Annotated in this window: 56 protein-coding genes (2 of these 56 cut by a window edge); 41 read left to right on the plus strand and 15 right to left on the minus strand. The window is 72.2% G+C overall.

Annotation, left to right across the window (positions count from 1 at the left end; genetic code table 11):
• Positions 1-141: the end of a hypothetical protein gene (locus ACK99Q_RS06115; protein WP_410185305.1), read on the plus strand. The gene continues 597 nt to the left of window position 1, outside the view; 141 of the gene's 738 nt are visible here — the last part of the coding sequence; its start codon lies beyond the left edge, outside the window; it ends in the stop codon at positions 139-141.
• A gap of 122 nt (positions 142-263) precedes the next feature.
• On the opposite strand, the gene disA is transcribed toward ACK99Q_RS06115, so the two are convergent.
• Genes disA through ACK99Q_RS06135 form a run of 4 tightly spaced genes read right to left on the minus strand, consistent with a single transcriptional unit; the run spans position 264 to position 4,187 of the window.
• Entirely contained in the window at positions 264-1,325 is a 1,062-nt protein-coding gene (disA, locus tag ACK99Q_RS06120; protein WP_179422546.1) for a DNA integrity scanning diadenylate cyclase DisA, read from the minus strand.
• 40 nt (positions 1,326-1,365) lie between these two features.
• Complete coding sequence (gene radA, locus ACK99Q_RS06125; RefSeq protein ID WP_410185306.1) at positions 1,366-2,715, minus strand: DNA repair protein RadA; 1,350 nt, start codon at positions 2,713-2,715, stop codon at positions 1,366-1,368.
• 50 nt (positions 2,716-2,765) lie between these two features.
• Entirely contained in the window at positions 2,766-3,404 is a 639-nt protein-coding gene (locus ACK99Q_RS06130) for a VOC family protein (protein ID WP_410185307.1), read from the minus strand.
• Between the two features lie 42 nt (positions 3,405-3,446).
• Positions 3,447-4,187 carry a hypothetical protein gene (locus tag ACK99Q_RS06135; protein WP_410185308.1) on the minus strand — a complete coding sequence of 247 codons (741 nt, stop codon included), beginning with the start codon at positions 4,185-4,187 and terminating at the stop codon, positions 3,447-3,449.
• Positions 4,188-4,233: 46 nt separating this feature from the next.
• Here ACK99Q_RS06135 and ACK99Q_RS06140 point away from each other — a divergent pair, with 46 nt between their 5' ends.
• The 3 genes from ACK99Q_RS06140 to ACK99Q_RS06150 are packed head-to-tail and all read left to right on the plus strand — an operon-like array spanning position 4,234 to position 7,950.
• A complete protein-coding gene (locus ACK99Q_RS06140) occupies positions 4,234-6,219 on the plus strand; it encodes an SGNH hydrolase domain-containing protein (RefSeq protein ID WP_410185309.1) in 1,986 nt (661 codons plus the stop codon).
• A 5-nt stretch (positions 6,220-6,224) separates the two neighbouring features.
• Positions 6,225-7,136, plus strand: coding sequence for a Ppx/GppA phosphatase family protein (locus ACK99Q_RS06145; RefSeq protein WP_410185310.1), 912 nt, complete (start codon positions 6,225-6,227; stop codon positions 7,134-7,136).
• A 25-nt stretch (positions 7,137-7,161) separates the two neighbouring features.
• Entirely contained in the window at positions 7,162-7,950 is a 789-nt protein-coding gene (locus ACK99Q_RS06150; RefSeq protein ID WP_410185311.1) for a sugar phosphate isomerase/epimerase family protein, read from the plus strand.
• 6 nt (positions 7,951-7,956) lie between these two features.
• Here ACK99Q_RS06150 and ACK99Q_RS06155 read toward each other — a convergent pair whose 3' ends face one another.
• Positions 7,957-8,304, minus strand: coding sequence for a VOC family protein (locus ACK99Q_RS06155; protein WP_179422558.1), 348 nt, complete (start codon positions 8,302-8,304; stop codon positions 7,957-7,959).
• Positions 8,301-9,251: a bile acid:sodium symporter family protein gene (locus ACK99Q_RS06160; RefSeq protein WP_410185312.1), complete on the minus strand. Its 951-nt coding sequence runs from the start codon at positions 9,249-9,251 to the stop codon at positions 8,301-8,303. The genes ACK99Q_RS06155 and ACK99Q_RS06160 overlap by 4 nt, the downstream gene beginning before the upstream one ends.
• Positions 9,252-9,341: 90 nt before the next feature.
• Here ACK99Q_RS06160 and ACK99Q_RS06165 point away from each other — a divergent pair, with 90 nt between their 5' ends.
• The 9 genes from ACK99Q_RS06165 to ACK99Q_RS06205 all read left to right on the plus strand — a co-directional run bounded on the left by ACK99Q_RS06165 (position 9,342) and on the right by ACK99Q_RS06205 (position 16,118).
• Positions 9,342-9,899: a TIGR00730 family Rossman fold protein gene (locus ACK99Q_RS06165; RefSeq protein WP_410185313.1), complete on the plus strand. Its 558-nt coding sequence runs from the start codon at positions 9,342-9,344 to the stop codon at positions 9,897-9,899.
• A 58-nt stretch (positions 9,900-9,957) separates the two neighbouring features.
• Positions 9,958-10,740: a pyrroline-5-carboxylate reductase gene (gene proC, locus ACK99Q_RS06170; RefSeq protein ID WP_410185314.1), complete on the plus strand. Its 783-nt coding sequence runs from the start codon at positions 9,958-9,960 to the stop codon at positions 10,738-10,740.
• A gap of 4 nt (positions 10,741-10,744) precedes the next feature.
• Positions 10,745-11,920: an acetoin utilization protein AcuC gene (locus tag ACK99Q_RS06175; RefSeq protein ID WP_410185315.1), complete on the plus strand. Its 1,176-nt coding sequence runs from the start codon at positions 10,745-10,747 to the stop codon at positions 11,918-11,920.
• A 208-nt stretch (positions 11,921-12,128) separates the two neighbouring features.
• Positions 12,129-12,314: a helix-turn-helix domain-containing protein gene (locus ACK99Q_RS06180; protein ID WP_179422566.1), complete on the plus strand. Its 186-nt coding sequence runs from the start codon at positions 12,129-12,131 to the stop codon at positions 12,312-12,314.
• A gap of 130 nt (positions 12,315-12,444) precedes the next feature.
• A complete protein-coding gene (locus ACK99Q_RS06185) occupies positions 12,445-12,546 on the plus strand; it encodes a 30S ribosomal protein bS22 (protein WP_019143756.1) in 102 nt (33 codons plus the stop codon).
• 3 nt (positions 12,547-12,549) lie between these two features.
• On the plus strand, positions 12,550-13,524 hold the full coding sequence (locus tag ACK99Q_RS06190; RefSeq protein ID WP_410185316.1) for an NAD-dependent epimerase/dehydratase family protein: 975 nt from the start codon (positions 12,550-12,552) through the stop codon (positions 13,522-13,524).
• Positions 13,521-14,876: a lysophospholipid acyltransferase family protein gene (locus tag ACK99Q_RS06195; protein WP_410185317.1), complete on the plus strand. Its 1,356-nt coding sequence runs from the start codon at positions 13,521-13,523 to the stop codon at positions 14,874-14,876. The genes ACK99Q_RS06190 and ACK99Q_RS06195 overlap by 4 nt, the downstream gene beginning before the upstream one ends.
• Positions 14,877-14,890: 14 nt before the next feature.
• Complete coding sequence (locus ACK99Q_RS06200; RefSeq protein ID WP_410185318.1) at positions 14,891-15,559, plus strand: hypothetical protein; 669 nt, start codon at positions 14,891-14,893, stop codon at positions 15,557-15,559.
• Positions 15,552-16,118 (plus strand): RNA polymerase sigma factor, encoded by a 567-nt coding sequence (locus tag ACK99Q_RS06205; RefSeq protein ID WP_410185319.1) that lies wholly within the window; start codon positions 15,552-15,554, stop codon positions 16,116-16,118. Before ACK99Q_RS06200 ends, ACK99Q_RS06205 begins: the two co-directional genes overlap by 8 nt.
• Before the next feature lie 90 nt (positions 16,119-16,208).
• Here ACK99Q_RS06205 and ACK99Q_RS06210 read toward each other — a convergent pair whose 3' ends face one another.
• Positions 16,209-16,589: a hypothetical protein gene (locus tag ACK99Q_RS06210; protein WP_410185320.1), complete on the minus strand. Its 381-nt coding sequence runs from the start codon at positions 16,587-16,589 to the stop codon at positions 16,209-16,211.
• A gap of 153 nt (positions 16,590-16,742) precedes the next feature.
• Entirely contained in the window at positions 16,743-19,061 is a 2,319-nt protein-coding gene (locus tag ACK99Q_RS06215; protein ID WP_410185321.1) for an MMPL family transporter, read from the minus strand.
• A gap of 81 nt (positions 19,062-19,142) precedes the next feature.
• Between ACK99Q_RS06215 and ACK99Q_RS06220 the strand changes: the two genes are divergently transcribed.
• Positions 19,143-19,754 carry a TetR/AcrR family transcriptional regulator gene (locus ACK99Q_RS06220; protein ID WP_410185322.1) on the plus strand — a complete coding sequence of 204 codons (612 nt, stop codon included), beginning with the start codon at positions 19,143-19,145 and terminating at the stop codon, positions 19,752-19,754.
• Here the strand turns inward: ACK99Q_RS06220 and ACK99Q_RS06225 are convergent.
• The gene (locus tag ACK99Q_RS06225; RefSeq protein ID WP_410185323.1) at positions 19,751-20,632 is read right to left on the minus strand and encodes an HAD family hydrolase; all 882 of its coding nucleotides are present in this window, start codon (positions 20,630-20,632) and stop codon (positions 19,751-19,753) included. The genes ACK99Q_RS06220 and ACK99Q_RS06225 overlap by 4 nt on opposite strands.
• Positions 20,633-20,685: 53 nt before the next feature.
• Here ACK99Q_RS06225 and ACK99Q_RS06230 point away from each other — a divergent pair, with 53 nt between their 5' ends.
• The 17 genes from ACK99Q_RS06230 to ACK99Q_RS06310 all read left to right on the plus strand — a co-directional run bounded on the left by ACK99Q_RS06230 (position 20,686) and on the right by ACK99Q_RS06310 (position 39,682).
• Positions 20,686-22,245, plus strand: a complete 1,560-nt coding sequence (locus ACK99Q_RS06230; RefSeq protein ID WP_410185324.1) for a class I adenylate-forming enzyme family protein — start codon at positions 20,686-20,688, stop codon at positions 22,243-22,245.
• Positions 22,242-22,505, plus strand: a complete 264-nt coding sequence (locus ACK99Q_RS06235) for a glutaredoxin family protein (protein WP_410185325.1) — start codon at positions 22,242-22,244, stop codon at positions 22,503-22,505. Before ACK99Q_RS06230 ends, ACK99Q_RS06235 begins: the two co-directional genes overlap by 4 nt.
• A 59-nt stretch (positions 22,506-22,564) precedes the next feature.
• Positions 22,565-23,887, plus strand: coding sequence for a polysaccharide pyruvyl transferase family protein (locus tag ACK99Q_RS06240; protein WP_410185326.1), 1,323 nt, complete (start codon positions 22,565-22,567; stop codon positions 23,885-23,887).
• A 4-nt stretch (positions 23,888-23,891) separates the two neighbouring features.
• Positions 23,892-25,937, plus strand: a complete 2,046-nt coding sequence (locus ACK99Q_RS06245; protein WP_410185327.1) for an acyltransferase family protein — start codon at positions 23,892-23,894, stop codon at positions 25,935-25,937.
• A 105-nt stretch (positions 25,938-26,042) separates the two neighbouring features.
• Complete coding sequence (locus tag ACK99Q_RS06250) at positions 26,043-26,714, plus strand: redox-sensing transcriptional repressor Rex (protein WP_410185328.1); 672 nt, start codon at positions 26,043-26,045, stop codon at positions 26,712-26,714.
• Between the two features lie 76 nt (positions 26,715-26,790).
• Complete coding sequence (locus ACK99Q_RS06255) at positions 26,791-28,086, plus strand: glutamyl-tRNA reductase (RefSeq protein ID WP_410185329.1); 1,296 nt, start codon at positions 26,791-26,793, stop codon at positions 28,084-28,086.
• Positions 28,083-29,009 (plus strand): hydroxymethylbilane synthase, encoded by a 927-nt coding sequence (gene hemC / locus ACK99Q_RS06260; protein WP_410185330.1) that lies wholly within the window; start codon positions 28,083-28,085, stop codon positions 29,007-29,009. Before ACK99Q_RS06255 ends, hemC begins: the two co-directional genes overlap by 4 nt.
• Before the next feature lie 68 nt (positions 29,010-29,077).
• A complete protein-coding gene (locus ACK99Q_RS06265; protein WP_410186068.1) occupies positions 29,078-30,682 on the plus strand; it encodes a uroporphyrinogen-III synthase in 1,605 nt (534 codons plus the stop codon).
• A 127-nt stretch (positions 30,683-30,809) separates the two neighbouring features.
• A complete protein-coding gene (gene hemB, locus ACK99Q_RS06270; protein ID WP_410185331.1) occupies positions 30,810-31,772 on the plus strand; it encodes a porphobilinogen synthase in 963 nt (320 codons plus the stop codon).
• Between the two features lie 118 nt (positions 31,773-31,890).
• Complete coding sequence (hemL, locus tag ACK99Q_RS06275) at positions 31,891-33,210, plus strand: glutamate-1-semialdehyde 2,1-aminomutase (RefSeq protein ID WP_410185332.1); 1,320 nt, start codon at positions 31,891-31,893, stop codon at positions 33,208-33,210.
• A 14-nt stretch (positions 33,211-33,224) separates the two neighbouring features.
• Positions 33,225-33,875 (plus strand): histidine phosphatase family protein, encoded by a 651-nt coding sequence (locus ACK99Q_RS06280; RefSeq protein ID WP_179422602.1) that lies wholly within the window; start codon positions 33,225-33,227, stop codon positions 33,873-33,875.
• Entirely contained in the window at positions 33,872-34,447 is a 576-nt protein-coding gene (locus ACK99Q_RS06285; RefSeq protein WP_410185333.1) for a redoxin domain-containing protein, read from the plus strand. Before ACK99Q_RS06280 ends, ACK99Q_RS06285 begins: the two co-directional genes overlap by 4 nt.
• On the plus strand, positions 34,444-35,205 hold the full coding sequence (locus tag ACK99Q_RS06290) for a cytochrome c biogenesis CcdA family protein (RefSeq protein ID WP_410185334.1): 762 nt from the start codon (positions 34,444-34,446) through the stop codon (positions 35,203-35,205). The genes ACK99Q_RS06285 and ACK99Q_RS06290 overlap by 4 nt, the downstream gene beginning before the upstream one ends.
• Positions 35,202-36,782, plus strand: coding sequence for a cytochrome c biogenesis protein ResB (locus tag ACK99Q_RS06295; protein ID WP_410185335.1), 1,581 nt, complete (start codon positions 35,202-35,204; stop codon positions 36,780-36,782). The genes ACK99Q_RS06290 and ACK99Q_RS06295 overlap by 4 nt, the downstream gene beginning before the upstream one ends.
• Positions 36,779-37,702: a c-type cytochrome biogenesis protein CcsB gene (ccsB, locus tag ACK99Q_RS06300; RefSeq protein WP_410185336.1), complete on the plus strand. Its 924-nt coding sequence runs from the start codon at positions 36,779-36,781 to the stop codon at positions 37,700-37,702. Before ACK99Q_RS06295 ends, ccsB begins: the two co-directional genes overlap by 4 nt.
• Positions 37,703-37,724: 22 nt before the next feature.
• Complete coding sequence (locus tag ACK99Q_RS06305; RefSeq protein WP_410185337.1) at positions 37,725-38,627, plus strand: ABC transporter ATP-binding protein; 903 nt, start codon at positions 37,725-37,727, stop codon at positions 38,625-38,627.
• On the plus strand, positions 38,624-39,682 hold the full coding sequence (locus ACK99Q_RS06310) for an ABC transporter permease (RefSeq protein WP_410185338.1): 1,059 nt from the start codon (positions 38,624-38,626) through the stop codon (positions 39,680-39,682). The genes ACK99Q_RS06305 and ACK99Q_RS06310 overlap by 4 nt, the downstream gene beginning before the upstream one ends.
• Positions 39,683-39,823: 141 nt before the next feature.
• Here the strand turns inward: ACK99Q_RS06310 and ACK99Q_RS06315 are convergent, their stop codons facing one another.
• Complete coding sequence (locus ACK99Q_RS06315; protein ID WP_179422612.1) at positions 39,824-40,087, minus strand: PLD nuclease N-terminal domain-containing protein; 264 nt, start codon at positions 40,085-40,087, stop codon at positions 39,824-39,826.
• 95 nt (positions 40,088-40,182) lie between these two features.
• On the opposite strand from ACK99Q_RS06315, the gene ACK99Q_RS06320 reads away from it, so the two are divergent.
• On the plus strand, positions 40,183-40,449 hold the full coding sequence (locus ACK99Q_RS06320) for a DUF4229 domain-containing protein (protein ID WP_410185339.1): 267 nt from the start codon (positions 40,183-40,185) through the stop codon (positions 40,447-40,449).
• A complete protein-coding gene (locus ACK99Q_RS06325) occupies positions 40,430-41,515 on the plus strand; it encodes a PLP-dependent cysteine synthase family protein (RefSeq protein WP_410185340.1) in 1,086 nt (361 codons plus the stop codon). The genes ACK99Q_RS06320 and ACK99Q_RS06325 overlap by 20 nt, the downstream gene beginning before the upstream one ends.
• Here the strand turns inward: ACK99Q_RS06325 and ACK99Q_RS06330 are convergent.
• Positions 41,499-42,386, minus strand: a complete 888-nt coding sequence (locus ACK99Q_RS06330) for a 1,4-dihydroxy-2-naphthoate polyprenyltransferase (RefSeq protein ID WP_410185341.1) — start codon at positions 42,384-42,386, stop codon at positions 41,499-41,501. The two genes, ACK99Q_RS06325 and ACK99Q_RS06330, sit on opposite strands and share 17 nt — an antisense overlap.
• Positions 42,387-42,433: 47 nt before the next feature.
• Here ACK99Q_RS06330 and ACK99Q_RS06335 point away from each other — a divergent pair, with 47 nt between their 5' ends.
• A complete protein-coding gene (locus ACK99Q_RS06335; protein ID WP_410185342.1) occupies positions 42,434-43,429 on the plus strand; it encodes an AMP-binding protein in 996 nt (331 codons plus the stop codon).
• Positions 43,430-43,607: 178 nt separating this feature from the next.
• Here the strand turns inward: ACK99Q_RS06335 and ACK99Q_RS06340 are convergent, their stop codons facing one another.
• Positions 43,608-44,255 (minus strand): SDR family oxidoreductase, encoded by a 648-nt coding sequence (locus ACK99Q_RS06340; RefSeq protein WP_410185343.1) that lies wholly within the window; start codon positions 44,253-44,255, stop codon positions 43,608-43,610.
• A gap of 23 nt (positions 44,256-44,278) precedes the next feature.
• On the opposite strand from ACK99Q_RS06340, the gene ACK99Q_RS06345 reads away from it, so the two are divergent.
• From ACK99Q_RS06345 to ACK99Q_RS06360, 4 genes are read left to right on the plus strand one after another with little or no spacing between them, the layout of a single operon-like run.
• Positions 44,279-45,289: an o-succinylbenzoate synthase gene (locus ACK99Q_RS06345; protein ID WP_410185344.1), complete on the plus strand. Its 1,011-nt coding sequence runs from the start codon at positions 44,279-44,281 to the stop codon at positions 45,287-45,289.
• The gene (gene menD / locus ACK99Q_RS06350) at positions 45,286-46,827 is read left to right on the plus strand and encodes a 2-succinyl-5-enolpyruvyl-6-hydroxy-3-cyclohexene-1-carboxylate synthase (protein WP_410185345.1); all 1,542 of its coding nucleotides are present in this window, start codon (positions 45,286-45,288) and stop codon (positions 46,825-46,827) included. Before ACK99Q_RS06345 ends, menD begins: the two co-directional genes overlap by 4 nt.
• Before the next feature lie 45 nt (positions 46,828-46,872).
• A complete protein-coding gene (locus ACK99Q_RS06355; RefSeq protein ID WP_410185346.1) occupies positions 46,873-48,453 on the plus strand; it encodes a GMC family oxidoreductase in 1,581 nt (526 codons plus the stop codon).
• A gap of 1 nt (position 48,454) precedes the next feature.
• A complete protein-coding gene (locus tag ACK99Q_RS06360) occupies positions 48,455-49,984 on the plus strand; it encodes an aldehyde dehydrogenase family protein (protein WP_410185347.1) in 1,530 nt (509 codons plus the stop codon).
• Positions 49,985-50,043: 59 nt separating this feature from the next.
• Here ACK99Q_RS06360 and ACK99Q_RS06365 read toward each other — a convergent pair whose 3' ends face one another.
• Complete coding sequence (locus ACK99Q_RS06365) at positions 50,044-51,264, minus strand: hypothetical protein (RefSeq protein ID WP_410185348.1); 1,221 nt, start codon at positions 51,262-51,264, stop codon at positions 50,044-50,046.
• Positions 51,265-51,353: 89 nt separating this feature from the next.
• Between ACK99Q_RS06365 and ACK99Q_RS06370 the strand changes: the two genes are divergently transcribed.
• The gene (locus ACK99Q_RS06370) at positions 51,354-52,130 is read left to right on the plus strand and encodes an SGNH/GDSL hydrolase family protein (RefSeq protein WP_410185349.1); all 777 of its coding nucleotides are present in this window, start codon (positions 51,354-51,356) and stop codon (positions 52,128-52,130) included.
• On the opposite strand, the gene ACK99Q_RS06375 is transcribed toward ACK99Q_RS06370, so the two are convergent.
• Positions 52,119-53,288 (minus strand): winged helix DNA-binding domain-containing protein, encoded by a 1,170-nt coding sequence (locus tag ACK99Q_RS06375; RefSeq protein ID WP_410185350.1) that lies wholly within the window; start codon positions 53,286-53,288, stop codon positions 52,119-52,121. The genes ACK99Q_RS06370 and ACK99Q_RS06375 overlap by 12 nt on opposite strands.
• Positions 53,289-53,381: 93 nt before the next feature.
• On the opposite strand from ACK99Q_RS06375, the gene ACK99Q_RS06380 reads away from it, so the two are divergent.
• Positions 53,382-54,143 carry a HipA family kinase gene (locus ACK99Q_RS06380; RefSeq protein WP_410185351.1) on the plus strand — a complete coding sequence of 254 codons (762 nt, stop codon included), beginning with the start codon at positions 53,382-53,384 and terminating at the stop codon, positions 54,141-54,143.
• Positions 54,140-54,520 (plus strand): DUF3037 domain-containing protein, encoded by a 381-nt coding sequence (locus tag ACK99Q_RS06385; protein WP_410185352.1) that lies wholly within the window; start codon positions 54,140-54,142, stop codon positions 54,518-54,520. Before ACK99Q_RS06380 ends, ACK99Q_RS06385 begins: the two co-directional genes overlap by 4 nt.
• A 4-nt stretch (positions 54,521-54,524) precedes the next feature.
• Here the strand turns inward: ACK99Q_RS06385 and ACK99Q_RS06390 are convergent, their stop codons facing one another.
• On the minus strand, positions 54,525-55,765 hold the 3' portion of the coding sequence (locus ACK99Q_RS06390) for an isochorismate synthase MenF (RefSeq protein ID WP_410185353.1). The gene runs 7 nt beyond the window's last position; 1,241 of the gene's 1,248 nt are visible here — the last part of the coding sequence; its start codon lies off the right edge, out of view; its stop codon occupies positions 54,525-54,527.

Here is a 55,765-nt window from a genome sequence, read left to right on the forward strand (position 1 = left end):
ACGTTCAAGCTCGCGCGGCGCGCGCCCGAGACGCCCGAGACGAAGGCCACCACCAAGCCGACGACGGCGCCCACGAAGAAGCCGGCCTCGCAGCCGACACCGGCGCGGCCGACCGCCAGCTCGACCGCCGGAAACGACTGAGCCCATCGGGCGGCCGGTGCCGCCCAGATCCGTGATCCGACCGCCCAGCGTCAGACGTAGCGCTCGAGACAAGCCTCGAGCGACGTCCGGTGCAGCCAGTGCCGTGATCCGACAGCCGAGCGTCAGACGTAGCGCTCGAGGATGCTGGACTCGGCGAGGCGCGAGAGGCCGTCGCGGACGCCGCGGGCTCGCAGGTCGCCCACGCCCTCGACGGCCTGCAGGTCGTCGAGGCTGGCGCCCAGCAGGCGCTGGAGCGTGCCGAAGTGCGTGATGAGGCGCTCGACCACCGAGCCGGGCAGCCGCGGGATGCGCGCCAGCAGCCGGTAGCCGTGCGGGGACACCGACGCGTCGAGCGAGTTGCCGTCGCCGATGTGCAGCGCCGAGGCGACGATCCCGAGGTCGAGGACCTCCTGGGACTCCAGCTCGGCCAGCGCGTCGAGCACCTTCGCGGCCTGCTCGTCCGAGCCCGGCGGCAGGTAGTCGCGCACCACGAGCGTGCGCTCGGCGTCGACGCCGCCCACGAGCTCGTTGAGCTGGAGCGAGAGCAGGCGACCGTCGGAGCCGAGCTCGAGCACGTACATCTCGATCTCGTCGGAGATGCGGCGCACCATCTCGAGGCGCTGGGCGACGGCGGTGACGTCGCGGACCGTGACGAGGTCCTCGACCTCGAGGGCCGACAGCGCGTCGGAGACCTCGTCGAGACGGGTGCGGTAGCGCTCGAGGGTCTGGAGCGCCTGGTTGGCGCGGCTGACGACGACCGTGGGCTCCTCCAGCACGTAGCGCTGGTCGTCCTGGTAGAGCGCGATCGTGTGCATCGACGCCGAGACCGAGATGACGGGGACACCGGTCTGGCGGGCCACGCGCTCGGCGGTGCGGTGGCGGGTGCCCGACTCGGTGGTGGGGATCGACGGGTCGGGCATGAGGTGCACGGCGGCGCGCATGATCCGGGTGGCCGAGGAGTCGAGGATGATCGCGCCGTCCATCTTCGCCAGCTCGCGGACGCCGGTGGCGGTGAACGGGACGTCGAGGGCGAAGCCGCCCGTGGAGATCGAGTCGACCACGCGGTCCTGGCCGATGACGATCAGGGCGCCGGTGCGCCCCCGCATGATGCGCTCCAGACCCTCACGCAGCGCCGTTCCGGGCGCGACGGAGCTCAGGGTCGCCCGCAGGTCTGAAGCCGGCACGACGTCTCTCGCTCTCGCTCACGTAGTGGTCGGCCTCATCCTAGGGCAGCGCCCGGAGCGCGGCGGCGAGATCACCGGTTCGCAGCACCTTCAGGCCGACGCGGTCGAGGCTCTCGGTGCCGGTGGGCACGATCGCGTGTGTGAAACCGATGCGCGCCGCCTCGCGCAGCCGGGCCTCGAGACCGCGCACGGGGCGGACCTCACCGGCCAGTCCGACCTCGCCGATCGCGACGAGTCCACCGGGCAGTGGCGAGCCGCCGGCAGCAGAGATCACGGCGAGCGCCACCGCGAGGTCGACGGCCGGCTCGTGCAGCCGAGCACCACCGACCGAGGCCGTGTAGACGTCCTGGTTGCCCAGCGAGACGCCCGTCTTGCTCAGCACGGCGAGCAGCATCGAGACCCGCGAGGAGTCCAGGCCGCTGGAGGAGCGTCGCGGCGACGGCGTGGTGGCCGCGACCGTGAGCGCCTGCACCTCGGCCAGCAGCGGCCGACGGCCCTCCATCGTGACCGTGACGCACGTGCCCGCGACCGGCGACTCGTGCCGCGACACGAACAGGCCGGTGGGGTCGGGCACCTCGACGATGCCGGCGTCGACGAGGTCGAAGCAGCCGATCTCGTCGACCGGGCCGAAGCGGTTCTTGGTGGCGCGCAGCAGGCGCAGCCGGCTGGTGCGGTCGCCCTCGAACTGCAGCACGACGTCGACGAGGTGCTCGAGCACGCGCGGTCCCGCGACGGAGCCGTCCTTCGTGACGTGGCCGACCAGCAGCGTGGCGATGCCCTCCGCCTTCGCGCGGCCGATGACGGTGGCGGCGACCTCGCGCACCTGCGTGACGCCGCCGGGCACGCCGTCGACCGAGGCCGAGCCGATGGTCTGGACCGAGTCGACGATCAGCAGGCTGGGCTTGACCGCGTCGATGTGGGTGAGCAGGCCGCCGAGGTCGGTCTCGGCGGCGAGGAAGAGCTCGTCGGCGAGGGCGCCCGTGCGCTCGGCCCGCAGGCGCACCTGCGCGGCGGACTCCTCGCCCGAGACGTAGAGCGTCCGGCGCCCGGCGCGGGCCCAGCGGGCCGCGACCTCGAGCAGCAGCGTGGACTTGCCGACGCCCGGCTCGCCCGCCATCAGCATGACCGCGCCGGGGACGACGCCACCGCCGAGCACGCGGTCGAGCTCGGGGATGCCCGAGCTCATGGCGGCCGCCTCGGTGGCGGTGACCTCGGCGATCGGGACGGCGGGGCTGGAGACCGGTCCGGCGCTGGTGCGGCCGGTGCGCGAGCTGCCGCCGGCGACGTCGACCGTGCCCCATGCCTGGCACTCGCCGCAGCGGCCGACCCACTTCGCGGTGGTCCAGCCGCACTCGGAGCAGGCGAAGGCGGACGCGGTCTTGGGCGGCATGGAAGACAGCGTAGGAGGGGCCACCGACAAGGCGTGCGACCCCGCGGCGATCAGACCCGGACGATCCCGTTCGGGGTGTCGAACTCGGCCGCGAGGATGCCCGGCGCGCCGTTCGGGGCGACCCAGCGGACCTCGATCTGCTCGAGCGCTCCCACCGCCGGCTCGCCGAGCCAGTCGGCCAGTCGCTCGGGGCTGCCGGCGATCTCCAGCGCGGTCAGCGTGACCTCGGACTCGACCATCTGCGACGGGTGCTCGTCCTCGGGGGTGTCCCACGAGATGACGAAGGGCAGCTGCGGATCGGCGCGCATGCCGTGGACGCCGATCTGCTTCCACGTGAGGTTGTAGCCGTCGGGACGGTGACGGTTGCCGGGGACGGCGTGACGGCCGATGCGGTGCTCGACCGGGCCGATGTCCTCCACCGAGACGCACCAGCCGAGCCAGCCGCCGCCGAGCTCGGAGCGGGCGCGCACGGCCTGGCCGAACGGGGCCTTGTCCGACGCCGGGTGCTCGAGCGCCTCGACGACCTCCAGGTACTGGCGGTTCCTCAGCGGCAGGATCATGTTGTTGGTGCCGAAGCGGGGGTGGATGCCGCCCGCCTGGAACACGGCGCCGAACTTCTCGCTCAGCTCGGTCGTGGTCGCGATGAGGCCCGCGGGTCCGACGGCGAACGACAGGTGATCGAGGTGCATACGGCATTGTTGCCCGTCACGTGATCGCCGTCCCAGTCAGGGTCACCTTGGGTCGGCGGGGTGCGGCACCGGGCGACCCGCGGCGACGAAGCGCTCGCAGTGGCCCACCAGCTCGGCGTAGCCGGCCTCGCCCATGAGGGCCGTCAGCTCGGCCCGGCTGCCGAGGTAGACCGGCTCGGGCGCGACGTGCGCCTCGGTGTTCGACGAGCAGTACCAGTCGAGGTCGGCGCCTCCCGGGCCCCAGCCCGCGCGGGTGTACTCGCCGATGCTGACCTCGGTGTAGTGCGAGCCGTCACCGGGGTCGACCTCGCGGAACTCGCGGCGCAGCGGAAGCTGCCAGCACACGTCGGGCTTGGTGGTGTGCGGCTCGAGCCCCGTGGCGAGGGCGTGCGCGTGCAGGGCGCAGCCGTAGCCGCCGGGGAAGTCGCGCGAGTTGTGGAAGATGCAGGCGCCGTCCGCGACCCGCGTCTTGAGCTCGCCGTCGGCGTCGCGCTCGGTCCAGCCCTCGGCGCGACCGAGGTCGTGCAGCTCCCACTCGGTGGGGTCGAGCTGCTCGACGAACCCGGCGACGCGAGCGTGGTCGTCCTCGTCGCTGAAGTGCGCACCGAGGGTGCAGCAGCCCGAGTCGGGCGCGGAGGCGTAGATGCCCGCGCAGCCGGCGCCGAAGATGCAGGTCCAGCGCGACGTCAGCCACGTGAGGTCGCAGCGGAAGACCTCGGTGGCGTCGTCGGGGTTCGCGAACTCCACGAACGAGCGGGGGAATCCCAGGTCGACCTCGGGCACGGAGTCAGGGTAGGTCACGTGGACGGCCCACGTAGGGTTGGCGAACGTGACCGGGGGACGACTCACCACCGCGTGGTGCGCCATCGCGGCCGCCGCGGCGGCCCTCTTCGTCCTCGGCGTCTACTGGCCCGGACGCTTCCCCGGGGCCGACGTCGCGGTCGAGGTCCTGCTGGTCGTGGCCGGCGCGCTGTTCGCCCAGGTCCTGCTCGTCGAGCGCGACCGACCGCTCGCGAAGGTCCTCGGCACCGGCCTGCGGCTCCTCGTGCCGCCCCTGGTCGTGCTCGTCGCCACCGGCCTGGCCGTGCAGCGCTGGATGGACGTCCGCGACTGGGCGCCTGTCCTGCACGACGTGCGCGACGCGGCACTCGCGCTCACCAACGTGCGCACCGTCGCGGTCGACTCGCCCGTGGCCACCTTCTGGCTCGTCTCGCTGCTCGTGCAGTCCGCGGTGGTCGTGCTGGTCCTGCGCCTCGTCGCAGACCGGCTCGCCAGCGGGCTGAGCCTGATCGTGCTGGTCCTCTCCGCCGCCTCCTTCGTCTGGTGGGCGTTCGACCCGGCGCTGCACCTCGGCGCCCGGTTCTGGCCCGTCGGCCTCGGCGTCCTCGTGGCCCTCGCCCTGTCGCGGGCGGGTGAGGAGGCGCTGCGACGCCCGATGGCGCTCATCGCGTGGGGCACGGCGCTCGGCGTCGCCGCGGTGGCGGTGCTCGTCTCCGGCGACCTCCCGCTGACCGTGATCGGTGCGATCGCCGGTGTCCTCCTCGCGGCCTCCGGGCCCGCCCACGGCTCGCCCGCCACCTGGCTCGGTCCCCGCCTGTCCGGCTGGCTCGCCGCGATCGCCTGGGCCGGTCTGTGCTGGGCCGGGCCCGCCCTGCGGTTCGCTCCCGAGATCGCCGACCGCGAGATCGGCCTGCGCGACCGCGCGGAGCTGCTGCTGCTCGTCGGCCTCGCCGCGATCGTCACGGTGACACTGGTCGCGGGCCTTCGCGCGCTGGTCGACCACGGGGGCCTGTGGGTCACGGTGGCCGCGGCCGCGGTGCTGGCGGCGTTCCTCGTCACGGTCCCCGGCACGGATCGGGTGGAGGCCATCGAGAGCGACGTCTCGCGGGTCGAGGCGCTCATGACAGCCGACGAGCCGGACTGCTTCGGCGCCATGACGATGGCCGCGCTGACCGACGGCGAGTCGTGCGAGAACCCCGACCTGGACGGCGTCATCCGGCCCGACGTCAGCCGCGCGGGGCGGGACTTCGTCGCCTACCTCGACTGCTGGTCCGATCCCGGCGACGCCAACCTCAACATCTGCGACCTGGCGCCCGACGCGAAGCCGGCCGAGGACGCCCCGCGGATCCTCGTGCTGGGCGACTCCCACGCCCGCGTGCTGTTCGGTGCGTTCACACGTCTCGCCGAGCAGGGCGTCGTCTCCGTGGACGCCGCGGCGAAGGCCAGCTGCGGCTGGAGCACGCTGCCGGTCGTCGACCGCAAGGACACCCAGCGCGGCCCGCTGTGCGACGAGTGGCGCGGCAAGCTCGCCGACTGGCTCGACGAGCACGTGACCGACTACGACGTGGTCGTGACGACCTCGTACAACGGCCGCATGAAGGGCCCGAAGGGTCGCCAGGTCGCCAGCCACGTCGAGGCGTGGGAGCCCGTCACCCGCGCCGGCGTGCCGATCGTGGCGCTGCGCGACAACCCGCGGATGCCGGGCGACACCGTGGACTGCCTCGCCGCCCTCGGGTCGACGGACTGGTCGCAGTGCGACGTCCCGCTCGACGACGTCGTGCCCGAGTTCGACCCGTTCGGGCCCGCGGCCGAGCAGGTCGACGGTGCCCACTTCGTCGACACCGAGCCGCTGTTCTGCCACGAGGACGTGTGCCCCGCGGTGATCGGCGGCGTCAACGTCTACCGCGACTACAACCACGTCTCCGCGTCCTACGCGGCCACGCTCGCGCCCGTGCTCTACCGCGAGATCGCGCGGACCGGAGTGTTCGAGCCGCCGCGCTCGCCTGCGCAGCCCGCCGCGGCGATGTCACACTGAGCCCCATGCGCATCGGCGTCCTCGACATCGGTTCCAACACCGGGCACCTGCTCATCGTCGATGCGTTCCGTGGTGGACCGCCCATCCCGGCCCACTCGTTCAGCGAGCCGCTGCGCCTCGCGGAGAACCTCGACGCCTCGGGCCACCTCACGCCCGAGGGCACCGACCGCCTCGTGAAGTACGTGGCCGAGGCCGCCTCGCAGGCCGAGGACAAGGGCGCCGAGCGCGTGCTGGCGTTCGCCACCTCCGCGGTCCGCGACGCCGGCAACGCCGACGAGGTCATCGCACGGGTCGCCGAGGTCAGCGGGACGCAGCTGCAGATCCTGCCGGGCGAGGACGAGGCCCGGTTGACGTTCCTGGCGGTGCGCCGCTGGTTCGGCTGGTCGTCGGGTCGCCTCGGCGTGTTCGACATCGGCGGCGGCTCGCTCGAGCTGGCGGTCGGCTCCGACGAGGAGCCCGAGACCGCCACGTCGCTGCCCCTGGGCGCCGGCCGGCTCACCCGCGAGTGGCTCGACCGCGGGATGGACCACGACGACCTGCGTCGCGAGGTGCGCCGCGAGATCGGCGCTGTCGCCGGCCCGCTGCTGCGCGGCGGCCGCTTCGACCGCGCCGTCGCCACCAGCAAGACCTTCCGCTCGCTGGCGCGCATGTGCGGCGCCGCGCCGTCGGGGGAGGGGCCCTACGTCCGGCGCACGCTCAAGCACCGCGATCTCGTGCGCCTGGGCCAGGAGCTCCGGGTCGCCACCGACGAGCAGATCGCCGCGATGCCGGGCGTCTCGGCGATGCGTGCGCACCAGATGCGCGCGGGCGCCGTGGTCGCCGAGGCCACGATGGAGCTCTTCGGGGTGGACGAGCTCCAGATCTGTCCGTGGGCGCTGCGCGAGGGCGTGCTGATCGAGTATCTGGACCACCTGTGACCAGTGCCGCCCTAGTCTGGAAGGCGTGAGTGTGAGCCAGCCGATGGTCTCGCTGTCGACGTCCTCGGTCTATCCCGACGGCACGGCGGCGGGCTTCGCGACCGCGGCGCGCCTGGGCTACGACGGCGTCGAGGTCATGGTGGGCCTCGACGAGGTCAGTGCCGACACCACGGCGATCAAGGCGCTGGCCCGGGCGCACGACATCCCGGTGGTCTCGATCCACGCGCCGTGCCTGCTGGTGACGCAGCGCGTCTGGGGCACCGACCCGTGGGGCAAGATCCACCGCAGCGCCGAGATGGCGCTCGACGTGGGCGCCGACACCGTGGTGGTGCACCCGCCGTTCCGGTGGCAGCGCGAGTACGCGCGCGGCTTCGTCGAGGGCATCGCCCGACTCGAGGACGAGTACGACGTGGCCTTCGCCGTGGAGAACATGTACCCGTGGCGCTCGGGAAAGCGCGAGTTCCAGGCCTATGCACCCGGCTGGGACCCGGTGCCGTTCGAGTACGAGAACGTCACGGTGGACTTCTCGCACAGCGCCACCTCGCGGATCGACTCGATGCAGCTGATCGACGACCTCGGCGACCGGCTGCGGCACATTCATCTCGCCGACGGCTCGGGCTCGATCAAGGACGAGCACCTCATCCCGGGCCGCGGCACGCAGGGCTGTGACCGCCTGCTGGGCCACCTCGCCGACCGCGGCTTCACGGGCCACGTCGTGGTGGAGGTCAACACGCGCAAGGCGGACGACCGCGACGCCGACCTGCTGGAGGCGCTGGCATACGCCCGCCTGCACCTCGCGCCGACGCCGGTCTGAGCCGGGTCAGGACCGCTGCGCGACGCAGAACTCGTTGCCGGCGGGGTCGGTCAGGGTGACCCACCGGAAGCTCGCGTCGCCGCGCTCGGCCACGAGCCCCGCGCCCGCCTCGCGCAGTCGCGCGACCTCGGCGTCGAGGTCGTCGGCGAGCACGTCGAGGTGGAGCCGGTTCTTGCCCGGCGTGGGGTCCTCGACCTTCTGGAACGCCAGCGTGGGGCTGTCGGGGACGGAGACGATGACGTACCAGCCGTCGTTCTCCTCGGTGATGGTGCCGCCGGTCTGCTCGGCCCACCAGGTGGCCAACGCCAGGGCGTCGGTCGTGTCGCACGTGATCATCGCGGGTGTGACGGTCATGGCTGCACGCTACGACCGTGCCCCGACAGTCTGGTGGCGATGATCGAGCCCACCACGAGCTGGAGCTGGTGGTAGACCATGAGTGGCAGGATCATGAGCGGGAAGGTGGTGGCCGAGAACAGCACGCTGGCCATCGGCAGGCCCGCGGCGAGCGACTTGTTCGTGCCGCAGAAGTAGATCGCCACCTGCGCCCCGCGACCGAACCGGCGACCCGCCAGCCAGCACACGAGCGACGACAGCGCGAGCAGGCCCGCGCAGACCCCGGCGACGACGGCGCCGTCGCCCCAGTCGAGGACGTCCCACACGTCGGCGTTCGTGCCGCGGCTGAAGCCGGCGTAGACCACCAGCAGCACGGTGGACCGGTCGAAGCGACGCAGACCCACGTCGTGCCGCACGAGCCACGGCCGCAGCCACCGGCGCGCGACCTGGCCCGCGAGGAACGGCAGCAGGAGCAGGCCGACGATGCGCAGGATCGCCTCGGCGTCCACCGTGACGTCGCCGCCCAGGAGCAGCGCGACCAGCAGGGGCGTGAGGAACACGCCGAGCAGGCTGGAGGTCGAGGCCGCGACCACGGCGATCGCGCGGTCGCCGCCGGCGATCGACGTGAACGCCACCGACGACTGGACGGTCGAGGGGACCAGGCACAGGAAGACGAGCGCGGTCAGCAGCTGCTGGGAGATCACCGAGGGCGCCAGCGGCGACAGCGCCAGGCCCATCAGCGGGAAGACCACGAAGGTGACCGCCACGATCACGACGTGGACGCGCCACGCGGTCAGCCCGTGCACGACCTCGGCCGTCGACAGGCGCGCGCCGTAGAGGAAGAACAGCGCGACGATGCCGACCTGCACGAGCACGTTGACGACCTCGAGCACCTCGCCCTGCGCCGGCAGCACGATCCCGAGGCCGGCGAGGCCGAGGATCATCACGACGAAGGGGTCGATGCGCACCGGGCCACGATAGGCGCAGGCGGCGCGCCGTCATCGCGCGGTTGCCGGGCCGTCGTCGACCGTTCGCCCCAGACTGGCACCGTGAGTGCCATGAGCGAGACCAGCATCGACGCCGTCTGCGTGTTCTGCGGCGCCCGCGACGGAGCCCGGCCCGAGTACCTCCGGGTGGCCGAGCAGCTCGGCACCGCCCTGGCCCGGGCCCGGGTGGACCTGGTGTTCGGCGGCGGCGGCATCGGCATCATGGGCGCGGCCTCCCGCGCCGCCCGCGAGCACGGCGGCCGCGTCGTCGGCGTCATCCCGCAGTCGCTGCTGGAGCGTGAGGGCGGCCGCACCGACGACCCCGACATGCACGTCGTCGAGACGATGCACGAGCGCAAGGCCCTCATGCACCAGCTGTCGGACGCGTTCGTCGTCCTGCCCGGCGGCCTGGGCACCTACGAGGAGTTCTTCGAGATCCTGACGTGGCGCCAGCTCGGCTTCCACGACAAGCCGATCGTCGTGGTCGACACCGAGGGCTACTACGGTCCGCTGCGCGAGATCGTGTCGCACGGTGCGGCCGAGGGCTTCATCGGCCCTCGCGACGAGGAGCTGTTCACGATCGTGGGGTCCGTGGACGAGGCGCTCGCGGTGCTGGGCATCGGCGCCTGAGAGACGCCCGTCACGCCCGCTGGCCGGGCCGGGCCCACCGCCAACTACCCTCGGTCCCATGAGGATCGCGGTCGTCGGTGGCGGTGTCATGGGAGGCACGCTGGCCGAGGCGATGGCCCGCGCGGGCCGGGACGACATCGTCGTCGTGGAGCGCAGCGCCGAGCGTCGTGCCGAGCTGGAGGCCCAGGGCCACGAGACGTCGGACGACGTCGCGGCGGTCGCCGGGGCCGAGATGATCCTGCTGGTCGTGAAGCCGCAGGACGTGGCGTCGGTCCTACCCGGCATCGCGGCGGCGGCCGCGGACGGCGCCACGGTGATCTCGCTGGCGGCCGGCGTCCGCACCGCCACGATCGAGGCCGAGCTGCCCGAGGGCGTCGGCGTGGTCCGCGCGATGCCCAACACGCCCGCGGTGATCGGCCGCGGCATGTTCGGCGTCTCGCCCGGCAGCCGCGTCCCCGCCGAGCGACTCGACGCGGTGGTCGACCTGCTCCGCTCCGGAGGCGAGGTCGTCGTGGTGGACGAGTCGCACCAGGACGCCGTCACGGCCGTCTCGGGCTCCGGACCCGCCTACCTGTTCCACCTCGCCGAGCACATGATCGCCGCGGGCATCGAGGGCGGCCTCGACCCCGAGGCGGCCCGCGCGCTGACCGTGCAGACCCTCGTCGGGTCCGCCGAGCTGCTGGCCGGTTCGGACGAGTCCCCCGAGGAGCTGCGCCGCCGCGTCACCTCCCCGAACGGCACCACCCACGCGGCGATCACCACGTTCGACCAGCACGGCGTCGGCGAGGGGATCCGTGCTGGCGTTCTGGCCGCGATCGCCCGTTCCGCGGAACTAGGCTGAAGGCATGGACGATCGCGCCGCGGTGGTGTTCGACGAGCACCTCACCGACTACGACTTCGGGCCGTCGCACCCGATGGCGCCCGTCCGCGTGAAGCTGACGATGGCGCTCGCCGAGGAGCTCGGCGTCCTGGAGGACCTCGACGTCGTCGGCGCCCGTCCCGCCACCGAGAGCGAGCTGCTCAGCGTCCACACGCCCGACTACGTCGAGCGCGTCGTCAACCTCAGCAAGCACCCCACGCACTCCGACCCCGCGCACGGCCTCGGCACCGAGGACAACCCCGTGTTCCGCGGCATGCACGACGCCAGTGCGCTCATCGCCGGCGCCAGCCTCGAGGCCGCACGGCTGGTCTGGACGGGTGAGCGCAAGCGCGCGATCAACGTCAGCGGTGGCCTGCACCACGCGATGCCCGGCCGCGCGAGCGGCTTCTGCGTCTACAACGACGTCGCGATGGGCATCCAGTGGATGCTCGACCAGGGCGCCAAGAAGATCGTCTACATCGACGTCGACGCGCACCACGGCGACGGCGTGCAGGCGATCTTCTACCACGACCCTCGGGTGCTGACGATCTCCCTGCACGAGTCACCGCAGACCCTGTTCCCGGGCACGGGCTACTCCACCGAGGTGGGGGCCGAGGGCGCCGAGGGCTCGGCGGTCAACGTCCCGCTGCCGCCGGGCACGTCCGACGCGGGCTGGCTGCGCGCGTTCCACGCGGTCGTGCCGCCGATCGTGCGCGAGTTCGCCCCCGAGATCATCGTCAGCCAGCACGGCTGCGACTCCCACATGGACGACCCGCTGACCAACCTCATGCTGAGCGTCGACGGCCAGCGCGCCTCGTACCTCGCCGTCCGCGACCTCGCCGAGGAGCTCACCGGCGGACGCTGGCTGGCCACCGGGGGCGGCGGGTACGCCGTGGTCGACGTCGTGCCGCGCGCCTGGGGACACCTGCTGTCGATCGTCAGCGGCAATCCGCTCCCGCCCGAGACCGAGACCCCCGAGGCGTGGCGCCGCGCCGTGGAGCAGCTGCGCGGCCAGCCCGCTCCCACCCGAATGACCGATGGCCGCAGGGCGCTCTACCGGCGCTGGGAGGACGGCTACGACCCCGCGTCGTGGCTCGACCGCTCGATCCAGGCGACCCGCACCGAGAGCTTTCCGTTGAACGGCCTCGACCCCTCGTACTGACTGAAATTCCCGGTGCAACTGCGCGTTTCGCAGTACGGCCGCGGTACACAAGGGCGGTCGCGGCGGCCGAAGGTACGTGAGTTTCCTGAGAGTTTCAAGTTTTCCGTTCACAGGTGACTCACGTGCCACTACGCTTCCATCAAGCACGCGCGCTCACTCTCCGGTGGGGAAGCCGGAGAGCGCGCGTGCCCTGGGAGGATGGTGTGAGATGACTGAGGGAACCCGCTTCATGACCGTCGCCGAGGTCGCGGACCAGATCCGTGTCTCGAAGATGACGGTGTACCGACTCGTGCACTCGGGTGAGCTCGAGGCCGTGCGTGTCGGTCGCTCCTTCCGCGTGCCCGAGCACGCGGTCGAGGAGCTGCTGCAGAAGTCGTTCTACCAAGCCGGCTGACGCAACCTGGGGTCCGTGGGGGGCGGACCGGCAGGACTTCGCCCCCGAGCCGCCACCTGCGTGTGCGCCGACGGGGTGCGATCGCCTAGTGTTGGTCTGTCCTGTGTGAAAGATCAGATCGAGGTGAGTCGTGGGTTCTGTCATCAAGAAGCGCCGCAAGCGGATGTCGAAGAAGAAGCACCGCAAGATGCTCAAGCGCACGCGAGTGCAGCGCCGCCGTCTGGGCAAGTGACCGATGGCCGGGGTCGTCCTCGTCACGGGCGCGGCCACGCCGGGCGTGGCTCAGGTCGCCCGGCGCATCGCTGAAGCGGAGGATGTCAGGGTCGTCGCCGTCGACACGACCCTGCCCACCGACGATCTCGGGTCAGTCAAGTTCGTGCGTGCGGACATCCGCACGCCGGTCATCTCCAAGGTGCTCGCCGTCGAGGACGTCGACACCGTCGTCCACGCGGACCTGGCGCCGATGCGGTCGCGCGCGGGCGGCAGCGCCACCAAGGAGATCAACGTCATCGGCACGATGCAGGTGCTCGCCGCCTGTCAGCGCTCCGAGACCGTCAAGCGTGTCGTCCTGGCCAGCAGTGCGGCCGTGTACGGCGCGTCCCCGCGCGACCCCGCGGTGTTCACCGAGTCCGCGACGGCGCGCGGCGGCACCAAGTCCGGGTTCGCCAAGGACATCGTCGAGGTCGAGGGCTACACGCGCGGCTTCGCGCGCCGCCGTCCCGACGTCTGCGTGACCACCCTGCGCATGGCGCAGTGGCTGTCGCCGCACTTCCCGACCGTGCTGGGGACGTACTTCTCCAACCCCGTCCTGCCGGTGCCGATGGGCTTCGACGCGCGCCTGCAGCTGCTGCACCCGCAGGACGCGCTCGAGGTCATCGCGATGGCCGCGCACGACGACCACCCCGGCACCTTCAACGTGGCCGGCGACGGGATCCTCATGCTCAGTCAGGCCGCGCGGATCATGGGCAAGCCCACGCTCCCGCTGCTGCCGCTGGGCTTCGGCTCGGTGCTGCGCCGCATGGTGCACTACATGGGCTCCGACGTGTCGCCGGGCGTGCACCGCCTGCTCACGTACGGGCGGGTGCTCGACACCACGGCGCTGCACGAGATGTTCGGCTACCGTCCCCGGCACACGACGCGCGAGACGTTCGAGTGGTACGCCGAGACGGCCCGCCCGGGCCTGCTGCACGCATGGGGGATCACCGGATGAAGGACGACCTGAAGGGCATCGGCACCTCCGGGCGGCCGGGACGGGGCAACGGCTCCACGTCCCCCTCGCGGGCCGCGCGATCGCTCGCCGGTCCGGCCGCGAAGAAGGCCACCGGCAAGCCTGCGGCGAAGAAGGCAGCGAAGGCCTCGGGCACCAAGCCCACCTCGGCCGCCCAGGCCGACGCCGCCACGTCCGCGGCAGCCCGCTCGGCCGCGCCGAGGAAGGACGCGGCGAAGACCGCCGCGAAGCGCACGGCCGCCAAGAAGGCCGCCGCGAAGACCACCACGGTCAAGGCCGCGTCCACCAAGAAGGCCGCACCGAAGAAGGCTGCGCCCGAGAAGACGCCGCCGGTCGAGCCCGAGCAGCCCACCACCGGACCCACCCGTGAGCGCCATCTCCGCGCGGTGCCCGAGGACGAGGGTCAGGGCCACCGCCAGGAGCCGCCTCGCGAGGCCACGGCCGACCTCGACCCCGAGGACGTCGCCGCCGCCTTCGCCGAGGGCGCCCGCCGGCTCATGGGCACCGACTGGCAGGTCAAGGTGCTGGAGATCGTCGGCAGCCTGCGTCGCCGCCTCTCCGGCTCCTACGAGGTCGACGAGTTCGGCCTCGACCCCGAGGTGCTCGACCTGCTGTCGCACCTGGTCGAGCCGCTCGCCGAGAGCTGGTTCCGGCTCGAGGTGCGCGGTGTGGAGAACATCCCCACCGACGGCGGTGCGCTGCTGGTGGCCAACCACTCCGGCACCGTCCCGGTCGACGGCCTCATCACGGGCTACGCCGTGCGCAAGCACACCGGGCGTCCGATCCGGCCGCTCGGCGCCGACCTCGTCTTCCGGCTGCCCTACGTCGGCCAGATCGCGCGCAAGATGGGCGCCACGCTCGCCTGTGCCGAGGACGCCGAGCGCCTGCTGACCTCCGGCGAGCTCGCCGCCGTGTGGCCCGAGGGCTTCAAGGGCATCGGCAAGCCGTTCAGCGAGCGCTACAAGCTCCAGCGGTTCGGTCGCGGCGGGTTCGTGTCGTCCGCGATGCGGGCCCAGGTGCCGATCGTGCCCGTCTCGATCGTGGGGGCCGAGGAGATCTACCCACTCGTGGGCAACATCCCGTCGCTCGCGCGCCTGCTCGGGGTGCCGTACATCCCGATCACCCCGTTCTTCCCGCTGTTCGGGCCGCTGGGTCTCATCCCGCTGCCGAGCAAGTGGATCATCGAGTTCGGCGAGCCCGTGCGCACCGACGCGTACCCGCCCGAGTCCGCCGACGACCCGATGCTGCTGTTCAACGTGACCGACCAGGTGCGCGAGACCATCCAGCAGACGCTCTACAACCTGCTCGTCGAGCGGGGCAATCCCTTCATCTGAGTCGAGGAGCCGACATGCCTGACCGACGGCCGGACCTGCGCCTCGACGCCCCCACGCTCGAGCCGTCCGACGACCTCGTGTTCCGTCTGGCCATGGCGGCGCGCAGCAACGCCTCGCCGGCACCCACGCGCAGCCGCGGCCGGCGTCTCGCCCTCGTGGTCGGGTCGTTCCTCGGGGTCAGCGTCATCTCGGTGGGCGGCGCCTGGGCGGTCGGCGCGATCGACGTGCCGCTCCTTCCGTCGTCGCCGCTGCGCGACGCGATCGTCACGCCGAGCGACCCGACCCCGCAGGACCGCCAGGACGGGGCTCCCACCCCCGCTGAGGGCGCCGACCAGTCCCCGGCCGGGAAGGTCGTCACCTCCTCGGGCGGCGACGGTGCGGCGGAGAAGGCCGATGTGTCCGGCCGCTCGGCCGCCGACCCCACGCCGAAGGACCAGGGCAGCACGGACGCGCCCGTCGACCCGCCTGCCGCCAAGGACCGCGGCCAGGGCGACACGCGCAGCCAGGACAAGGGCGACAACGGTCAGCACCGAGGGCAGGACAAGGACCCCTCGGAGCGGGGCTCGTCGGAACAGGCGCACGAGCGCGGCAACGGAAACGGGAGCGGGAACGGGAACGGCAACGGGACCGACAAGCCGGCCAAGCCCGAGAAGGACCAGAAGGCGCAGGGCGTCGATGAGTGACGACGCCGTCATCAAGGCCGCCAAGTGCGGCGAGCCGGACGCATGGCGCGAGCTCTACCGCGCCCACGCGGGCCGGCTCGTGACGTGGCTGCAGACCCGGCCCACCGGCGACACCGCCGCGTCGCCCGAGGACGTCGCCAGCGAGGCCTGGTACGTGGCCGCCACGAAGGTCTCGCAGTTCGAGGGCACCGCCGCCGACTTCGGCGGCTGGCTGTTCGGCATCGCCCGCCGGATCAGCGCGAACTCGCGCCGCACCTCGCAGCGACGCAACACGCTCCCGGTGGAGACCGACGAGCTGCACGAGGTCGTGCCCGACCACGGACCCGAGGTCGAGGGTCAGGACTGGCTCCGGTCGATGCTGGCGTCCCTGCCCCCGCGCGAGCGGGCGGCGGTGGGACTCGTCGACGGGATGGGGATGGACGTCTCCACGGCGGCCGACGTCCTGGGGGTCAGCGCGGTGTCCGTGCGGGTCGCGCGGCACCGGGGCCTGCGCAAGCTGGCGGGGCGCACGCCCGCGCGGCCGGTCGGCATGATGCGCGGCGCGACTCCGGGCAGCTGACCACGCGTCACAGGAAAATGCCGGCCCGCCCCGGGGGTTGGGGCGGACCGGCCTCCCTCGTCCCGCAACGCGGGCGAGTCTCGGGCTCGCTCAGGCGGCGGGCTGGTTGGCCAGGCACGTGGCGAGGCGCGCCTTGGCCTTGGCGACGCGCTGGAGCTGCGCCTTCTTGGTCTTGGCGACCTTGGTGCGGCGCTCCTTCGCGATCTTGAGCTTCTTGACGGCCTTGCGCTTCTGCGAGGCGGTGTCGGCCTGGCGGACGTCCTTCTTCGCCTTCTTGACCTTCGCCTGCTGCTGGGCGAACACGGCGTTCACCTTGGCCAGCTGGGCCTCGGCGCGCTCGACCTGGGTGGTCTGGGTGGCGCAGGGCTCCGAGGTGGTCGGCCGGTCGGCGTGGGCGGCCGGGGCCGCGAGCGGGCCGAAGGCCAGGGCGAGGCCGGCGGCGAGCGCACCGATGCGAGCGCGGTGAGTCATGGGGAATCTCCTCAGGTGATGGGCAGTCCGAGAACTGCTGACACCCGAGACCTGTCACGACTCGCGTCCGGCGTTACATCCGGACGAAAGAAAATCGCCGGCGGTGGCGTGCGGGGGGACGACACGGCCCCACGCACGCCACCGCCGAGCGGGTCAGGACTGCTTCGCGCCGAGGCGCTTGAGCAGCTGGTCTCCCTCGATGTCGAGGTCGGGGAGGGCGCGATCGAGCCACTTCGGCAGGCGCCAGGCGCGGTCGCCGAACATCGCCATCAGCGCGGGCACGAGCGTCATGCGCACGAGGAAGGCGTCGATCGCGATGGCGATGGCCAGGGCGAAGCCGATCTGCTTGATCATCGGGTCGCCGTTGAAGATGAAGCCGGCGAACACGGCCGTCATGATCACCGCGGCGGCCACGACGACGCGGCTGGAGTGGCTGAAGCCGTCGATCACGGACTCGCGCCCGCTGTGGCCGTGCACCCACGACTCGCGCATCGAGGACACCAGGAACACCTGGTAGTCCATGGCCAGGCCGTACGCGATGCCCGTGACGAGGATCGGCAGCAGGGCCATTACCGGGCCCGTCGAGTCCAGGCCGAAGAGGCTGTTCAGCCAGCCCCACTGGAACACGGCGGTGGTGGCGCCGAGCGTGGCCAGGATCGTCAGCAGGAAGCCGGCGGTGGCCTTGAGCGGCACGATGATCGAGCGGAACACGATCGTCAGGACGATGAGCGACAGCACGATGACGATCGCGAGGTAGATCGGCATGACCTCGCTCATCTTCTCGGCGATGTCGATGCCCATGGCCGTCTGGCCGGTGACGCCGAGGTCGATGTCGTACTGCTGCGAGAACTCGCTCGAGCGGTCGCGCAGCTCGTGCACGAGCGTCTCGGTGGACGGGTCCGTCGGCCCCTCGCGCGGGATGACCGAGACCAGCACGGTGCGGCCGTCCTCGCTCATGCCGGCGGCGTTGGCCGAGGCCACGTCCTTCACCTGGCCGAGCTCGGCCAGGACCGCTCCGGCGGCCTGCTGGTCGACGGGCTGGTCGGTGCGCGAGGAGAGGACGACCAGCAGCGGGCCGTTGAGGCCCTCGCCGAACGCGCCGCTCACGGTCTCGTAGCTCTCGCGCTGGTCGGTGCCGGTGTTGTAGTTCTCGCTCGAGGGCAGGCCCAGACGCATGTCGAGGGCGGGGATCGCGATGACGAGCGTGGTGACCACGACGACGGCGGCGGCCACGAAGCGGTTCTTGGACAGGAACGTCGCCCAGCGACGCGCGGTGGCGTGGTCGCTGCCGGCGGCCTCGCGCTCGGCGAACTGCGCACGCGCCTTCTCCGAGACGATCCGCTCGCCGACCAGGCCGAGCAGGGCCGGCAGGGCGGTGAGGGCGACGAGCACGGCCACGGCGATCGTGGCGGCGGCGATGATCGCCATCGTCGTGAGCAGGCTGATGCCGATGACGACGAGGGCGGCGAGCGCGATGATCACGGTGGTGCCGGCGAAGAACACGGCGCTGCCCGCGGTGCCGACGGCGCGGCCGGTGGCCTCGTGGGCGCTGAGCCGCTCGCGCATGATGAGGCGGCGCTGGCGGTTGACGATGAAGAGTGCGTAGTCGATGCCGACGGCCAGGCCGAGCATGAGGCCGAGCACCACGCTCATCGAGCCGAGCTCGTAGAAGTGGCCGAGGGCGTACGCGCCACCGACGCCCACGCCGACGCCGAGGATGGCGGTCAGCAGGGGCAGGCCAGCCGCGACGACCGAGCCGAGGACGAGGAACAGCACGACGGCGGCGATGACGATGCCGACGGCCTCGCCGATGCCGGCCACCTCGGGCAGCTCCTGCAGGGAGGCGCCGGGCAGCACCTGGATGTCGGCGGCCTCGACCGGAGCCGTGGCGGCCTCGAGCACGTCGTGGATGGTGCCCTCGGGCAGGTCCATCGTCTGCTTCGTGAACTGGAACTGCGCCATCGCGACGGTGCCGTCGGCCGAGATCGTCACACCCGGGACGAGCTCACCCCCGACGACGAGGGGCAGGGGCTGGTCGAGCTCCTGGCCGGCGCGGGCGGCGGCGGTGGCCTGCTCGGCGGCTTGCACCTGCGCGGCCATCTCCTGCTGTGCGGCGGCCTGCGCGTCGGCGGAACCGGCGAGGTCGGCCGGGTTCACGACGGTGTCGTTCCCGTAGATCGCCTGCATCGACTGGGCGAGGAGTCCGGCGGACTGCTCGTCGAAGAAGCTGACGCCGTCAGGGGCGCGGTAGACGATCTGGCCGGCGCCACCCGCGGCGGCGGGCATCTCCTCCTCGAGCTGCTCCAGCACCTCCTGCGCGGCGACGCCGTTGATCGTGACCTCGCTGCTGAGCTTCGGCGCGTTGACGGCGATCGAGCCGACGATGACGGCCAGCAGGACCAGCCAGGCGCCGAGGAAGCGGAACGGATGGGCGAAGGCGGACTTGCCCCAGCGGTACAGGAGAGTCGACACAGGTGTTCCTCACGAAGTGATAGGTGACTCTCACATCGTAGGATGGGGGGTGAAACGAGGAAAGAGGAGGGGCAGAGACGTATGTCACGACGTGACTCGCGCGAGAACGCCGAGCGCATCCTCGTCGCCGTCCAGCGCCTCTGGGCCGACGACGCCTCGCCGTCGATGGAGCGCATCGCCACCGAGGCCGGCGTCGGGGTCGCCACGGTCTACCGCCACTTCCCCAACCGTGCGGCGCTCGAGAGCGCCGCGTTCGGCCGCATCTTCGCCGAGGAGCTCATGCCGCTCGTGGAGGGCGCCGAGGACGAGGACGCCGACCTGCTCGAGGTGGCCGAGCGCTTCGTCGAGGTGATCGGGCGCTACGCCCCGGTCCTGAGCGAGGTCGGTGCCAGCCACGTCACCGACGAGGCTCTCGAGGAGCTGGGGGAGCCCTTCGTCGACCTGCTCCGTCGCGGCCAGGTCACGGGCGTCCTGCGCGCCGACCTCGAGCCGGTCGACATCTACTGGCTGCTGCGGATGATCGTGCTGGGTCTCAACTCGCCCGTCGCCTCGCCCACCGTGCGCCGCCGCTACGTCGCGATGATCCTGCCGGCGCTCGCCCCGGGCGACCACGACCCGCTGCCGGGTCTCTCGGACGAGGACTACGACCGTCTCGGCGCCCCGCCCGAGCACCGCCGGCCGCCCGTCGACTAGAGGCGGCGGCGGAGGCGCTTGCCGACGAGGTAGGCCGCCGAGGCGGCGGCGCCCACGGCGCCGGCCTTCAGGCTGGCGGCCGCCACCTTGCGGCCGGTGCGGTAGTCGCGCACGAGCCAGCCGTTGGCCTTGGCGTGCGAGCGCAGGCCGCCGTCGGGGTTGACGGCGCAGGGGTGGCCGACGAGGGACAGCATGGGGATGTCGTTGGAGGAGTCCGAATAGGCGTAGCAGCGCTCGAGGTCGAGGCCCTCGGACTCGGCCAGTGCGCGCACGGCCACGGCCTTGCCCTCGCCGTGCAGCATGTCGCCGACGAGCCGGCCGGTGTAGACGCCGTCGACGTGCTCGGCGACGGTGCCCAGCCCGCCGGTGAGGCCGAGCCGTCGCGCGATGACCTGCGCGATCTCGACGGGTGCCGCGGTCATCAGCCACACGCGCTGGCCGCGGTCGAGGTGCCACTGCGCCATCGCGCGGGTTCCCGGCCAGATCTTCTCGGCCATGTACTCGTCGAAGACCTCCTCGCCGATCTCCTCCAGCTCGCGGACCTCGTGTCCCGCGATGAACTTGAGGGCCACGCTGCGGGCCTGCTCGATGTGCTCGGGATCCTCGACGCCGACGTACTTGAAGTAGGCCTGCTGCCAGGCGGCGCGGGCGATGTCGCGCGTGGTGAAGAACTCGCGCCGGTGCAGCCCGCGGGCGAGCAGGAAGATCGACGCGCCCTGCATGATCGTGTTGTCCACGTCGAAGAACGCCGCCGCGGTGGGGTCCACCGGCTGCGCGAGCGCCTGCTCGACCTCCGCCGCCGCCGCTGCCGCCTGGCCGGCCAGGATCGAGCGCGACTGCAGGTTCCGTGGTCCTTCGGGCGGTCGTCGCGGGGACATGGCGATCACTGTAACGGCGTTGCGCGGCCAGCAGGTGTGGTTGACTCGGCGACATGACCGTCAACGTGAGTGACGATCTGCGTGAGAGCGCGCGTCGCGACCCCGAGGGCATCGCCCTGATCGAGCCCCGCACCGACCGCCGGGTCACGTGGGCCGAGTTCGACCAGTGGGCCGATCGCGTGGCCCAGACCCTGCTCGCGCGCGGCGTCCTGGCCGGCCAGCGCGTCGCCCTCGTGATGTCGAACGGCATCGACCTCGCGGTGGCCTACTACGGCGTGCTGCGCGGCGGTCTCGTGGCCGTGCCGATCAACCCCCGCGCCACGCCCCGCGAGATCTCCCGCATGGTCGCGGCCTGCTCGCCCAAGATCGTCGTCGGCGACGCCCAGTCGATCACCCAGGTGCGCCAGGCCGACACCGGCGACTCGCTCATCGTGGTCCACCGGGCCGCCCCGCAGGAGGGCGAGCTGCGCTTCGGCGCTCTCCTCGACCAGGCCAGGGACGCCGTGCCCGTCGCGCCGCGCGACCCGGAGTCGCTCGCCGTCGTGCTGTTCACCTCCGGTGCCACCGGCCTGCCGCGCGGCGTGATGCTCACGCACCGCGCCCTGGCCGCCGACATCGACCAGCTGCTCCAGATCGAGTCGCCGCCGGTCATCACGTCCGACGACGTCGTGCTCGGGCTGCTGCCCATGTTCCACGTCTACGGCCTCAACTGCGTGCTCGCGCTGTCGGTCCGCGCCGGCGCCACCGTCGTGCTCATCGAGGAGTTCCACCCGGGCTCGCTGCTCGGCGACATCGTCGAGTACGGCATCACCAACCTCCCACTCGCGCCGCAGGTGATCCAGGCCCTCGTCGGTCTCGAGGGTCTCGAGGGTCTCGCCGAGGCGCTCTCGAGCGTCCGGCTCATCGTCTCGGGCGCCTCCGCGCTGGACCCCGAGCTCGCGCAGGCCTTCCACGCCCTGTCCGGCCAGCCGGTCGAGCAGGGCTACGGCCTCACCGAGACCTCGCCGGTCGTCACCACGACGGTGGGCGACGGCCGCGAGCCCGGCGAGCTGCCGCCCGCGGGCTCGGTGGGCCGTCCGCTGCCGGGCGTCGAGATCGCGCTGCGCGACTTCCTCGGCCAGCCCGCCGCGCCCGGTGACCCCGCCCAGGTCTACGTCCGCGGCGCCAACCTCTTCTCCGGCTACTGGCCCGACGGCTCCGACGGCCCCGACGCCGACGGCTGGTGGGCCACGGGCGACATCGGACTGCTCGACGACCAGGACAACCTCGTCCTCGTCGACCGGCTCAAGGAGACGATCAACGTCTCGGGCTTCAACGTGTACCCCTCGGAGATCGAGGAGGCGATCGTCGACGCCCCCGGCGTGGAGTCCGTCGCCGTCATCGGCGTCGAGGACGAGCGCACCGGCGAGGCCGTCGTCGCCTTCGTCGTGCCCGACGACCCCGAGGGCGACGCCGCACCGGTGGAGGAGGCCGTCCGCGCCATCGCCGCCGAGCGCCTGGCCCGCTTCAAGGTGCCGTCGCGCGTCATCGTGGTGGCCGCGCTGCCGCACTCGCCCACGGGCAAGGTCGCGAAGGGCCGCCTGCGCGCCCTCGTGCGCTCGGAGCCGGCATGAGCGTCGTCGCCCACGCCGACGACGCCCGCGTCGTCGTCTACTCCCGCGAGGGCTGCCACCTGTGCGAGGCCGCCGAGCAGGTCGTCGCGCAGCTCGTGGCCGAGACCGGCGACGACTGGGTACGGGTCGACATCGACACCGAGCCCGACCTGCAGGAGCGCTTCACCGAGCAGGTGCCGGTGACCTTCGTCGACGGCCGCCAGCACGACTTCTGGCGCGTGGATCCCACGCGCCTGCGCGCCGCGCTCGCCCGCGGCTGAGCCGGGCCCGCGGCGGGGCGCATTAGCGTTCCTTGTCGCGGTCGGGGAAACTTCTAGGCGTGTCAGATCGCATCTACGTCCGCCGTTACGTCGACCCGCTGGACCCGCCGTCGATGAAGCGGTTCCGCGCCGGATGCGGCAAGAACTCCGGCAACCTCATCTTCGCCGCGTCCGCGCAGCGCTCGGTGATGGTGGACGGCGTCGACGTCGAGGCGAACAACCTCAACACGCTGATGCGCAGCGTCGACCGCCTCAACGAGGAGCAGCGGCACGTCGTCATCCCGCTGGCCAACGCGTTCCGCCGCGGCTACCTGCCCCAGCTCGGCGACCTGACCTCGGCGATCGAGCGCCTCACGGTCCCCGTCACGATCCTCGGCGTCGGCGGCCAGTTCCAGCTGGACGGCACCCCCGAGCGGTCCGAGGAGGTCGACGCGGCAGCCCGGCGCTTCATGCGCGCGGTGCTGGCCCACGGCCCCTCGATCGGCGTGCGCGGCGAGCGCACCGCCTCCTACCTGTCCGACCTGGGCTTCTCCGAGGTCGACGTGATCGGCTGCCCCTCGATGTTCCTGCGTGGCCGCGATCTCCACGTCCGCGACACCGCGCCCACGTTCGACAAGGGCACCAAGGTCAGCCTCAACCTGACGCCGCACGTGCCGATCCCCGCCGGCTGGGTCGCCGACGTCTTCAAGCGCCACCCACGCGCCGAGTTCGTCGCGCAGGAGATCCGCGACCTCGACGCGATGCTCGGCGGCCCCGCGGTCAAGGCCGGCTCGCGCGAGTACCCCGGCTCGATGCGCCACGAGGTCATCGCCGACAACAAGGCCGTGCTGCACTGCCACGCGCCCACGTGGATCGAGTCGATGGCCGCGCGCGACTTCACCGTCGGCCACCGCATTCACGGCAACATCTCGTCGCTGCTGGCCGGCACCCCGGCGCACGTGATCGTGCACGACAGCCGCACCCGCGAGCTGTGCGAGTACTTCGAGATCCCGCACACGCAGGTCACCGAGCACCGCCTCGAGGACACGCCCGAGCGGATCTTCGAGCGCTCGGACTACTCGGCCCTCATCGGCAACCACCCCGAGCGCCTCGCCCGCTTCGCCGGCTTCCTGGAGAAGCACGGCCTGCGGCACGCGCTCGACCTGCCGGCGGGGGAGACCCCGTTCGACCGCGCGGTCGCCCAGGTCGAGGCGCGTCCCGGCCTCGTCGTCCGTCCCCGCTCCACCGAGCCCGAGCTGATGGACCTGCGCGTCTGGAACGCGGCCCGAGCCGCGCACCAGGGCATCGCGCAGGCCGAGTCGCGCGCCCGGAAGGCCGAGGCGCGCCTCAAGGACCTCGAGGCGAACCAGGGCCTGAAGGGCCTGCTGCGGCGCGGCCGCTGACCTGATGCGTCCTGAGATCCAAGCCCTGAGGGCGGCCGCCGTCCTGGCGGTCGTCGTCTTCCACCTTTGGCCGGGCCGGCTGAGCGGCGGCTACATCGGCGTCGACGTCTTCTTCGTCATCTCCGGCTTCCTCATCACGAGCCACCTCATGCGCGAGGTCGAGCGCAAGGACCGCGTCGACCTGGCGCAGTTCTGGGCGCGGCGCGCGCGGCGCCTGCTGCCCGCGGCCTACCTCGTGCTGTTCGTCACCGCGATCGGCGTCCTCGTCTGGCTGCCGCCGGCGCAGTGGACGCAGAACTTCCGCGAGATCATCGGCTCGACGCTCTACGTCGAGAACTGGGTGCTGGCGATCGACTCGGTGGACTACCTCGCCGCCGACGGCGTCCCCTCGGCGGTCCAGCACTACTGGACGCTCTCGGTCGAGGAGCAGTTCTACCTCGTCTGGCCGCTGCTGATCGTGGCGGCGCTCGCCCTGGCCCGGCGCCGGGGATGGGCGCGCGCGAAGGCGGTCCTGGTCGTCCTGTCGGTCGTCACCGCGACGTGCTTCCTGTTCTCGCTGTGGCTGACCTCGCAGCACCCGCAGCTGGCCTACTTCGCCACTCCGGCGCGCGCCTGGCAGTTCGGCGCCGGCGCGCTGTTCGCCGTAGCCCTCGTCGACCGCATCCGGCTGCCGCGGCGCACGGCGATCGCGGCGTCGTGGCTCGGCTTCGGCGTCATCGCGCTGTGCTCCTTCGTCTACGACGAGAGCACGCCGTTCCCCGGCACCGCCGCCATCGCGCCCGTCCTGGCGACGCTGCTGGTGATCGCGGCGGGCACCCCGTCCGGCCGCCTCTCGCCGACGCCGATCATGGCGTGGCGCCCCGTGCAGGTCACGGGAGACCTCTCGTACTCGATGTACCTGTGGCACTGGCCGCCGATCATCCTGCTGCCCGAGATCCTGGGCGAGGAGATGGGCCTGTGGCCGCGGGTCGGCATCTTCTTCGGCACGTTCGCGCTGGCCTGGCTGACGATGAGGTTCGTGGAGAACCCGATCCGCTTCGGCACCCGGTTCGGCATCCGCCGGCCTCGCGTCACGGGCCTGGTGTCGGTGTTCGCCGCCGCCCTCGTGGTGGGCTTCTCCGCGTTCGGCTACCAGGCCGGGCAGGCCGAGGAGCAGCGCGCCGAGGAGTTCACGGCCCGGGTCAACGCCGACATGCCGAAGTGCTTCGGCGCCGCGTCGATGCCGCCCGCCGGTGAGTGCGAGAACCCCGAGCTGGCCACCATGCGGGTGCCGGCCGGCCCCGACGTGAGTCGCGACTGGGGCGGCCGCAGCGAGTGCTGGGGCAAGAACGACCAGGTCGAGCTCAAGTCCTGCGACTTCGGCGAGCGCTCGGGCGACCGGCCGCACGTCGTGCTGCTGGGCGACTCCCACGCCCGCGCCCTGCTGCCGGGCTTCGTGCGCCTGGCCGAGCTCGACGAGCTCTCGCTGACCACGCAGCTCAAGGGCGGCTGCGCGTGGTCCACCGACCTGCCCGGTCGCACCGCGGTGCCCGAGGTCCTGCAGACCTGCCCCGCGTGGCGCGAGAACGTCCAGGAGTGGATCGAGCAGAACCGCGACGACATCGACCTCATCGTCACCACGGGCTACTCCCGCAACCTCGCCGGCTCGCAGGCGCAGCAGGCGAAGGCGCTCTCGGAGGCCTGGACGAAGGCGACGGATCTCGGCATCCCGGTGGCGGCCGTGGTCGACAATCCGGACAACGGCACGCCGCCCGCGAAGTGCCTCGACCGCGTCGACTCGTGGGACGAGACCACGTGCTCGGTGTCGCGCGACGAGGCCTTCCCGTACGGCGACGCGTTCGGCGAGGCCGCCCGGATGACCGACGGCGCGGAGCGGATCGACATGACCGACTTCTACTGCCTCGAGGACGTCTGCCCGGCCATGATCGGCGGCGTGAACGTGTACCGCGACCGTCACCATTTCACCGCGACGTTCACGCGGACGCTGGCTCCGTTCCTGTGGAACCGCATCACCGCGCAGGTCGACGGGCTCCCCACCAGTGACCGCTGAACGGGTCGCGTCGCCGTCGCCGATTTTGTGAAAGGGTTCCCAAACTCCTAGACTGGCGGCGCGCCACGGCCCAAAATTCCCGTCATTCCGCGGCGCAGGAGCATCGTGACCATTCTTCGCAGCCCCGCTGGGATCCCCGACGCGACCGTCGCCCGGCTCCCGCTGTACCTGCGGGCTCTCGATGAGCTCGCGGAGCGAGGAACCGACGTCTGCTCCTCCGAGCACCTGGCCACCGCGGCCGGCGTGAACTCCGCGATCGTCCGCAAGGACCTGTCGCACCTGGGCTCCTACGGCACCCGCGGCGTCGGCTACGACGTCCGCTTCCTGGCCGGCCACATCGCCGCCGTCGTGGGCCAGACCCAGCCGTGGCCCGTCGTCATCGTCGGCGCGGGTCATCTGGGCAAGGCGCTGGCCGCCTACCAGGGCTTCGGCGCCCGCGGCGTCAAGGTCGCCGCCGTCGTCGACGCCGATCCCGAGCTCATCGGCACCGTCGTCGGCGGGCACGAGGTGCTCTCGATCGAGGACCTGCCGGAGATCGTCGAGCGCGACGCCGTCTCGCTCGGCATCATCGCCACCCCGCCCGGTGCGGCGCAGAGCGTCGCCGACGCCCTCGTCGCGACCGGCATCAGCAGCATCCTGAACTTCGCGCCCACGGCCCTGCGGGTCCCGGACGACGTCGACCTGCGCCAGGTCGACGTCGCCGCCGAGCTGCAGATCCTGGGCTACCACGCACACCGCCGCCAGGCGGGTTCCACCGAGGAGGCGGTGATCTCATGAGCGAGCGTCAGCGAGTGACCATGGGGCACCTCATGCCGGCACGTCCGTACCGTCGCTTCTCTACGGAGGTGACGGCATGAGCGTTCTCGTCGTTGGGCTCTCCCACCGCTCCGCTCCCGTCGACCTGCTCGAGCAGGCGTCCCTCGACACCGATGCGGCGGTCAAGCTGTCGCACCAGGCGCTCGACGTCCCCGCCGTGACCGAGTCGGCCGTCATCTCGACCTGCAACCGGGTCGAGGTCTACGTGGAGGCCGACCGCTTCCACGGCTCGGTCGAGGAGGTCACGCAACTGCTGGCCGACCAGTCGGGCCTGCGCCGCGAGGCCCTGCTGCCGTACGTGTACGTGCACTACGACCAGGCCGCCGTCGCGCACCTGTTCCGCGTCGCCGCCGGCCTCGACTCGATGATCCTCGGCGAGAGCCAGATCCTGGGTCAGGTCCGCACCACCCTGCACCAGGCGCAGGCCGAGTCCACCGCCGGCACGAGCCTGAACGCCCTGTTCCAGCAGGCGCTGCGCATCGGCAAGCGCGGTCACGCCGAGACCGGCATCGACCGCCTCGCCCCGTCGCTGGTCACCGCCGCGCTCGACGCCGCGGGCGACGCCGTGGTCGGCGACCAGAAGCGGTTCCTCGTCGCCGGCGCGGGCACGATGAGCCTGCTCGCCGTGCGCACCCTGATCGAGCGCGGCGTCGACCCGTCGCGCATCTGGGTCGCCAACCGCACGTTCCAGCGCGCCTTCGAGCTCGTCGCCACGCACGGCGTCAGCGCCGTCCGGTGGGAGTCGCTCGACGTCGAGCTGTCCGCGGCCGACGTGCTCATCACGTGCACCGGGGCCTCCGGCGTCGTCTTCGACACGCCGCGCATCGAGCGCGCCACGGCCGACGGTCGCGAGCTCACGGTGATCGACCTCGCGCTGCCGCGCGACGTCGCCCACGAGGTCCGCGACCTGCCCGGTGTCGAGGTCATCGACATCGAGGTGCTCGCCGCCCACGCCACGGCCGACTCGGTGGCCGAGGACGTCGAGCAGGTCCGTCGCATCGTGCAGTCCGAGGTCGACTCGTTCCTCGCCTCGCGCCAGCAGGCCAAGGTGACCCCGACGGTGGTCGCGCTGCGCAGCATGGCCACCGAGGTCGTCAGCGCCGAGACCGCGCGCCTCCAGTCCCGGCTGTCCGGCCTCGACGACGCCCAGCTCGACGAGGTCCGCCGCGCGATGCGCCGCGTCGCCGAGAAGCTGATCCACCAGCCCACCGTGCGGGTCAAGGAGCTCGTCGAGGGCCCCGAGAACCTCACGTACGCCGACGCGCTGGCCCACCTGTTCCAGCTCGACCCGTCGGCGGTCACCGCCGTCACCGACCCGGGAGGAGACGCATGACCCTCCGACTCGGAACCCGCGCCAGCGCCCTGGCCACCACCCAGTCCGGCTGGGTGGCCGACCGCATCCGCGAGGCCCACGGCGTCGACGTCGAGCTCGTGCTGATCTCCACCGAGGGCGACCGCTCCAGCGCGCCGCTCGCGCAGATCGGCGGCACCGGCGTGTTCGTCGCCGCGGTCCGCGAGGCCGTGCTCGACGGCACGGTCGACTTCGCCGTGCACTCGCTCAAGGACCTGCCCACCGGCGACGCCGAGGGCCTGGCCCTGGCCGCCGTGCCGCAGCGCGAGGACCCCCGCGACGTGCTGATCGCGCGCGACGGGCTCACCCTCGGCGAGCTGCCCCGTGGCTCGCGCGTCGGCACCGGCAGCCCGCGCCGGGTCAGCCAGCTCAACGCGCTCGGCCTCGGCATCGAGGTCGCCGAGCTGCGCGGCAACGTCGACACCCGGATCGGCAAGGTCACCGGCGGCCAGCTCGACGCGATCGTGCTCGCCCGCGCCGGACTGCTGCGCCTGGGCCGCGCCGACGAGGCCTCCGAGGTCCTCGACCCCCTGCAGATGCTGCCGGCTCCCGGACAGGGAGCCCTCGCCGTCGAGTGCCGCGCCGATGACGACGCGACCCTCGACCTGCTCTCCGTGATCGACGATCCCGACACCCGGGCCGCCGTCACGGCCGAGCGCACCCTCCTCGCCACCCTCGAGGCCGGGTGCAGCGCGCCCGTCGGAGCCCTCGCCGACGTCGTCTGGGGGGACGACGGAGACGAGCTCTGGCTGCGCGCCGTCGTCGGAGACCTCTCCGGCAACCCCGTCATCCGACGGTCCGCCTCCGGTACTCCCACGGAAGCCGCCGCCCTCGGGCGCCGGCTCGCCGAGGAGCTGCTGGCCGAGGGCGCCGATCAGCTCATGCGCTCGGTGACCGCGCCATGAGCACCACCACGCAGCACGAGACTCCGCCACCGAACAAAGCAAGGAAGAGCGTGTCCACCACCTCCGCGATGCCCACGTCCCCCGCCACCACCGCGACCAGCACCCAGCCCGTCGGCCGGGTCAGCTTCGTCGGTGCCGGCCCCGGCGACGCCAGCCTGCTGACCGTGCGAGCCACCGAGGTGCTCGCCCAGGCCGACGTCGTGATCGTCGAGTCCCCCGAGCAGGAGGCGCTCGTCACCAACGGTGCCGAGATCGTCGACGGCGGCACGAACGCCTCCGGCGAGACCCTCACGCACGCCGCTCGCGGCAAGCTCGTCGTCAAGCACGCCAAGACCGGCGCCCACGTCGTGCGCCTCATGGTCGGCGACCCGTTCACGTACGCCACGGGCCCCGAGGAGGCGATGGCCTGCGCCAAGGCCGGCATCTCCTTCGAGGTCGTCCCCGGCGTCTCGTCGGTCTCCGCGGTCCCCGCGTACGCCGGCGTGCCGCTGACCGACAAGCAGCACCGCGAGTTCAAGGTCGTCAGCGTCGGCGACGCCTCGGTCGACTGGACCGAGGCCGCCCGCCACGAGACGCTCGTGCTGCTCTCGGCCGTGAACCGCATCGCCGAGGTCGCCTCCGGCCTGGTCGAGGCGGGCCGCTCGCCCGAGACGCCCGTCGCGATGACGCGCCTGGGCACCACCACCCGTCAGGAGACCGTGGTCTCCACGCTCGCCGGCATCGCCGACGCCGCGAAGGCCGCGCAGATGACCCCGCCGGCGATCGTCGTCGTGGGCGAGGTCGTCGCCCAGCGCGACGCGCTGTCGTGGTTCGAGACCAAGCCGCTCTACGGCTGGCGCGTGCTCGTGCCCCGCACGAAGGAGCAGTCGCAGTCGCTCGCGGCGCGCCTGCGGATGTACGGCGCGGTCTCCGAGGAGGTCCCCACCATCTCGGTCGAGCCGCCGCGCAACCCGCAGCAAATGGACAAGGCCGTCCGCGGTCTCGTCGAGGGCCGCTACGAGTGGGTCGCGTTCACCAGCGTCAACGCCGTCAAGGCCGTCCGCGAGAAGTTCGAGGAGTACGGACTCGACGCGCGCGCGTTCTCCGGCCTGAAGATCGCCGCCGTCGGCGAGAAGACCGCCGAGGCCATCGAGACCTGGGGCATCCGTCCCGACCTCGTGCCCTCGGGCGAGCAGTCCGGTCGCGGCCTGCTCGAGGACTGGCCGCCGTTCGACGAGCTGCTCGACCCGATCAACCGCGTCTTCCTGCCGCGCGCCGACATCGCCACCGAGACCCTCGCGGCCGGCCTCGTCGAGCTGGGCTGGGAGGTCGACGACGTCACCGCCTACCGCACCGTCCGGGCCTCGCCGCCGCCGGCGCCGACCCGTGAGGCGATCAAGTCGGGCAAGTTCGACGCCGTGCTGTTCACGTCGAGCTCGACCGTGCGCAACCTCGTCGGCATCGCCGGCAAGCCGCACGCGACGACGATCATCGCCTGCATCGGTCCGGCCACGGCCAAGACCGCCGAGGAGCACGGCCTGCGCGTCGACGTGATGGCCGAGAAGCCGTCCGCCGAGGAGCTGGCCGACGCCCTCGCACAGTTCGGCGAGGCGCGACGCCTGCAGTTCGTGGAGGCCGGCGAGCCGGTCCTGCGTCCCTCGCAGAAGAAGCCGTCCTCGCGCCGCAAGGCCTGATCTCGATACGCCCGCTCGTTCCTCGCGGAGCTACTCGATCGCCGGCCCGGCTCCGGCGATCGAGTGGCGGCGAGCGCAGCGAGACGCTGTATCGAGATCACGTGACGACCCGCCCAAGGAGGCAAGCATGATCGAGCGCCCCCGCCGCCTGCGGTCCAGCGCGGCGATGCGCCGGCTGGTCCGCGAGACGCACCTCGTGCCCTCGCAGCTGATCCTGCCGATGTTCGTGGCCGAGGGGATCGACGAGCCGCGGCCGATCGCGAGCATGCCGGGCGTCGTCCAGCACTCGCGCGAGTCCGCTCGCCGGGCCTACGCCGAGGCGGTCGAGCTCGGGCTCGGCGGCGTCATGCTGTTCGGCGTGCCCCAGCACAAGGACGCCGTGGGCTCGGGCGCCCTCGACCCCGACGGCATCCTCAACGTCGCGATCGCCGACGCCCGCGCCGAGGTCGGCGACGACCTGCTCGTCATGGCCGACCTGTGCCTGGACGAGTTCACCGACCACGGCCACTGCGGCGTGCTCGACGACCGCGGCCGCGTGGACAACGACGCCACCGTGGAGATCTACGGACGCATGGGCGTGGCGCAGGCGCAGGCCGGCGCCCACGTCGTCGGCCCCAGCGGCATGATGGACGGCCAGGTCGAGGTCATCCGCCGCGAGCTCGACGCCGCCGGCCACGAGGACGTCGTGATCCTGGCCTACGCCGCGAAGTACGCCTCGGCGTTCTACGGCCCGTTCCGCGAGGCCGTGGACTCCTCGCTCCAGGGTGATCGCCGCACCTATCAGCAGGACGCCGGCAACCGACGCGAGTCGCTGCGCGAGACCCTGCTCGACGTCGAGCAGGGCGCCGACATCGTCATGGTGAAGCCCGCCATGTCCTACCTCGACATCGTGGCCGACGTGCGCGCGGCCGTGGACGTGCCCGTCGCCGCCTACCAGGTGTCGGGGGAGTACGCGATGATCGAGGCCGCCGCCGCGAACGGCTGGATCGACCGCGAGCGCGCCATCGACGAGTCGCTGCTCAGCATCCGCCGCGCCGGCTCGGACATCATCCTGACCTACTGGGCGGCCGAGGTCGCCCGCCGCCTGTGACCGGCGGTCGAGTCTCCGCGAGGAACGAGCGGATGTATCGAGACCACGTGATCTCGATACACCGGCTCGCTGGCGCTCGCCGGCACTCGATCGCCGGAACGAGCCAAGAGGAGCACGCATGAGCACCACCGCATCCGAGGAGCTGTTCGCCCGGGCCCAGCGGGTGTCGCCCGGTGGCGTCAACTCGCCGGTCCGCGCCTTCCGTGCCGTGGGCGGGACGCCCCGCTTCATGGCCTCGGGCACGGGCGCGTGGCTCACTGACGCCGACGGCAACCGCTACGTCGACCTCGTCGGCTCGTGGGGCCCGATGCTGCTGGGCCACGCGCACCCCGAGGTCATCGAGGCCGTCACCGCCGCGGCCGCGCGCGGCACGAGCTTCGGCACCCCCGCGGAGCCCGAGGTGCTGCTGGCCGAGGAGATCGTCGGCCGCACGCCGGTCGACCGCGTGCGCATGGTCTCGTCGGGCACCGAGGCCACCATGTCGGCCATCCGGCTGGCGCGCGGCTTCACGGGTCGCGACCGCATCGTGAAGTTCAGCGGCTGCTACCACGGTCACGTCGACGCGCTGCTGGCCGAGGCCGGCTCGGGCGTCGTCACCCTCGGCATCCCGGGCACGCCCGGCGTCCCGGCCCACGTCACGGCCGACACGATCGTCCTGCCGTACAACGACCCGGCCGCCGTCGACGCCGCCTTCGCCGAGTACGGCGACCAGATCGCGTGCGTCATCACCGAGGCCGCCGCGGGCAACATGGGCGTCGTGCCGCCCCACCCGGGCTTCAACGAGCACCTGTCCCGCACGTGCGCCGAGCACGGCGCGCTGTTCATCACCGACGAGGTCATGACCGGCTTCCGCGCCGCGCGCAGCGGCTACTGGGAGATCGACGGCCGGGTCGAGGGCTGGAAGCCCGACCTCGTGACCTTCGGCAAGGTCATGGGAGGCGGCTTCCCGGCCGCGGCGTTCGGCGGTCGCGCCGACGTCATGGACCTGCTCGCACCGGTCGGCCCGGTCTACCAGGCGGGCACGCTGTCGGGGAACCCCGTGGCGACCACGGCGGGCCTCACGACGCTGCGGCTGGCCACCCCCGAGGTCTACGATCGGCTCAACGAGACCTCCACGCAGGTGCAGGCGCTCGTCTCCGACGCCCTCGCCGCCGCGGGCGTGCCGCACACGCTCCAGACCGCCGGCACGATGTTCAGCGTCTTCTGGGGCGTCGCCGAGCCGGTGGCCGACTTCGCCGGCGCGCAGGCCCAGGACACCGCCGCCTACACGGCCTTCTTCCACGCCATGCTCGACGCCGGCGTCTACCTGCCGCCCAGTGCGTACGAGGCCTGGTTCCTCTCCGCGGCGCACGACCCCGACGTCGACTCCGAGCCCCTCTCTAGACTGGCCGAAGCCCTCCCCGGCGCCGCCCGCGCGGCCGCCGCGGCGGCCCGCTGACACGAAGGAACCAGATGAGCACCCGCACGATCGTCCACCTGATGCGCCACGGTGAGGTCCACAACCCCGAGGGCGTCCTCTACGGTCGGCTCGCCGGCTACAACCTCTCCGACCTGGGTCACGAGATGGCCGCCACCGTCGCCGAGTCGCTGAAGTCGCACGACATCACGCACCTGGTCGCCTCGCCGCTGGAGCGCGCGCAGCAGACCGCGAAGCCGGTCGCGGACATCCTGAAGCTCGACATCCACACCGACGAGCGCGTCATCGAGGCGGGCAACAAGTTCGAGGGCCGCACGGTCGGCGTCGGACCGAAGGCCTTCCTGAACCCGCGCTTCTGGCCGTGGCTGTGGAACCCGTTCCGCCCGTCGTGGGGCGAGGCGTACGCGCACATCGCCGGCCGTATGCTGCTGGCGATCGACGACGCCCGCGAGGCCGCCCGCGGCCACGAGGCACTGATCGTGTCGCACCAGCTGCCGGTGTGGATCGCGCGCAAGTCCTACGAGAAGGGCCGCTTCGCGCACGACCCGCGCAACCGCCAGTGCACGCTCGCCAGCCTCACGACGCTGACCTTCGAGGACGACACCTTCAAGGGCCTCGTCTACAGCGAGCCCGCCGGCCACCTCATCCCCGACGCCCTGCGCGGAAAGTTCGTCGGCGGAGCATGAGCAAGCGGCTCTCCGCGCGACTCCTGGTGGTCGCGCTCATGGCGCTCGTCCTCTCGGCCTGTGTCGGTGGGGTCAAGGACACCGGGGACGACGGCTTCATCTCCGGCAACGGCGAGATCACCTTCATCGACCCGGGCAAGCGCAAGCCCGCGCCCGAGCTGAAGGGCACCGACCTCGACGGCAACGAGATCAGCTCGACCGACTTCGCCGGGCAGGTCCTGGTCGTGAACCTCTGGGGCTCGTGGTGTGCGCCCTGCCGCGCCGAGGCGCCCGCGCTGCAGAAGGCCTCCAGCGAGCTGGCCGACGAGAAGGTCCAGTTCCTCGGCCTGCTGACCAAGGACAACCCGGCGCCGGCCAAGGCGTTCAACGCCGAGTTCGGCATCGACTACCCGAGCATCGACGACTCCGCGGGCCGCAACCAGGCCGCGTTCGCCGACTCGCTGCCGTCGGTCGCGATCCCCACCACGTGGGTCATCGACAAGAACGGCAAGGTCGCCGCCCGCGTCATGGGCGAGCTCACCGACGCGACGCTGCGTGGTCTGGTGGAGCAGACCAAGAAGAGCACGTCGTGATCTCTGGCGACGTCACCGAGTGGTTCCTGGACACGGCTGCCTCGGGCAACCTCGTCCTCACGGTGCCCGTCGCCCTGCTCGCCGGCCTCGTCTCCTTCTTCAGCCCGTGCGTCGTCCCCCTGCTGCCGGGCTACCTGTCCTACGTCTCGGGCGTCGCCGTCACCGAGCTCGAGACCGCGCGACGCGGCCGCGTCGTGGCGGGCTCCCTGCTCTTCGTGCTGGGCTTCAGCGCGGTGTTCGTGGCCGGGGGAGCGCTGTTCGGCGCAGCCGGTCAGCAGCTGCTGCCGTACCAGCGTGAGATCTCGATCATCGCCGGCATCCTGCTCGTGGTGATGGGCCTGGCGTTCCTGGGCTGGGTCCCGCTGCTGCAGCGCGACGTCCGCAAGCACGGCGTCCGCCGCGTCGGCCTCGTCGCCGCGCCCCTGCTGGGCGTCGTGTTCGGCGTCGGCTGGACCCCCTGCATCGGCCCCACGCTCACCGCCGTCCTGGCCCTCTCGGCCAACGAGGCCACGGCCGGGCGAGGCGCGTTCCTCGCGCTCGTCTACTGCCTGGGCCTCGGCCTGCCGTTCGTCGTCGCGGCGCTGTTCCTGAGCCGGTTCCTGCGCGTCACCGGGTGGGTGCGCCGTCACCAGCGGCTCGTCTCGGCCATCGGCGCCGCGCTCCTCATCGCCACCGGTGTCCTGCTCATCACCGGCTGGTGGCAGGACATGGTGATCGCCCTGCAGCACTGGATCAGTGGATTCGAGGTCTTGATTTGAGTCCCCGCGACAAGCGCAACGAGGTCGCCTCCGAGCTGCGCCCGCTCGAGTTCGGCCGCTGGGCCTGGCGCCAGCTGACGTCGATGCGCACCGCCCTGCTGCTCCTGCTGCTGCTGGCGATCGCGGCCGTGCCGGGCTCGTTCATCCCGCAGCGCGGCGTCGACGCCAGGGCGGTCCAGGCGTACTACCTCGACCACCCGAAGCTCGCGCCCGTGCTGGAGAAGCTCGGCATGTTCAGCGTGTTCTCCTCGGTGTGGTTCAGCGCGATCTACCTGCTGCTCATGGTGTCGCTGATCGGCTGCATCCTGCCGCGCTGCAAGGTCTACGCGCAGGGCCTCAAGGCCCGTCCGCCGAAGGCGCCCCGCAACTTCGGGCGCCTGCCCGCGAACGACCGCTTCGAGACCGAGAAGTCGGTCGCCGAGGTCCTCGAGGCCGGCCGCCGCGCCCTGCCGCGCGCCCGCATCGACGTCGTGCAGGACAGCGAGGACGCCGGCGAGCTGCGCTCCGAGAAGGGCTACCTGCGCGAGCTGGGCAACCTGGTCTTCCACATCTGCATCGTCGTGGCACTCCTGGGCGTGGCCGCCGCCGCGCTGTGGGGCTACCGCGGCAACGTGATCGTCGTCGAGGGCGGCGGCTTCAGCAACACGCTCTCGCAGTACGACGAGTTCTCCTCGGGCGCGATGTTCGACGCCCAGACCGACCTCGACCCGTGGTCGATCCAGCTCGAGGACGTCCTGACCCGCTTCTACGTCGAGGGCAACCAGCGCGGCGCGCCGAAGCTCTTCCGCGCCACCGGCACGTACAACGAGGCCGGCAGCGACGACGACGGCGAGTTCTCGATCGAGGTCAACCACCCGCTCGCCGTGGGCGGCGAGGACGTCTTCCTCGTCGGTCAGGGATACGCGCCGGTCATCCGCGTCACCGACTCCACCGGTCGGGTCGCGTTCGACGGCCCCGTGCCGTTCCTGCCGGCCGACTCCACCTACACGTCCACCGGTGTCGTGAAGGTGCCCGACGCCGACGGCGAGCAGCTCGGCTTCCAGGGCTTCTTCCTGCCGACCGCGTTCTCGTCGGACCCCGACGAGCCCTCGGTCTCGGTGTTCCCCGGTGCGCTCAACCCGCGCATCGGCATGAACCTGTGGACCGGCGACCTCGGCCTCGACGAGGGCGTCTCGCAGTCGGTCTACTCGCTCGACACCACGAACATGACGCAGGTGAAGGACGGCGACGGCAACTTCCGCGTCGACCTCGGCCCCGGCGAGAGCCAGGACCTGCCCGGCGGCGGCACGATCGAGTTCGTCGAGCTGAAGCAGTTCGCGCGATTCCAGATCGGCCACACCCCCGTCCCGTGGCTCCCGCTGTTCGGGGTGGGGGTCGGGATCCTGGGCCTGACGGCCTCGCTCATCGTCCGCCCGCGGCGCACCTGGATCCGGGCCCGCCGGGACGGATCACGTACCGTGGTGGAGGTCGCTGCGCTCGATCGCGTTCCGCGCGACGACCTCCCCGCAGAACTCGACGACCTGTTGACCCGGCTCCACGCGGAGCTGGGCGACGAGCACGAGAAGGAACCGGCATGACTCTCGACCAGTGGGCCCAGCTGTCCAACTACCTCACCGGTTCGGCGTTCGCCGTGCTGTGCATCGCGTTCTTCTGCCACGTGGCCGAGTGGGTCTCGGCCCGCCGCCAGTCCCCGGTCGCCGTCACCGCCGGCGCCTCCGAGGGCGCCGTCGCCACGGCCGACACCGACGAGCCCGAGACGCCCGACCGCCTCGTCGGCATCGCCGTCTCGCTCACCGTGCTGGGCACGCTGCTGCTCATCGGCGGCTCGGTCACCCGCGCCCTGGCCACGCAGCGCGCCCCGTTCGGCAACATGTACGAGTTCGGCGTCACCGGCACGGCCATCGCGCTGACCGTCTACCTGATCATGGTGTGGCGCTCGCGCATCCAGTGGATGGGCGGCGTCGTGCTCGCCGTCAGCATCTTCATCCTGGCGATGTCGATCTCCAGCTACACGCCCGCCGGCCCGCTCGTGCCCGCGCTCAACACGTTCTGGAAGTACATCCACGTCAGCTCGATCATGGTCGCCGCGGCGATGTTCATGGTCGGCGCCGCCGCCAGCGTGCTCTACCTCGTGAAGGTCCGCGCCGAGGAGCGCGGCAAGGTCGGACCCGTCCTGGCCCGCTTCCCGGCGGCCGCGCGGATCGACCAGGTCGCCTTCCGGATGAACGCGATCGGCTTCCCGATGTGGACCTTCGGCGCACTGATCTCCGGACCGATCTGGGCGCACCTCGCGTGGGGCCGCTACTGGGGCTGGGACCCGAAGGAGGTCTGGGCGCTCATCACCTGGATCGTCTACGCGGGCTACCTGCACGCGCGCGTCACGGCCGGCTGGAAGGGCAAGCGCGCCGCCTACCTCGCGCTGATCGGCTTCGTCACGTTCATCATCAGCTACTACGTGGTGAACCTGTTCGTCTCGGGCCAGCACAGCTACGCCTGAGCCGTCCGTTAGCCTCGCGCCCATGGGCGCACGCATCGAGGTCGCCGGCCTCACCAAGGTCTACGGCGACCTGACCGCCGTCGACGACCTGACCTTCACCGTCGAGCCGGGGGAGTTCTTCGGACTCCTCGGACCCAACGGCGCGGGCAAGACCACCGCGTTGGAGATGATCGAGGGGCTGCGCCATCCCGACGCGGGCTCGGTGTCGATCGACGGTCACGACCCGTGGAAGCGCGACCCCCGGCTCCAGCGCCGCCTCGGCGTCCAGCTGCAGTCGTCGGCGTTCTTCGAGCGCCTCACCGCGCGTGAGCAGCTGGCCACGTTCGCCGCGCTCTACGACGTGCCCGCGGCCCGCGCCGACGCCCTGCTCGAGCAGGTCGGGCTCGAGGAGAAGGCCGACTCGCGCGTCGAGGACCTCTCCGGTGGTCAGGCGCAGCGGCTCTCGATCGCCTGCGCGCTCGTCCACGATCCCGAGGTCGTGTTCCTCGACGAGCCCACCGCCGCCCTCGACCCGCAGGCGCGGCGGAACCTGTGGGACTTCCTGCGCGGCCTCAATGACTCCGGGCGCACCGTCGTGCTGACGACGCACTACATGGAGGAGGCCGAGGTCCTGTGCGACCGGGTCGCGATCGTCGACCGCGGCCGGCTGCTGGAGCTCGACTCGCCCGCGGCGCTCGTGCGCGGCCTCGACGCACCCACCCGGATCAGCCTCGCCCCCGACGCGATCGACGAGGCCGGCGCCCGCGCCATCCCCGGCGTCGAGGAGGTGCAGGTGCACCCCGACCGCACGATCCTGTCCACGCGCCGCCCCGCCGAGGTGCTCTCCGAGCTGGCCCGCCTCGACGCCCTCAACGGACTCACCGCCTCGGGCGCCACGCTCGAGGACGTGTTCCTCAGCCTGACCGGACGGAAGTACCGCTCGTGACCGCACTGCTCTCGCTCTCGCGCGCGATGTTCAAGGGCTTCGTCCGCGACCGCATGACCCTGTTCTGGGCGGTGCTGTTCCCGCTCATGTTCCTCGTGCTGTTCGGCGGCATCCTCACCGACCAGGGCGCCCCGCGGCTCGAGGTCGTCCAGGTGGGCACGGTCGCCGCGCTCGACGACATGCCCGCGGACGCGCGCGAGGCCCTCGACGAGAGCGTGGAGATCACGAAGTCCTCCGACGAGGTCAAAGCCCTGCAGGAGGTCCGCGACGGCGACATCGCCGCCGTCGTCACCGAGGAGGGCGACCGGATGGTCGTGCACTTCTCGCAGGCCGACCAGGTCGCCGCGGCCCGCGTGCGCGGCACGTTCCAGGGCGTCGTCGACTCCGCCAACCTCGCGGCGGCGGGCGGCAATCCCGCCTTCACGCTCGAGCCGCGTCAGGTGGAGGACGAGTCCCTCGAGACGATCCAGTACGTCACGCCCGGCCTGCTGGGCTGGGCGATCGCCATGAGCGCCACGTTCGGCGCCGCGGTGAACCTCGTCGCCTGGCGCCAGTCCGGCCTGCTGCGGCGGCTGCGGCTCGCGCCGATCCCGACCTCGTCGGTGGTGCTCGCCCGCGTGGGCGTCAGCGTGTCGGTCGCGCTCGGGCAGACCGCGATCTTCCTCGGCCTCGCCGTCGGCGCGTTCGGGCTCGTGCTCACCGGCTCGTGGCCGCTCGTGATCCCGCTCGTCCTCGCGGGCACGCTCGCGTTCCTCTCGATCGGCATGCTGGCCGGCTCGATCAGCAAGACCGAGGAGGGCGCCGTCGGCCTGGCGAACTTCATCGTGCTGCCGATGGCGTTCCTGTCGGGCTCGTTCTTCCCGCTCGAGGGGGCGCCGGACTGGCTCCAGTTCATCAGCCGGCTGCTGCCGCTGCGGCACCTCAACGACGCGATGCTCGACGTCATGGTGCGCGGTCAGGGCGTCGAGGCGATCCTCGCGCCGATGGCGATCCTGCTCGGCTTCACCGCCGTCTGCGCCCTGGTCTCGGCGCGCCTGTTCCGCTGGGACGCCTGACACCCTCGGGAGGCGGTGAGCTGTCAACCCTTCCCGGGGAGGGGCGGTGCGTCAGCAACCGCATGGGTGGGCCCAGGGGTTGAGGGCTCACCGGGCACTCGCGGGAAGGGTTGAGGACTCACCGCCCAGCCAGCGGGCAGGTCAGAGGCCGCGCAGGAAGTCGGGGTCGTCGTCTGGGCCGAGGGGCCGCGGCGGGCGCTTGCGCGGACCGCTGCCGGGGGAGCGGCCCTTGGCCACGCCGAAGATCAGCCACAGGGCGGCGCCGGCGTAGGGCGCGAGGACGATCAGCAGGGCCCAGCCCCACTTCGGCAGGTGCTGCACGCGGTCCCGCGGCGTCGCCACGAGGTCGTAGAGGCTGTAGACCGTGAGGACCACGGCCGCCAGCACGAGGAACACCTTGCCCATGGCCAGAGCGTACCGACCCGGTTCCAGCCGCGCGCCCGGATGAGGTGGCCTCCCGGGCGTCCGCGGGCTCGGCCCCGGCCACTAGAATTCGGGGCATGAAGGCCTTCTGGACGTACACGCTCGCTCGACTCGGGGTCTTCCTCGTCACGTGGGCGGTGTTGTTCGGGATCTCCCGCCTCATCTTCGATCCGACCGCCGTGCTCGACCTCTGGGTCCTGCTGCTGGCGCTCGTCGTGTCCTCGGTCATCGCGATGTTCACCCTGCGCGGCCTGCGCGACCAGGTGGCGGTGAAGCTGCAGGAGCGCGCCCAGGCCCTCAACGACCGCATCGAGGAGTCGCGGCGTGCCGAAGACGTCGACTGACGACCGCGCCTGGCTGGCCGAGGCGGTTCGCCGCGTCGAGGCTGACGCCAACCGCAGCGCCGACACCCACCTGCACGCCCTGGACCTGCCGTTCCCGGGCGTGCAGGTCTATCTCAAGGACGAGTCGGTCCACCCCACCGGCAGCCTGAAGCACCGCCTGGCGCGCTCGCTGTTCCTCTACGCCCTGTGCAACGGCTGGATCCACCGCGGCACCACGATCGTCGAGGCGTCCAGTGGCTCCACCGCCGTCTCGGAGGCCTACTTCGCGCGGCTGCTGGGCCTGCCGTTCGTGGCGGTCATGCCGCGCAGCACCAGCGCCGAGAAGATCTCGCTCATCGAGTGGTACGGCGGGCGCTGTCACTTCGTCGACGACGCCCGACAGATGTACGCCGAGGCGCAGCGGCTGGCCGACGAGTGCGACGGCCACTACATGGACCAGTTCACGTTCGCCGAGCGCGCCACCGACTGGCGCGGCAACAACAACATCGCGGAGTCGATCTTCGCCCAGCTGTCGGCCGAGCCGCACCCGATCCCGGAGTGGATCGTGGTCAGCGCGGGCACCGGCGGCACGTCGGCCACGATCGGTCGTTTCGTGCGCTACCGCCGCTTCGACACCCGGCTGCTGGTCGCCGACCCCGAGGGCTCGGCGTTCTACGACGGCTGGGACACCGACTCCTCCGACGTCACCACCGACCGGGCGCCGCGGATCGAGGGCATCGGGCGGCCGCGTGTCGAGCCGTCGTTCGTCGGCGGCGTCGTCGACGAGATGGTGCGGGTGCCCGACGCGGCGTCGATCGCGGCGATGCGCTGGACCTCCGACCTCATCGGACGGCCCGTCGGCGGCTCCACCGGCACGAACATGTGGGCCGCGCTCGGCCTCGCCTCGCGGATGGTGGCGGAGGGTCGCGAGGGCTCGATCGTCACGCTGCTGTGCGACGGCGGCGACCGCTACACGCACACCTACTTCGACGACCGCTGGGTGGCCGAGCACGACCTCGACCCCACGCCCTACCTGCAGCAGCTGTCCGAGCTCACCCGGACGGGCACGTTCACACCGGACCGATGAACAGGCCCACGGTCAGGCCCAGGGCGTAGACGAGCTCGGCGATGCCGGTCTCCTTGAGCACCGGGATCAGTGCCGGGCCGGTGGCGCCCGAGCGAACGGCGGAGGCGGCGCGACCCGCGGTGGGCATGCCCAGCCAGGCCAGCAGCGCCCACGGCGTCTGGGTGGCGCACCACGCGACCACCAGGACGAAGGCGACCAGGATCAGGCCGATGTAGAGCCAGCGCGTGCGGCGGTCGCCCAGCACGACGGCGAGGGTGCGCTTGCCGGTCTCGGTGTCGGTGGGGATGTCGCGCAGGTTGTTGGCGACGAGGATCGCGCAGGCCAGCGAGCCGACGCCGATCGCGCCCGCGACGCTCACGCCGTTGATGCTGCCCAGCTGCACGTAGGTGGTGCCGAGGACGGCCACGAGGCCGAAGAACACGAACACGCTGACCTCGCCGAGTGCCCGGTAGCCGTAGGGCTTCGAGCCGCCGGTGTAGCCCCAGGCGGCGAGGATCGCGACGGCGCCGACGGCGATGAGCCACCAGCCCGACGTGGCGGCGAGGACCAGTCCGAGCACGGCGCCGAGACCGAGGAAGGCGAACGCCGCCCGCTTGACCTTCTCGGGGGCGACGAGTCCCGACCCGACGAGGCGCAGCGGGCCGACGCGGTTCTCGTCGGTGCCCTTGACGCCGTCGGAGTAGTCGTTGGCGTAGTTGACGCCGACCTGGAGCGCGAGCGAGACGCCGAGCGCCACGAGCGCCTTCCACCAGACGAATCCGTCGTCGTAGGCGGCGGCGCCGGTGCCGACGGCGACGGGGGCGATGGCGGCGGGCAGCGTGCGCAGCCGCGCGCCCTCGATCCACAGTTTCAGGCCGGTCGGGGAGGTCACCCCGTGAGTGTAGGAGGCGCCCGCCGGCCCGGTCCTACAGTGGTCGGGTGGCTGCCTCCCTGTCTCCCGTCGCCGGTTCCGCTCGCGAGGTGCTGGAGCTGCTGCGGCCCTGGGTGACGGACGGAGGCGAGCCGCTGCTCATGCGCACGTCGGGCAGCACCGGCGAGCCGAAGCCTCTCCTGCTGTCCCACGCGGCGGTGCTCGCCTCGGCGCACGCGGCGCTGTCACGGCTCGGCGGTCCGGCGCAGTGGCTCTCGGCGTTGCCGCCGACCGGAGTGGGCGGGCTGCAGGTGCTGGTGCGCTCGATCGTCGCTGGGACCGAGCCGGTGTTCCTCGACGAGCACGCCGACATCGCTGCGGCCGCTGGTGCGATGACCGGGTCGCGTCGCTACGCCTCGCTCGTGCCCACGCAGCTGTTCCGGCTGGTGGAGGCCGGGCGGGCCGGCGACCTCGCCTCCTTCGACGCGGTGCTGCTCGGTGGTGCTGCCGCGCCGCCTGCCGTGCTGGAGCGCGCGGCCGAGGCGGGCGCGCGGATCGTGCGGACCTACGGCATGACCGAGACGTGCGGCGGCTGCGTCTACGACGGCGTTCCGCTCGACGGGGTGCGGCTGCGGATCGAGGACGACGGGCGGGTGGCGATCGCGGGTGCGGTGCTCGCCGACGGCGTCGGCGAGTGGCTCGTCACGAACGACCTCGGTCGGATCGACGACGCCGGGCGCCTGCACGTGCTGGGGCGCGCCGACCAGGTAGCGGTGAGTGGCGGAGTGAACGTGCCGCTGGCCGCGGTCGAGTCCACGCTGCGCGACGAGCCGGGCGTGCTGGACGTCGTGGTGGTCGCGCGGCCCGATCCGGAATGGGGGCAGGCGGTGGTGGCGTTCGTCGTGGGCGAGCTCGACCGCGCGCAGGCCGCCGCGGCGCTCGATCGCGCCGGTCACCCTCGCACCTGGACCCCGCGCGCCGTCCACCGCCTCGACGCCCTCCCGCTCCTGCCGAACGGCAAGCCCGACCGCGTCGCGCTGGCGGGTGACGGTTTCCCCGGTTAAGCGGGGAAACCGTCACTTCACGGGGTTTGCGAACCACGTGAAGTGACAGGAAACCTCGTTCAGTCGAGCGCCGAGGCCGAGCGACCCACCGGCCGGGGTTCTCTGTCACCGACCGGGGATCGCAACCCCCGGTCAGTGACAGGAAACCCACGTAACCGGGGAAACCGTCAGCCTCGGCTCAGAGCGAGGTGAGGGCGTCGGCGACGGGAGTGTCGCCGCCGACGACCTCGAACTGCTTCCCGATGGTGCTGTCGTCGGCGAGGACGGCCGCGAGGACGGCGGCCACGTCGGCGCGGGGGATCTCGCCGCGGTCGACGGTCTCGCCGACCTTCACCCGACCCGTGCCGGAGTCGTCGGTGAGAGCGCCGGGGCGCACGATGGTCCAGTCGAGGCCGCTCTCGCGCAGGGCGGCGTCGGCGTCGCGCTTCGCCTCGACGTAGGCCTTCCACACGGGCTCGACGTCCTCGCCAGGGTCGGTGTCGACGCCCATCGCCGACAGCTGCACGAAGCGCGTGATGCCGAGCGACTTGGCGGCCTCGATGGACTTCAGCGAGCCCTCGAGGTCGACGGTCCTCTTCCGCTCGATCTTGCCGTCGGGCCCGCCGCCGGCCGCGAAGACCACGGCGTGGCAGTCGGTGAAGACCGTCGCGAAGTCCTCGGCCGAGGCGTTCTCGATGTCGAGCAGCCGGATCGCCGCGCCGGGGAGGTCGGCGGCGTGGTCAGGGTTGCGGACGAGGGCGACCGGGAGGTCGCCGCGGTCGGTGAGCAGAGGGACGAGGAGGCGGGCCACCTGGCCGTGGCCTCCCACGATGGCGATGTCGGACATGACTCCACCGTAGGCAGGTCCACGTGGGTCCGCCCGTCGCGAAGTTCGAGGCGCAGTGGAACCTGAGCGCCTCACCGTGGATACTCTCGTGGGTGGAGTTCCGTACCTATTCGATCCCCATGCGCACGCGGTTCCGTGGACTCGAGAATCGCCAGGGGATGCTCGCCGAGGGCCCGGCCGGGTGGGCCGAGTTCAGCCCGTTCCCCGAGTACGACCACATCACCTCGCTGCCCTGGCTGCAGGCCGCCGTCGAGGCCGCGTGCAAGCCCTGGCCCGAGCCGGTCCGCGAGTGCGTCCCGATCAACGGCATCGTCCCGGCGGTCGGCGACGGCGCCACCGCGGCGCGCACGGCCGTCGAGAGCGGCTGCAAGACCATCAAGATCAAGGTCGCCGAGGCCGGCGAGACGATCGAGAACGACATCGAGCGCATCGCCGCCATCCGCGACGCGCTGCCCGGCGTGCTCATCCGCATCGACGCCAACGGCGCGTGGAGCGTGAAGGACGCGATCAAGGCCATCAAGAAGCTCGACCACGTGGCCCGCGGCCTCGAGTACGTCGAGCAGCCGTGCGCCACGGTCGAGGAGCTCGCGCAGGTGCGCCGCAAGGTGGACGTCCCGATCGCGGCCGACGAGTCGATCCGCCGCGCCGCCGACCCGTTCCGCGTGCGCGACCTCGACGCGGCCGACATCGCGGTGCTCAAGGTGCAGCCGCTCGGCGGCGTCCGCGCGTGCCTGCGCATCGCCGAGCAGATCGACATGCCGATCAGCGTCTCCAGCGCGGTCGAGACCTCGATCGGCCTGGCCGCCAGCGTCGCGCTCGCCGCGGCCCTGCCCGACCTGCCGTACGCCTGCGGCATCGGCACGGCCCACCTCCTGACGAGCGACGTCGTCGCCGAGCCGCTCGAGCCGGTGGACGGCAGCCTGTGGCCCACGCGCCCCGTGCTCGACGAGGAGGCCTACGCCAAGGTCGCCGCCCCGGCCGAGGTCGACGAGCGCTGGCAGGCCCGCCTCGACCACGTACGGGAGTCGTTGTGACCGAGGAGAGCGCCGTCGAGACGGCACGCCGGCTCGTCGCGACCCTCCTCGCGCAGGAGGTCTCCGACGCCGTGCTGTCTCCCGGCTCGCGCTCGGGTCCGATCGCGCTGGCGCTCCACGCCGCCGACGACCAGGGCCTCATCCGGCTGCACGTCCGCGTCGACGAGCGCGAGGCCGGCTTCCTGGCGCTCGGCCTGGCCAAGGCCTCCGGCCGCCTCACCCCCGTCATCACCACCTCCGGCACCGCGGTCGCCAACCTGCACCCCGCCCTGCTCGAGGCGCTGCACGCGAACGTGCCCGTCCTGGCCGTCACCGCCGACCGCCCCGGCGCCCTGCGCGGCACGGGCGCGAACCAGACCACCGTGCAGCCCGGCATGTTCCCCGGCATCACGTTCACCGACCGCATCACCGGCCTGGCCGGGGCGGTGCGCGGCGGCGGCCCGGTGCACCTCAACGTCGAGCTCGACGAGCCGCTCGTCGAGTCCGTCTCGTGGAAGTTCCCGCAGAACTCGTGGTCGATGAGCCAGCCCGTCGCGGGCCGCACCGAGGTGCTCGAGACCGGACCGCGCACCCTCGTCGTGGCGGGCGACGGCGCCGACCCCACGCTCGCCGCCGCGGCGCAGCAGGCCGGCTGGCCGATCATCGCCGAGCCCTCGTCGGGGCTGCGCGGCGCGCCCACCTCGGTGGCGTGCGGCCGCGTCGTGCTCGGCGGTCGCCTGATCGAGCGGATCGAGCGCATCGTGAGCGCCGGCCACCCCACGCTCTCGCGTCCCGTCACGAACCTGCTGACGAAGACCAACCTGCCCACCGTCCACGTGGGCGACGCGTCGACGTTCCCCGGCGTCCCCGGCGGCAACGTGAGGTTCGCCGACCGGATCTCCGTGCGCGGCGGCGTGACCGACGAGGCCTGGCTGCGCAGCTGGCTGCAAGCAGGTGACCGCATCCAGAGCGCCCTGCTGCAGGCCGAGCAGTTCACCGTCGCCGAGGCGGTCTGGAAGGCCGCCACCCGCGGGCTGCTCGTGCTCGGCTCGTCCAACACCGTCCGCGACGTCGACCTCGTGGCGCCCGTGCGCGCCCCGGGCCCGCGGGTCCTGGCGAACCGCGGCCTGGCCGGCATCGACGGCACCGTGTCCACCGCGGTCGGCGCCGCGCTCAACAGCTACGGCCGCGCGATCGCGCTGATGGGCGACCTCACGTTCCTCCACGGCGCCAACGGCCTGCTCATCGGCCCGATCGAGCCACGCCCCGACCTGACGATCGTCGTGCTCAACGACGACGGCGGTGGCATCTTCCACACGCTCGAGCAGGGATCGCCCGAGTACTCCCAGGCGTTCGAGCGCGTCTTCGGCACGCCCACCCGCACGAGGATCGACGCTCTCTGCGCCGCGCACGGCGTCAAGCACCGGCTCGTCGAGGCGAGCCAGCTGGCGGCCTACCTGTCGCGCGCGCCCGTCGGGATCGAGGTGCTCGAGGTGCAGGTCCAGCGCGCCGGACGCCGTGCCCTGCAATCGGTTGTCTCGGGTCTCGCCGCCGTCTAGGTTTGTGGCCAGCGTCACACTGGGTTGCGCTGGGCAGGAGCAGACATGGCCGACGAGGCGTTCGACCACATCATCATCGGTGCGGGCAGTGCCGGTGGAGTGATCGCCGCGAGGCTGAGCGAGGACCGCGACCGGCGCATCCTGCTGCTCGAGGCCGGGCCCGCCGACGAGGACGAGATGATCAAGATCCCGGCCGGGTTCAGCCAGCTGTTCAAGACCCGCTGGGACTGGAACTACGAGACCAGCGCGCAGAAGCACCTGGGCGGCCGACGCGCCTACTGGCCGCGCGGCAGGACCCTCGGCGGCAGCTCGTCGATCAACGCGATGATCTACATCCGCGGCAACGCCGCCGACTACGACGAGTGGCGCGACGCGTACGGCGCCACCGGCTGGGGCTACGACGACGTGCTGCCGTACTTCGTGAAGTCCGAGGCCAACCAGCGCCTCGCCGGTCCGTACCACGGCACGCAGGGCCCGCTCGTCGTCGAGGACCGCCGCTTCACCCACGAGCTGACCTCGGCGTTCGTCGAGTCGGCCGTCGCCGCGGGCCTGAAGCAGAACGACGACTTCAACGGCGCCACGCAGGAGGGCGCCGGCGTCTACCAGGTCACGAACCGCCGCGGCGAGCGCTGGTCGGTGGCCGACGCCTACATCCGGCCGGCAATGGGTCGTCCCAACCTCACGGTGCGCACCGAGGCGTTCGTGACCCGCATCCTCATCGAGGACGGCCGCGCCACCGGCGTCGCCTACCGCAAGCACGGACAGGAGCACGTGGTCCGCGCGAACGGCGAGGTCATCCTGTCCGGAGGCGCGATCAACAGCCCCCAGCTGCTCATGCTCTCGGGCGTCGGTCCCGGCGCCCACCTGCGCGAGGTCGGCATCGACGTGGTCGTCGACTCCCCGGGCGTGGGCCAGAACCTCCAGGACCACCCGGTCGCCGGCACGCTCGTCTACACGCGCAACACCACCGACCTCGCCGACGCGATCACGGTGGCGAACATGCTGCGCTGGAAGGCCACCAAGACGGGCCCGCTGGTGTCCAACATCGGCGAGGGCGGCGCGTTCTACACGTCGCGCGACGACCTCGACCTGCCCGACATCCAGATCCACGTGGCGCCCAGCGGCTTCTACGACAACGGCCTGCACGAGCCCGTGCGCCGATCGGTCACGGTGGCGCCCACGCTGGTCAACGTGCAGAGCCGCGGCCAGATCCGGCTCCGCTCGGCCGACCCGTCGTGGCACCCCGAGATCGACCCGGCGTACTTCGACGACCGCGCCGACCTCGACGCGATGCTCGGCGGCTACCGCCGGATGCTCGACATGATCTGGCAGGGCCCGATGGCGCGGATGCTCGACGAGCCGTGGGAGCCCGCCGTGCGCAACCCCACCGACGACCAGATCCTCGACGTCGTCTCACGGCTGGGCCAGACGCTGTACCACCCGACCTCCACGTGTGCCATGGGTACCGTCGAGGGCAGCGTCGTCGATCCCGAGCTGAAGGTCCACGGCGTCGAGGGCCTGCGGGTCGCCGACGCCTCGGTCATGCCGCGCGTCCCGCGTGGCAACACCAACGCACCCACCATCATGATCGGCGAGAAGGTCGCCGATCTCATCCGAGGAGCCTGACATGACCGCCACCATCGAGCCCTCCGTGGAGACCACCGAGGGTCCCCGTCCCACGTTCGACTCGCTGAATCCCGCCACGGGCGACGTCGTCGGCACCCACCCCATCGACGGGAGGGCCGAGGTCGACGCCGCCGTCGCGGCCGCGCGCGAGGCCTCCGCCTGGTGGCGCGACCTGGGCTTCGACGGCCGCAAGGAGTACCTGCTCCAGTGGCGCAGCGTGCTGACCCGCCGGCTCGGCCAGCTCTCCGACCAGGTCCACCGCGAGGGCGGCAAGCCGCACGGCGACGCCCTGCTCGAGGCGGGCCTGGCGATCGACCACATCGCGTGGGCGGCCAAGTCCGCCGGCAAGGTCCTCGGTCGCCACAAGGTCGGCACCGGCCTGCTGATGTCCAACCAGACCGCCTACGTCGAGTACAAGCCGCTCGGCGTCATCGGCGTCATCGGCCCCTGGAACTACCCGACGTTCACGCCGATGGGCTCGATCGCCTACGCGCTCGCCGCCGGCAACGCCGTGGTGTTCAAGCCCAGCGAGTACACGCCGGGCGTCGGCCGCTTCCTCGTGGACACGTTCACCGAGGTCGTGCACGGTCGCCCCGTCCTCAACCTCGTCACGGGCCTGGGCGAGACCGGCAACCACCTGTGCACCGCCGCCGTCGACAAGATCGCGTTCACCGGCTCGGCCGCGACCGGCAAGAAGGTGATGGCGGCCTGCGCCGAGAACCTCACGCCCGTCGTCATCGAGGCCGGCGGCAAGGACTCGCTCATCGTCGACGAGGACGCCGACCTGCAGTCGGCCGCCGAGGCCGCGCTCTGGGCGGGCATGTCGAACGCCGGCCAGACCTGCATCGGCACCGAGCGCGTCTACGTGCACGAGCGGGTCTTCGACCCGTTCATGGCCGAGCTGCTCAAGCAGGCCGAGGGCATCCGTCCCGGCTACGACGACGGCGGCGTCTACGGCCCCGCCACGATGCCCAAGCAGCTCGACGTCATCCGCAGCCACATCGACGACGCGCTCGCCCGCGGCGGCCAGGCGGTCCTCGGCGGTGCCGGCGCCGTCGGCGACAAGTACGTGCAGCCCACGATCATCACGCACGTGCCCGAGGACTCGCTCGCCGTCACCGAGGAGACCTTCGGTCCGACGCTCGTGGTCAACCCGGTCAAGGACATGGACGAGGCCGTCGAGCTGACCAACGCCACGAAGTACGGCCTGGCCGGCGCGGTGTTCGGCAGGAAGCGCGCCATGGACGTGGCCACGCGAATCCGGTCGGGCATGACCTCGGTGAACTCGGTGATCTCCTTCGCCGCCATCCCCGGCCTGCCGTTCGGCGGGGTCGGCGACTCGGGCTTCGGGCGCATCCACGGTCCCGACGGCCTGCGCGAGTTCACCTACCCGAAGGCCATCACGAAGCAGCGGATGAAGCCCGTCCTCATGCTGCAGTCGCTCACCCGGGACGAGAAGACCGAGAGCCGCTTCCAGCAGATCCTCACGGTCCTGCACGGCGGGTCCAGCACGCTGCCGAAGAAGCGCTGACCTGCGACAGCACGCCCCGGACCTCGAAGGTCCGGGGCGTGCTGCCGTTCAGGTGCCGGTCACTTCCGCACGCGGAAGCTCTTCTTGGCCACGGGGCCGAGGCCCTTGCTGTTCTTCGCCTGCACGTAGACGGTGTTGACGCCGTTGCGCAGCTTCGAGCGCTTGATCTTCAGCGAGCGGGTCGAGCCGCTGACGTTGCGCTTGAGCAGGGTCTTGCCGCCCTTCTTCACGACGATCCGGTAGGACGTGATCTTCGCGCCGCCGTTGGACGACGGGGCCTTCCACGCGACCTTGCGGATTTTCGAGGTGCGCTTGCCGCCGACCTTGAGCGACCGCACCTTGCCGGGCTTGGTGATCGGCTTGGCGAAGAGGCTCTTGAAGACCTGGTAGCGGCCCTGGCCGAAGTTGGCGACGGCGAAGGAGCCACCGCCCAGGATCGTCAGGCCCGTCGACGAGTTGAGCGTCGAGGCGGGTCCGCCGAGGATCTTCAGCGCCGTGTCGTTCCCGTCGGCGTTCGGAGCGAAGACGCGCACCGTGGCCGGACTGAAGGTCGCGACGTGGATGCGGCCCGCCGAGTCCGCGTCGAGACCGTTGATCTCCGTGTTCGGCAGCGCGTTGTTGATCGCCTGGATCGGCGTGGCGGCGCCGTCCGCGGTCCGGGAGTACGCCCGCAGCTGGGTGCCGCTGGCGGTCCACACGCGCGGTCCGGAGACGACGATCGACCGACCGAGGCCGAGTCCCGTGACCACGCGCTCGGTCGGTGCGGGGGAGCCCGTGGCGGCCGGGGAGTAGACGTTGTACGCGTTGGTCTTGCGCACGTAGATCTCGCCGCCGGCGATGTCGATGCCCCACGCGTTGCCCGCGCCCGTGCCGAAGGTCTTCGTCGGCGCGACGTTGCCGGTCGCGTTCGGCGCGAAGACGCGCACGTCCCCGGCGAGGTTGACGACGTAGAGGAAGCCGTTCGCGTCGAGGGCGACGTCGCGCGGCGAGGCCAGGCCCGTGGCGCCTCCGCTGATCCGCCGCAGCGGCGCCGAGGCGCCCGAGGCGTTCGCGCGGTGCACCACGACGGCGTTGTCGTTCTGGGACGCCACGTACACGTTCCCTGACGCGTCGTCCTCGATGCCGATGGGGCCGGACAGCTCGCCGCTGACGGTCTTGGTGGGCGGTACGTCCACGTTCACCGCGGCGCTCGCGGGTGCGGCGGCGATGAGTCCGGCGACCAGGGCGCCGGTGGTCCCGAGCGCCAGCGCGCGGGAGGTGGTCTTCACGAGGGGGGTCATCGGATTCTCCAATCTGGACGGGAAGCGTCGTTCCCATGGCGATGGAGAGGCCGAGGTCCGGGACTTGAGACGGCGCGTACCCTCGGGAGGTGACTTTCGCGCGCTACGTGGCCCTGGGCGACTCGTTCACCGAAGGCGTCGGCGACGACGATCCGCGCCTGCCGAACGGCGTGCGGGGATGGGCCGACCGGTTCGCCGCGGCGCTCGATCGCGCGCAGGGCGGCGGCCTCTCGTACGCCAACCTCGCGATCCGCGGACGCAAGCTGATGCCGATCGCGGCCGAGCAGCTCGAGCCCGCCCTGGCGCTGCGCCCCGACCTCGTGACGATCTACGCCGGTGCGAACGACATCATGCGGCCGAAGGTCGACCTCGACGCGCTGCTGGCCGAGTACGACCGTGTCATCGGGCGGCTCGTCGAGTCCGGTGCGCGCGTCGTGATGTTCACCCCGGCCGACCCGGGCGGCTCGCGCATCTACGCGATCGTGCGGGCCCGGTTCGTCCGCTACCGCGACGCGGTGCGCGAGATCGCCGCGCGCCACGGCGCGACGCTCGTGGACTACTGGAACCTCACCGACTACCGCGACGCGCGCCTGTGGGACACCGACCGGATGCACATGTCGCCCGCCGGCCACCAGCGCATGGCGATCGCCGTGCTCGACGCGCTCGGCGTGGACCACGACCTCGAGCCGCTCGTGCTGGCCGACCCGTCCCCGATGACGCTCGCCGAGCGCGTGAAGGCCCAGCTGCAGTGGGCCGTGGAGTACCTCGGCCCGTGGATCAAGCGTCGTGTCACCGGGCGGTCCAGCGGTGACGGGCTCGACCCGCGCTACCGCGAGCTGACCCCGCTGGGCGAGTCAGCCGCGTAGCTCCTTCTCCACCGGGGTCCAGCGCCGGCCGCGCGCCTTGACCACGGTGCCCGCGAGGCGCCGCTCCAGGGCGTCGGCCTCCTGCTCGACGGCCTTCTCGGCCTCGGTGCCGACGTCGGCGAGGAGCCGCACGGCCACCGTGCCGTCGTCGCGGATGGCCCAGCCGCCGACGATCCGGCCGTCCTGCCAGACGGTGGGACCGGCGTTGCCCGTGGTGTCGAAGACCTGCGGACCGTGCTGCCCGAGGTACCAGGCGCGGTGCTTCCAGCCCATCGTGGTGGGGTCGAGCGCCGGGAGCAGGGCCACCCACGGGCCGGGATCGGGCGTGAGGTCGAGGTCGTCGACGAGGACGAGGCCGGTGCCGTCGTCGAGCTCGACCTCGGCCGTGTCGAGGGTGGCGAGCGCGGCGGTGGTGTGGCCCTTCGTCCAGCCCGTCCACCACTGCAGGTCCTCGGGACGGGCCGGGCCGAACCGGGCGAGCCAGCGCCGGGCGACGAGTGAGCGTGCCTCGGCCGCGTCGGGCAGGTCGCCCATCTGCGGCAGCCAGCGCCGCATCGACGCCCAGCGGAACTGCGTGGACGCCCACGTGCCGGCGGGCCGGGCACGCACGACGTGACCCTCGGCCGACATCACGGTGAGCAGCCGGCTGGCGATCGACTGCTGCGTGGCGTACTTCGTGCCGGCGCCGATCTCGATGCGCGTCGACAGCAGCGGGTCGGCGGCGGCGAGGTCGGCGCTGCTGAAGACCTCGAGACGCTCGAAGGCCGCCAGCGCGGCGGCGTGGGCCGCGGCCAGCCAGTCGTCGGGCTCGTCGATGCCGGAGTCGGCGATCATGCCGCGCAGCTTGCGGTACTCGGGTCCGGCGACCGAGTGCTGCGTGGAGGAGATGTAGGCGGGGGAGTCGGCGGTGGGCACGGCGAAGACGGTGCGGCGCATCGCCAGCACGCGCACGAGCGAGCGGTCCTCGTAGAGCGCCCGCTCGACCTCGGCGATGCTGGGCTCGCGCAGTCGCGCCAGGACCGACAGCACCATCGACGCGGGATCGGTGCTGTGCAGCGCGGCGACCGCAGCGGTCACGTCCTCGGGGGAGTCGATCGGTGCCGCGAGCGCGTGCCTGACCCCGAGTCGGCGGCGCCGCTCGGCCTCGTCCATCCGCATGGGCCGACGCTAGCGGCTCGCACCGACGGGGATGAGTCCCGTGGTGGACGTCGGCCATGATGGGGCCATGGTCGACGAGTCGAAGGAGCGCGAGTGATCTCGCGGGTGGGAGTGGTCAGGTACGTCACGCCCCTGCGTGAGGGCGGCAGCCTGCCCGGGGTCGTCGAGGGCGACGACCTCGGGACGTATGTCTGCAAGTTCTCCGGAGCCGGTCAGGGCGTCCGGGTGCTCGTCGCCGAGGTCATCGTGAGCGGACTGGCCACGAGGCTGGGGCTGCGCACGCCGCGCCTCGTCGCGCTCGAGCTCGACCGGGCCATCGCCCGCTACGAGGCGGACGAGGAGGTGCAGGACCTGCTGAACGCCAGCATCGGCCTCAACCTCGGCGTCGACTTCCTCCCGGGCTCCTTCGGGTTCGACGGCGACATCGATGCCCGGGACACCGACCACGGCATGATCCTGTGGCTCGACGCCTTCTGCGCGAACGTCGACCGCAGCTGGCGCAATCCCAACCTGCTGGTGTGGCACGGCGACGTCTGGGTCATCGACCACGGCGCCTCGCTCTACTTCCACCACGCCTGGAGCCGTGGAGTCACCGACCCGGCCCGCTTCGCCGCGCAGCCCTGGGACGCCTCCGATCACGTGCTGCGCCCGCACCTCGCCGAGGTGGCGCAGGCCGACGCCCGGGCCCGACGTCTCCTCTCGCGCGAGGTCTTCGAGGAGGTCGTGGCCGAGGTCCCCGACGAGTGGCTGACCACGACCCCCGACACCACGCCCCAGGCGCTCCGCGAGGCGTACGTCGAGTTCCTCGCCGCGCGGCTCGACAGCACCGTTTGGCTCCCGGAGGTGGACGCATGAGCACCTACGCCTACCAGTACGTCGTCCTGCGCTGCGTGCCACGACCCGAGCGGGAGGAGTTCGTGAACGTCGGCGTCGTCCTCTACTGCCAGGAGGCCGAGCTCCTGGCCGTGGAGTGGGGGGTGGACCGGCAGCGGCTCGCCGCGTTCGCGCCAGGCCTGGACCTGGATCGCGTCTGCGCCGCCCTGGAGTTCGTGAGCGGCGTCTGCGCGGGCGACGCGCGCGGTGGCGAGGCCTCGGGCCATCCGCTGGGGCAGCGGTTCGGCTTCCTCAAGGCGCCGAAGTCCACGGTCGTCCAGCCCGGACCCGTGCACGGCGGCGTCACCGAGGACCCCGCGGCCGAGCTGTCCCGGCTGAGGTCGCAGCTGGTCGGCTGACCCGTCAGGCCAGCGCGTCGCGGACGGGGATCAGCTTGGCGTCGGCCTCGGCCAGCTCGTCGGCGGGGGAGGAGTCGGCCACGATGCCGCAGCCGGCGAACAGCCGCGCGCCGCGGCCGTCGGGCGCCACCTGCGCCGAGCGCAGGCCGATGCCCCACTCGCCGTCGCCCGACGCACCGATCCAGCCCACCGGGCCGGCGTAGCGGCCGCGGTCGAGCCGCTCGATCTCGGCGATGACGCGGACGGCGTCGGCGGTGGGCGTGCCTCCCACCGCGGCCGACGGGTGCAGCGAGGCGACGAGCGCCAGCACGCCCGCGTCGTCGCGCAGCACGCCTGTGACGTCGGTGGCCAGGTGCATGACGTTGGGCAGGTGCAGCACGAACGGCGACTCGGGCACGTTCATGCCGGTGCAGTGCGGGGCCAGCGCGTCGGCGACGGAGCGGACCGCGTACTCGTGCTCCTCGAGGTCCTTGCTGGAGCGGGCGAGCGAGGCCGCGAGCGAGAGGTCGCGGGCGTCGTCGCCCGTGCGGCGGATCGTGCCGGCGAGGACGCGCGACGTGACGAGGCCGCCCTGCAGGCGCACGAGCATCTCGGGCGTGGAGCCGAAGAAGCCGTCGACGTGGAAGGTCCAGCAGCTGGGGTAGGCCGAGGCGAGGCGGGCCAGCGGCGACCGGACGTCGAGCGGCTCCTCGAAGGCGGCGTCGACCGAGCGGGCCAGGACGACCTTGTCGAGCTCGCCCGACTGGATGCGCCGGACGGCGGCCTCGACCGTGGCCGCCCAGTCGTCGCGTCGGCCTGGCTCGTCGGCGAACAGGGTGCCGGCGGGATCGGCGGGCGTGGTCGTGGAGAGCTCGGGGGACGGGCCCAGCGAGAGGCCGATCGTGGTGACCCAGCAGCGGCCGTCGCGGCGGCCCACGACGACCTCGGGCACCGTGAGGACCGACCCGGGTCCGTCGGCGAACGTGAAGCTGCCGAACGCGACCAGTCCGCTGCCGGGCAGCTCGACCTCGTCGCGCACGACGGAGGCGGCGACGACCTCGGCCCACCAGTCGTCGGCGGCGTCGAAGCGGTCGTCCCCGTCGGGGGAGTAGGAGGCCGCGCGGCCCCAGCCGACGATGCCGTCGCCGCCGTGCACCCAGGCCAGGGCGTCGGGGGTGGGAGGCAGCAGGGCCAGCAGCGCGCCGGGGTCCTCGATCTCGCGGGACCGTACGACGAGCGGCTCGGGCCGTCCGTCGGTCGCCAGCG

This window comes from Aeromicrobium sp. MLTX1 (assembly GCF_046452335.1).
In the GTDB taxonomy this organism is placed as follows: domain Bacteria; phylum Actinomycetota; class Actinomycetes; order Propionibacteriales; family Nocardioidaceae; genus Aeromicrobium.

What these genes read in the sequence shown, in the direction of transcription:
- ACK99Q_RS06385 (WP_410185352.1), top strand. Translation starts at nt 54,140, where the DNA reads ATGAGCACCTACGCCTACCAGTACGTCGTCCTGCGCTGCGTGCCACGA.
- ACK99Q_RS06305 (WP_410185337.1), top strand. Translation starts at nt 37,725, where the DNA reads ATGGGCGCACGCATCGAGGTCGCCGGCCTCACCAAGGTCTACGGCGAC.
- ccsB (WP_410185336.1), top strand. Translation starts at nt 36,779, where the DNA reads ATGACTCTCGACCAGTGGGCCCAGCTGTCCAACTACCTCACCGGTTCG.
- ACK99Q_RS06130 (WP_410185307.1), bottom strand. Translation starts at nt 3,404, where the DNA reads ATGCACCTCGATCACCTGTCGTTCGCCGTCGGACCCGCGGGCCTCATC.
- ACK99Q_RS06180 (WP_179422566.1), top strand. Translation starts at nt 12,129, where the DNA reads ATGACTGAGGGAACCCGCTTCATGACCGTCGCCGAGGTCGCGGACCAG.
- ACK99Q_RS06210 (WP_410185320.1), bottom strand. Translation starts at nt 16,589, where the DNA reads ATGACTCACCGCGCTCGCATCGGTGCGCTCGCCGCCGGCCTCGCCCTG.
- ACK99Q_RS06360 (WP_410185347.1), top strand. Translation starts at nt 48,455, where the DNA reads ATGACCGCCACCATCGAGCCCTCCGTGGAGACCACCGAGGGTCCCCGT.
- ACK99Q_RS06265 (WP_410186068.1), top strand. Translation starts at nt 29,078, where the DNA reads ATGCCCACGTCCCCCGCCACCACCGCGACCAGCACCCAGCCCGTCGGC.
- ACK99Q_RS06220 (WP_410185322.1), top strand. Translation starts at nt 19,143, where the DNA reads ATGTCACGACGTGACTCGCGCGAGAACGCCGAGCGCATCCTCGTCGCC.
- ACK99Q_RS06340 (WP_410185343.1), bottom strand. Translation starts at nt 44,255, where the DNA reads ATGTCCGACATCGCCATCGTGGGAGGCCACGGCCAGGTGGCCCGCCTC.
- ACK99Q_RS06195 (WP_410185317.1), top strand. Translation starts at nt 13,521, where the DNA reads ATGAAGGACGACCTGAAGGGCATCGGCACCTCCGGGCGGCCGGGACGG.
- ACK99Q_RS06145 (WP_410185310.1), top strand. Translation starts at nt 6,225, where the DNA reads ATGCGCATCGGCGTCCTCGACATCGGTTCCAACACCGGGCACCTGCTC.
- ACK99Q_RS06175 (WP_410185315.1), top strand. Translation starts at nt 10,745, where the DNA reads ATGGACGATCGCGCCGCGGTGGTGTTCGACGAGCACCTCACCGACTAC.
- ACK99Q_RS06230 (WP_410185324.1), top strand. Translation starts at nt 20,686, where the DNA reads ATGACCGTCAACGTGAGTGACGATCTGCGTGAGAGCGCGCGTCGCGAC.
- hemL (WP_410185332.1), top strand. Translation starts at nt 31,891, where the DNA reads ATGAGCACCACCGCATCCGAGGAGCTGTTCGCCCGGGCCCAGCGGGTG.
- hemC (WP_410185330.1), top strand. Translation starts at nt 28,083, where the DNA reads ATGACCCTCCGACTCGGAACCCGCGCCAGCGCCCTGGCCACCACCCAG.
- ACK99Q_RS06280 (WP_179422602.1), top strand. Translation starts at nt 33,225, where the DNA reads ATGAGCACCCGCACGATCGTCCACCTGATGCGCCACGGTGAGGTCCAC.
- ACK99Q_RS06285 (WP_410185333.1), top strand. Translation starts at nt 33,872, where the DNA reads ATGAGCAAGCGGCTCTCCGCGCGACTCCTGGTGGTCGCGCTCATGGCG.
- ACK99Q_RS06205 (WP_410185319.1), top strand. Translation starts at nt 15,552, where the DNA reads ATGAGTGACGACGCCGTCATCAAGGCCGCCAAGTGCGGCGAGCCGGAC.
- ACK99Q_RS06255 (WP_410185329.1), top strand. Translation starts at nt 26,791, where the DNA reads ATGAGCGTTCTCGTCGTTGGGCTCTCCCACCGCTCCGCTCCCGTCGAC.
- radA (WP_410185306.1), bottom strand. Translation starts at nt 2,715, where the DNA reads ATGCCGCCCAAGACCGCGTCCGCCTTCGCCTGCTCCGAGTGCGGCTGG.
- ACK99Q_RS06365 (WP_410185348.1), bottom strand. Translation starts at nt 51,264, where the DNA reads ATGACCCCCCTCGTGAAGACCACCTCCCGCGCGCTGGCGCTCGGGACC.
- ACK99Q_RS06375 (WP_410185350.1), bottom strand. Translation starts at nt 53,288, where the DNA reads ATGCGGATGGACGAGGCCGAGCGGCGCCGCCGACTCGGGGTCAGGCAC.
- ACK99Q_RS06200 (WP_410185318.1), top strand. Translation starts at nt 14,891, where the DNA reads ATGCCTGACCGACGGCCGGACCTGCGCCTCGACGCCCCCACGCTCGAG.
- ACK99Q_RS06190 (WP_410185316.1), top strand. Translation starts at nt 12,550, where the DNA reads ATGGCCGGGGTCGTCCTCGTCACGGGCGCGGCCACGCCGGGCGTGGCT.
- hemB (WP_410185331.1), top strand. Translation starts at nt 30,810, where the DNA reads ATGATCGAGCGCCCCCGCCGCCTGCGGTCCAGCGCGGCGATGCGCCGG.
- ACK99Q_RS06155 (WP_179422558.1), bottom strand. Translation starts at nt 8,304, where the DNA reads ATGACCGTCACACCCGCGATGATCACGTGCGACACGACCGACGCCCTG.
- ACK99Q_RS06235 (WP_410185325.1), top strand. Translation starts at nt 22,242, where the DNA reads ATGAGCGTCGTCGCCCACGCCGACGACGCCCGCGTCGTCGTCTACTCC.
- ACK99Q_RS06165 (WP_410185313.1), top strand. Translation starts at nt 9,342, where the DNA reads ATGAGCGAGACCAGCATCGACGCCGTCTGCGTGTTCTGCGGCGCCCGC.
- ACK99Q_RS06245 (WP_410185327.1), top strand. Translation starts at nt 23,892, where the DNA reads ATGCGTCCTGAGATCCAAGCCCTGAGGGCGGCCGCCGTCCTGGCGGTC.
- ACK99Q_RS06355 (WP_410185346.1), top strand. Translation starts at nt 46,873, where the DNA reads ATGGCCGACGAGGCGTTCGACCACATCATCATCGGTGCGGGCAGTGCC.
- proC (WP_410185314.1), top strand. Translation starts at nt 9,958, where the DNA reads ATGAGGATCGCGGTCGTCGGTGGCGGTGTCATGGGAGGCACGCTGGCC.
- ACK99Q_RS06320 (WP_410185339.1), top strand. Translation starts at nt 40,183, where the DNA reads ATGAAGGCCTTCTGGACGTACACGCTCGCTCGACTCGGGGTCTTCCTC.
- ACK99Q_RS06225 (WP_410185323.1), bottom strand. Translation starts at nt 20,632, where the DNA reads ATGTCCCCGCGACGACCGCCCGAAGGACCACGGAACCTGCAGTCGCGC.
- ACK99Q_RS06315 (WP_179422612.1), bottom strand. Translation starts at nt 40,087, where the DNA reads ATGGGCAAGGTGTTCCTCGTGCTGGCGGCCGTGGTCCTCACGGTCTAC.